54 protein-coding genes and 1 pseudogene (2 of these 55 running past the window's edge) are annotated in these 55,974 nt (G+C 63.8%); 27 read left to right on the forward strand and 28 right to left on the reverse strand.

Going from position 1 to position 55,974, the window contains the following annotated elements:
• A protein-coding gene (locus AB6809_RS23335) for a hypothetical protein (protein ID WP_371027299.1) crosses the window boundary here: on the forward strand, positions 1-221 show its 3' portion. 46 nt of this gene lie to the left of the window's left edge; the window shows 221 of its 267 coding nt (coding positions 47-267); its start codon lies off the left edge, out of view; it ends in the stop codon at positions 219-221.
• A 71-nt stretch (positions 222-292) separates the two neighbouring features.
• Entirely contained in the window at positions 293-2,047 is a 1,755-nt protein-coding gene (locus AB6809_RS23340; RefSeq protein WP_371027301.1) for a ShlB/FhaC/HecB family hemolysin secretion/activation protein, read from the forward strand.
• A gap of 11 nt (positions 2,048-2,058) precedes the next feature.
• Here the strand turns inward: AB6809_RS23340 and AB6809_RS23345 are convergent, their stop codons facing one another.
• The 8 genes from AB6809_RS23345 to AB6809_RS23380 all read right to left on the reverse strand — a co-directional run bounded on the left by AB6809_RS23345 (position 2,059) and on the right by AB6809_RS23380 (position 11,032).
• A complete protein-coding gene (locus AB6809_RS23345) occupies positions 2,059-3,375 on the reverse strand; it encodes a dienelactone hydrolase family protein (protein WP_371027302.1) in 1,317 nt (438 codons plus the stop codon).
• A gap of 633 nt (positions 3,376-4,008) precedes the next feature.
• A complete protein-coding gene (locus AB6809_RS23350; RefSeq protein ID WP_371027303.1) occupies positions 4,009-4,458 on the reverse strand; it encodes a YchJ family protein in 450 nt (149 codons plus the stop codon).
• Between the two features lie 7 nt (positions 4,459-4,465).
• Positions 4,466-5,596, reverse strand: coding sequence for an acyl-CoA dehydrogenase family protein (locus AB6809_RS23355; RefSeq protein WP_371027304.1), 1,131 nt, complete (start codon positions 5,594-5,596; stop codon positions 4,466-4,468).
• Between the two features lie 62 nt (positions 5,597-5,658).
• Positions 5,659-6,336, reverse strand: a complete 678-nt coding sequence (locus AB6809_RS23360; protein WP_371027305.1) for an SDR family oxidoreductase — start codon at positions 6,334-6,336, stop codon at positions 5,659-5,661.
• Positions 6,337-6,382: 46 nt separating this feature from the next.
• Positions 6,383-7,603, reverse strand: coding sequence for an acetyl-CoA C-acetyltransferase (locus tag AB6809_RS23365; protein ID WP_307251260.1), 1,221 nt, complete (start codon positions 7,601-7,603; stop codon positions 6,383-6,385).
• A complete protein-coding gene (can, locus tag AB6809_RS23370; protein ID WP_029969583.1) occupies positions 7,596-8,372 on the reverse strand; it encodes a carbonate dehydratase in 777 nt (258 codons plus the stop codon). The genes AB6809_RS23365 and can overlap by 8 nt, the downstream gene beginning before the upstream one ends.
• Before the next feature lie 106 nt (positions 8,373-8,478).
• Entirely contained in the window at positions 8,479-10,335 is a 1,857-nt protein-coding gene (gene aceK, locus AB6809_RS23375) for a bifunctional isocitrate dehydrogenase kinase/phosphatase (RefSeq protein WP_371027307.1), read from the reverse strand.
• 229 nt (positions 10,336-10,564) lie between these two features.
• On the reverse strand, positions 10,565-11,032 hold the full coding sequence (locus AB6809_RS23380) for a MerR family DNA-binding transcriptional regulator (protein ID WP_053857430.1): 468 nt from the start codon (positions 11,030-11,032) through the stop codon (positions 10,565-10,567).
• Positions 11,033-11,155: 123 nt separating this feature from the next.
• Between AB6809_RS23380 and AB6809_RS23385 the strand changes: the two genes are divergently transcribed.
• Positions 11,156-12,226, forward strand: a complete 1,071-nt coding sequence (locus tag AB6809_RS23385; protein WP_371027308.1) for an MBL fold metallo-hydrolase — start codon at positions 11,156-11,158, stop codon at positions 12,224-12,226.
• Positions 12,227-12,351: 125 nt separating this feature from the next.
• Here AB6809_RS23385 and AB6809_RS23390 read toward each other — a convergent pair whose 3' ends face one another.
• From AB6809_RS23390 to argS, 6 genes are all read right to left on the reverse strand, one after another.
• Complete coding sequence (locus tag AB6809_RS23390) at positions 12,352-13,938, reverse strand: ABC transporter substrate-binding protein (RefSeq protein WP_371027309.1); 1,587 nt, start codon at positions 13,936-13,938, stop codon at positions 12,352-12,354.
• Between the two features lie 259 nt (positions 13,939-14,197).
• Positions 14,198-15,025: a helical backbone metal receptor gene (locus AB6809_RS23395; RefSeq protein WP_371027310.1), complete on the reverse strand. Its 828-nt coding sequence runs from the start codon at positions 15,023-15,025 to the stop codon at positions 14,198-14,200.
• 3 nt (positions 15,026-15,028) lie between these two features.
• Positions 15,029-15,802 carry an SDR family oxidoreductase gene (locus AB6809_RS23400; RefSeq protein ID WP_371027311.1) on the reverse strand — a complete coding sequence of 258 codons (774 nt, stop codon included), beginning with the start codon at positions 15,800-15,802 and terminating at the stop codon, positions 15,029-15,031.
• A gap of 16 nt (positions 15,803-15,818) precedes the next feature.
• On the reverse strand, positions 15,819-16,457 hold the full coding sequence (locus AB6809_RS23405; protein WP_029969595.1) for a thiol:disulfide interchange protein DsbA/DsbL: 639 nt from the start codon (positions 16,455-16,457) through the stop codon (positions 15,819-15,821).
• Between the two features lie 205 nt (positions 16,458-16,662).
• Positions 16,663-17,490 carry an SPOR domain-containing protein gene (locus AB6809_RS23410; protein ID WP_006048144.1) on the reverse strand — a complete coding sequence of 276 codons (828 nt, stop codon included), beginning with the start codon at positions 17,488-17,490 and terminating at the stop codon, positions 16,663-16,665.
• 61 nt (positions 17,491-17,551) lie between these two features.
• Entirely contained in the window at positions 17,552-19,342 is a 1,791-nt protein-coding gene (argS, locus tag AB6809_RS23415; RefSeq protein ID WP_053857434.1) for an arginine--tRNA ligase, read from the reverse strand.
• Between the two features lie 444 nt (positions 19,343-19,786).
• Between argS and AB6809_RS23420 the strand changes: the two genes are divergently transcribed.
• Positions 19,787-20,113, forward strand: coding sequence for a DUF1840 domain-containing protein (locus tag AB6809_RS23420; protein WP_006048142.1), 327 nt, complete (start codon positions 19,787-19,789; stop codon positions 20,111-20,113).
• Positions 20,114-20,299: 186 nt separating this feature from the next.
• On the opposite strand, the gene AB6809_RS23425 is transcribed toward AB6809_RS23420, so the two are convergent.
• From AB6809_RS23425 to AB6809_RS23455, 7 genes and pseudogenes are all read right to left on the reverse strand, one after another.
• A complete protein-coding gene (locus tag AB6809_RS23425) occupies positions 20,300-20,506 on the reverse strand; it encodes a hypothetical protein (protein ID WP_006048141.1) in 207 nt (68 codons plus the stop codon).
• Positions 20,507-20,704: 198 nt separating this feature from the next.
• Positions 20,705-23,431, reverse strand: a pseudogene (gene metH, locus AB6809_RS23430) (methionine synthase); the annotation flags it as partial.
• Between the two features lie 77 nt (positions 23,432-23,508).
• On the reverse strand, positions 23,509-24,579 hold the full coding sequence (locus AB6809_RS23435; protein ID WP_006048138.1) for a homocysteine S-methyltransferase family protein: 1,071 nt from the start codon (positions 24,577-24,579) through the stop codon (positions 23,509-23,511).
• 307 nt (positions 24,580-24,886) lie between these two features.
• Positions 24,887-25,144, reverse strand: coding sequence for a DUF3567 domain-containing protein (locus AB6809_RS23440; protein ID WP_006048137.1), 258 nt, complete (start codon positions 25,142-25,144; stop codon positions 24,887-24,889).
• Positions 25,145-25,255: 111 nt separating this feature from the next.
• Positions 25,256-26,050 (reverse strand): alpha/beta fold hydrolase, encoded by a 795-nt coding sequence (locus AB6809_RS23445; protein WP_053857435.1) that lies wholly within the window; start codon positions 26,048-26,050, stop codon positions 25,256-25,258.
• Between the two features lie 205 nt (positions 26,051-26,255).
• Positions 26,256-27,536 (reverse strand): DUF3108 domain-containing protein, encoded by a 1,281-nt coding sequence (locus AB6809_RS23450; protein WP_371027313.1) that lies wholly within the window; start codon positions 27,534-27,536, stop codon positions 26,256-26,258.
• Positions 27,537-27,577: 41 nt separating this feature from the next.
• Entirely contained in the window at positions 27,578-28,477 is a 900-nt protein-coding gene (locus tag AB6809_RS23455) for an IclR family transcriptional regulator (protein WP_006048134.1), read from the reverse strand.
• 163 nt (positions 28,478-28,640) lie between these two features.
• On the opposite strand from AB6809_RS23455, the gene AB6809_RS23460 reads away from it, so the two are divergent.
• The 6 genes from AB6809_RS23460 (at position 28,641) to rfaE2 (ending at position 35,296) form a co-directional block, all read left to right on the forward strand.
• A complete protein-coding gene (locus tag AB6809_RS23460; protein WP_107709257.1) occupies positions 28,641-29,624 on the forward strand; it encodes a fumarylacetoacetate hydrolase family protein in 984 nt (327 codons plus the stop codon).
• Between the two features lie 132 nt (positions 29,625-29,756).
• On the forward strand, positions 29,757-31,058 hold the full coding sequence (locus tag AB6809_RS23465; protein ID WP_371027314.1) for an ABC transporter substrate-binding protein: 1,302 nt from the start codon (positions 29,757-29,759) through the stop codon (positions 31,056-31,058).
• A gap of 60 nt (positions 31,059-31,118) precedes the next feature.
• Positions 31,119-31,970, forward strand: a complete 852-nt coding sequence (locus tag AB6809_RS23470) for an enoyl-CoA hydratase/isomerase family protein (protein ID WP_006048131.1) — start codon at positions 31,119-31,121, stop codon at positions 31,968-31,970.
• A 282-nt stretch (positions 31,971-32,252) separates the two neighbouring features.
• Positions 32,253-33,137 carry a PhaM family polyhydroxyalkanoate granule multifunctional regulatory protein gene (locus tag AB6809_RS23475; RefSeq protein ID WP_371027315.1) on the forward strand — a complete coding sequence of 295 codons (885 nt, stop codon included), beginning with the start codon at positions 32,253-32,255 and terminating at the stop codon, positions 33,135-33,137.
• A 591-nt stretch (positions 33,138-33,728) separates the two neighbouring features.
• A complete protein-coding gene (locus AB6809_RS23480) occupies positions 33,729-34,601 on the forward strand; it encodes a hypothetical protein (RefSeq protein ID WP_006048129.1) in 873 nt (290 codons plus the stop codon).
• Between the two features lie 212 nt (positions 34,602-34,813).
• Positions 34,814-35,296, forward strand: a complete 483-nt coding sequence (gene rfaE2, locus AB6809_RS23485) for a D-glycero-beta-D-manno-heptose 1-phosphate adenylyltransferase (protein ID WP_029969621.1) — start codon at positions 34,814-34,816, stop codon at positions 35,294-35,296.
• Between the two features lie 25 nt (positions 35,297-35,321).
• On the opposite strand, the gene AB6809_RS23490 is transcribed toward rfaE2, so the two are convergent.
• The 3 genes from AB6809_RS23490 to AB6809_RS23500 all read right to left on the reverse strand — a co-directional run bounded on the left by AB6809_RS23490 (position 35,322) and on the right by AB6809_RS23500 (position 37,393).
• Positions 35,322-35,561: a hypothetical protein gene (locus AB6809_RS23490; RefSeq protein WP_006048127.1), complete on the reverse strand. Its 240-nt coding sequence runs from the start codon at positions 35,559-35,561 to the stop codon at positions 35,322-35,324.
• A 96-nt stretch (positions 35,562-35,657) separates the two neighbouring features.
• A complete protein-coding gene (locus AB6809_RS23495; protein ID WP_371027316.1) occupies positions 35,658-36,479 on the reverse strand; it encodes a type III pantothenate kinase in 822 nt (273 codons plus the stop codon).
• Positions 36,476-37,393: a biotin--[acetyl-CoA-carboxylase] ligase gene (locus AB6809_RS23500; protein ID WP_006048125.1), complete on the reverse strand. Its 918-nt coding sequence runs from the start codon at positions 37,391-37,393 to the stop codon at positions 36,476-36,478. The genes AB6809_RS23495 and AB6809_RS23500 overlap by 4 nt, the downstream gene beginning before the upstream one ends.
• A gap of 106 nt (positions 37,394-37,499) precedes the next feature.
• On the opposite strand from AB6809_RS23500, the gene AB6809_RS23505 reads away from it, so the two are divergent.
• From AB6809_RS23505 to AB6809_RS23550, 10 genes are all read left to right on the forward strand, one after another.
• Entirely contained in the window at positions 37,500-38,633 is a 1,134-nt protein-coding gene (locus AB6809_RS23505) for an ABC transporter permease (RefSeq protein WP_029969629.1), read from the forward strand.
• Entirely contained in the window at positions 38,630-39,508 is an 879-nt protein-coding gene (locus AB6809_RS23510; protein ID WP_006048122.1) for an ABC transporter ATP-binding protein, read from the forward strand. The genes AB6809_RS23505 and AB6809_RS23510 overlap by 4 nt, the downstream gene beginning before the upstream one ends.
• A 30-nt stretch (positions 39,509-39,538) precedes the next feature.
• Complete coding sequence (locus AB6809_RS23515; RefSeq protein ID WP_371027318.1) at positions 39,539-40,501, forward strand: MlaD family protein; 963 nt, start codon at positions 39,539-39,541, stop codon at positions 40,499-40,501.
• A gap of 30 nt (positions 40,502-40,531) precedes the next feature.
• On the forward strand, positions 40,532-41,173 hold the full coding sequence (locus AB6809_RS23520) for an ABC-type transport auxiliary lipoprotein family protein (protein WP_029969633.1): 642 nt from the start codon (positions 40,532-40,534) through the stop codon (positions 41,171-41,173).
• A gap of 31 nt (positions 41,174-41,204) precedes the next feature.
• Entirely contained in the window at positions 41,205-42,362 is a 1,158-nt protein-coding gene (locus AB6809_RS23525; RefSeq protein ID WP_114155741.1) for a VanZ family protein, read from the forward strand.
• Between the two features lie 212 nt (positions 42,363-42,574).
• The gene (locus AB6809_RS23530; protein WP_006048118.1) at positions 42,575-42,898 is read left to right on the forward strand and encodes a ferredoxin; all 324 of its coding nucleotides are present in this window, start codon (positions 42,575-42,577) and stop codon (positions 42,896-42,898) included.
• An 8-nt stretch (positions 42,899-42,906) separates the two neighbouring features.
• The gene (locus tag AB6809_RS23535; RefSeq protein WP_029969635.1) at positions 42,907-43,551 is read left to right on the forward strand and encodes an alpha/beta hydrolase; all 645 of its coding nucleotides are present in this window, start codon (positions 42,907-42,909) and stop codon (positions 43,549-43,551) included.
• A gap of 333 nt (positions 43,552-43,884) precedes the next feature.
• Positions 43,885-45,114 (forward strand): D-alanyl-D-alanine carboxypeptidase family protein, encoded by a 1,230-nt coding sequence (locus AB6809_RS23540; protein ID WP_006048116.1) that lies wholly within the window; start codon positions 43,885-43,887, stop codon positions 45,112-45,114.
• Positions 45,115-45,127: 13 nt separating this feature from the next.
• Positions 45,128-46,033, forward strand: a complete 906-nt coding sequence (locus AB6809_RS23545; protein ID WP_371027320.1) for a D-amino acid aminotransferase — start codon at positions 45,128-45,130, stop codon at positions 46,031-46,033.
• A 17-nt stretch (positions 46,034-46,050) separates the two neighbouring features.
• A complete protein-coding gene (locus AB6809_RS23550; RefSeq protein WP_006048114.1) occupies positions 46,051-46,320 on the forward strand; it encodes a DUF493 family protein in 270 nt (89 codons plus the stop codon).
• 25 nt (positions 46,321-46,345) lie between these two features.
• Here AB6809_RS23550 and AB6809_RS23555 read toward each other — a convergent pair whose 3' ends face one another.
• Positions 46,346-47,362 (reverse strand): transcriptional regulator GcvA, encoded by a 1,017-nt coding sequence (locus AB6809_RS23555; protein ID WP_371027321.1) that lies wholly within the window; start codon positions 47,360-47,362, stop codon positions 46,346-46,348.
• A gap of 98 nt (positions 47,363-47,460) precedes the next feature.
• Here AB6809_RS23555 and AB6809_RS23560 point away from each other — a divergent pair, with 98 nt between their 5' ends.
• The 3 genes from AB6809_RS23560 to lipA all read left to right on the forward strand — a co-directional run bounded on the left by AB6809_RS23560 (position 47,461) and on the right by lipA (position 49,605).
• Entirely contained in the window at positions 47,461-47,787 is a 327-nt protein-coding gene (locus AB6809_RS23560) for a DUF2917 domain-containing protein (RefSeq protein ID WP_371027322.1), read from the forward strand.
• A gap of 71 nt (positions 47,788-47,858) precedes the next feature.
• Positions 47,859-48,584: a lipoyl(octanoyl) transferase LipB gene (gene lipB / locus AB6809_RS23565; protein WP_371027323.1), complete on the forward strand. Its 726-nt coding sequence runs from the start codon at positions 47,859-47,861 to the stop codon at positions 48,582-48,584.
• 13 nt (positions 48,585-48,597) lie between these two features.
• The gene (gene lipA / locus AB6809_RS23570) at positions 48,598-49,605 is read left to right on the forward strand and encodes a lipoyl synthase (RefSeq protein WP_029969641.1); all 1,008 of its coding nucleotides are present in this window, start codon (positions 48,598-48,600) and stop codon (positions 49,603-49,605) included.
• A 122-nt stretch (positions 49,606-49,727) separates the two neighbouring features.
• Here the strand turns inward: lipA and AB6809_RS23575 are convergent, their stop codons facing one another.
• Positions 49,728-49,862 (reverse strand): hypothetical protein, encoded by a 135-nt coding sequence (locus AB6809_RS23575; protein WP_006048109.1) that lies wholly within the window; start codon positions 49,860-49,862, stop codon positions 49,728-49,730.
• Positions 49,863-49,916: 54 nt separating this feature from the next.
• Complete coding sequence (locus AB6809_RS23580) at positions 49,917-50,363, reverse strand: hypothetical protein (protein WP_006048108.1); 447 nt, start codon at positions 50,361-50,363, stop codon at positions 49,917-49,919.
• A gap of 276 nt (positions 50,364-50,639) precedes the next feature.
• On the opposite strand from AB6809_RS23580, the gene tauA reads away from it, so the two are divergent.
• From tauA to AB6809_RS23595, 3 genes are read left to right on the forward strand one after another with little or no spacing between them, the layout of a single operon-like run.
• Entirely contained in the window at positions 50,640-51,662 is a 1,023-nt protein-coding gene (gene tauA, locus AB6809_RS23585) for a taurine ABC transporter substrate-binding protein (RefSeq protein WP_371027324.1), read from the forward strand.
• 41 nt (positions 51,663-51,703) lie between these two features.
• Complete coding sequence (locus tag AB6809_RS23590) at positions 51,704-52,501, forward strand: taurine ABC transporter ATP-binding protein (protein WP_371027326.1); 798 nt, start codon at positions 51,704-51,706, stop codon at positions 52,499-52,501.
• Positions 52,498-53,367 (forward strand): ABC transporter permease subunit, encoded by an 870-nt coding sequence (locus AB6809_RS23595; protein WP_371027327.1) that lies wholly within the window; start codon positions 52,498-52,500, stop codon positions 53,365-53,367. Before AB6809_RS23590 ends, AB6809_RS23595 begins: the two co-directional genes overlap by 4 nt.
• 40 nt (positions 53,368-53,407) lie before the next feature.
• Here AB6809_RS23595 and AB6809_RS23600 read toward each other — a convergent pair whose 3' ends face one another.
• Complete coding sequence (locus AB6809_RS23600) at positions 53,408-54,091, reverse strand: HAD family phosphatase (RefSeq protein ID WP_006048104.1); 684 nt, start codon at positions 54,089-54,091, stop codon at positions 53,408-53,410.
• A 234-nt stretch (positions 54,092-54,325) separates the two neighbouring features.
• Here AB6809_RS23600 and AB6809_RS23605 point away from each other — a divergent pair, with 234 nt between their 5' ends.
• On the forward strand, positions 54,326-55,974 hold the 5' portion of the coding sequence (locus AB6809_RS23605) for a Na/Pi cotransporter family protein (protein WP_006048103.1). Its footprint extends 19 nt past the window's final position; only the first 1,649 of its 1,668 coding nucleotides appear in the window; its start codon is at positions 54,326-54,328; the stop codon falls past the right edge of the window.

Consider the following 55,974-nt stretch of genomic DNA (forward strand, 5'->3'; position numbering starts at 1 on the left):
GCTTGACGCTAATCGTTATTGGAATAGGACTTGCCGCTATCGCACTTGAATGTGAACTCCCAGTCCCTTGGGCGAGAGTTTTCTTGTTAGTCGGCTTTCTTTCAGTGCTTGTCGGCGGAATGACCAGTCGGGCCAAATTGCTAAATATCAAGCCCTTCGATAACAGCTACAAGAAAGCACGCGACAGCTACAAAACGAAGGACGACGAAAACGGGAAATAAACCGTTGATGCAGCAGCGGGCTAACGATGCCCGCCGCTGCATGTCGTATCGAATCACGGAATGAAACACCCATGAAAATTCGAAATAGGCTGGCGGCACTCCCGCTCACAGCCCTGGTATCACTCGCGTCCAACGCGCAGCAGGCACCCACGCCTGCGGACACAGCCGCCGCGGCACGCGCCAACGCAGAACAGAACCAGCAACTCCAGCAGCAACGCGACGCGCAGCAGCGCGACGCAACAGTGCAGGCGCCGGTCGTGCGTTCCGAAGTCCCACGCGTGCAAGGCTGGCCCGAACTGCCGGCAGAGCAACCGTGCTTCCGCATCGACACCCTTTCACTCGACGTGCCGCCCAATCTGCCCGACGCAGTACGCAGTCACGGCGCCTCGCAACTGCCGCTCGACCGCTTCGCGTTCGCACGCGAATGGCTTGCGCACTATCGCGGCCAGTGCATCGGCAAGGCCGGGCTCGATGTCCTCACCAAAGGATTGCAGCAAGCCATTTTGAGCGAAGGCTACATCACGACACGCGTGCTGCTACCCGCGCAAGACCTGTCAACCGGCACCCTGAAATTCGCGCTCGTGCCCGGCGTCATCCGCAAGCTGCGCTATACCGATCCCGACACGCGCGGCACATGGAAAACCGCATTCCCCGCGCGCGACGGCGACCTGCTGAACCTGCGCGATCTTGAGCAGGGTCTGGAGCAGTCGAAGCGCGTCGCGAGCCAGGACGTCGACATGAAGATCGAGCCGACCGACATGCCGGGCGAAAGTGACGTCGTCATATCGATGAAACGCGCAAAGCCGTGGAGCGTCGTCGCGTCCGTGGACAACTCGGGTTCGCGGGCAACGGGCAAGCTACAGGGCAACCTCAGCGTCGGCATCGATAACCCGCTCGGACTGAATGACGTTCTCACGGCCGGCGCCAGCCAGGATCTGCAATTTGGCGACAAGCGCCTAGGCTCGCATGGCTTCAATGGATCGTACTCGCTGCCGTGGGGTTACTGGACGGCCACACTGTCGGGCAGTGCGAATACCTATTACCAGAACATTGCGGGTGTGAATCAGACTTTCGTGTCGAGCGGCAATTCGCAGACCGCCGCGCTGAGACTCGCGCGTGTCCTGAGACGCAGCCAGACCGACGTGTTCGGCGTGGAATTCCAGCTATCGAAGCGCTTCGGCGAGAGCTTCATCGACGGCACCGACATTCCAACGCAGCGCCGCAACAACACGTTCATCGAGGCGGGGCTGACCGACCGGCATTACTTCGGCACATCGCAGTTCGACGGCACGCTTGCGTATCGTCAGGGCATCGGCGGACTGGGTGCGACGCCTGACCCGCATCCGGACGGTCCGACGTACCGTTACCATCTCGCCGTGCTGGACACAAACCTGTCGGTGCCGTTTGCAGTTAGCAAACAGAACTTCCACTACGTGACCACGGTTCACGCACAGTTCACGAACGACACGCTGTTCTATTTAGACGACCTGACCATCGGCAGCCGCTACACGGTACGAGGCTTCGACGGCGAGACGATGTTGGCGGCGGAGAAAGGTTTCTACTGGCGCAATGAACTACAGATGCCCCTAGGGCAAACAGGGCAGACGCTCTACACGGGGATCGACTACGGCCACGTATTCGGACCAAACACGGCGTTCCTGGCGGGCACACAACTGGCCGGCGCGGTAATCGGCCTGCGCGGTAACGTCGGCACGCGGATCGGCGGATTCGCCTATGACGTGTTCGCCGGCACGCCCGTCTACAAACCGGCGGCATTCCCAACCGCGCGTGTCACGGTCGGCTTCCAGGCGACAGCGCAGTTCTAGCGGGAAGGGCCTCACTCCCGACTAGCAATAGCCGGTCGCACGTCACCATCGGAAGACACAGAGGAAGAAGAAACCGAAGAACCTGCCCCACCCGCGCCACTATCAGCCGTCCGCGATCCCTGATCACCCCACACAACGGAGTTATCGACCGCATACAACCGGCAAGGCGCCGAGCTCTGCTTCTGGCAATTCGCAATCGCAACCGACATCGGATCGTCGCCGCCCTCGGCCCACGACCACGCGCCCGTGTCCGACACCGCGAAGGCACGGCTCGGGTACTGGTGCAGGAAGTTGCGATAACCGTTGCGCCCGGCTTCATCGACGTAGGGGACCGCGTCGACGGCATCGACGGAAGCAAAGCCGCTCGCCTTCGGCGCCGAAGGATCGGACACGCGATACTGCACGCCCGTGGGCATGCCCACGCGTGCAAGGAACGACTCCACAGCCGGCCACCAGACATGCACGCCGTCGCGGTCGCCGACGAGCCGGTGCGCGTCGTTCTTATACGTGCCGTAGTCGACCATCTTCGCGCTCGCGCCGTGCGCGACGTACGCCGCGTGCATGCCGGCCACGAGCGGCGCATTCCACACCGAATCGTTGTCGCCGTACATCCACAGCGACGGCACTTTCGTCTTGTCGCCATACGCGCCGAATGCTCGCGTCAGATTGCCCTGCCAGTCGCCGCACGCGTCCTGGCGCAAGCCGCCGGAAAAGTTGATGAGCGCCCGCACGCCCGGCGCTGCTTCGGTGCCGTAGGCCATCGTCGCGAGGCCTCCATGCGACGTGCCCGCCACGACGATATGCGTGGCGTCGACGTAAGGCTGCTTCGACATGTAATCGATCGTCGCCGCGACGTCGCCGGCTTGCGACATGCCGTTGCGTTCGACGTCGCAGCCGTCCTGTTGATAGACGCCGCCCGACTGGCCGAAGCCCTGGCGGTTCGGCGCCACGACCACGTAGCCGCGGCGCACGAATTCACGCGCGAACGGCAGCGGGTCGCTGCGTTCCTGCATACGCGGATCGCCGGGAATCTTGCCGTGATTGAAGACGATCATCGGAAACGGGCCTGGGCCGTCCGGTTTGTAGATCGTCGTTTGAAGGGTGACGTCGCCGTCCGCATCGACGGGTACGCGGATAATCTGTTCGTTCAGCCGCGCGCTCGGCAGATACACGTCGTCCGGCAGTGCGATGCGCGGCACGTGAGCGCGGGCGAGCGGTCCGGGCTGGGCGTCCGCGAGCGGGGTCGCGTGCGCCGCTGCCACAGCGCACGCCGCCGCCGCTGCTGCACACATCGCTGCCCACTTCGCCAGAACCTTGCTCAACGCCATTCACCCACCTGCCTCAAAAAATCTGCCTCGACATCTCGTGTCTGTTCATCGAATCCCGCGGCTGACATTTATCTTTCGCACGCGCGTTTGCGACAAACAAAAACATGCTCACGTACGCATTGCGCGAAGCGCACGCACGCCAATCGAGATCGCACGGGATAAACCCAACGGCCGACGCGACCCCACGCGCCGATGATGAACGCCACCTCCGCTGCCGGACGCCGCTGCCATAACCTCATTAACTGGTTATCGGCAGGCGCCGGCGCAACTTGCGGAACCCTTACCAGCGGGTCCTCGCTTGATGGCGTCACGAAGCAACGGCCTCATCCTGGCACGACAATTTTGTTTTGTGCAATCAAGGAGAACCCCTGACGAAAAAATTGCCGCGTCGCGCGAGAGGCAGAGCGGCAGGCTCGATGAGCAAGACGCGCGGTGAAAACCCGCGCGGGTGTGGGCAATAAAGCCGCGAAAAGGGCCTTAAATCGGCGGATTGGGGCGATGCGTTGGCCGGGCTCGCCTTTGCATCGCGCGATAGCGGGCTGACTGGACTGTCGCGTCGAGCCAACGCCTTAAAGCGGCCCCGCTAAGGGGCCATATGCGATGACGGCGGATTCTCCGTTGACGCTTAAAAAACTATTCGCTTACATCGCCGTCGACGTAGAGCCAGTGGCCGCGATCATCGCGAATAAAACGGCTTAACTCGTGCAGCCGATGCGCGCGCCCGGCCACCTTGTATCGCGCGACGAACTCGACGGTCGCGTGTTGCGCGTCCGTTTCGGCGAATGCCTTGATCTCCAGTCCGAGCCAACGCGGCGCGTCGGGCGCGGAAGGGTCGGCGTCGAGATCGGCGGGGCAGGTGGCGGGCGCCCACGTGACGCGCAAATAATCCGTTGCGCCGACAACATATGCGCTGTAGCGCGAGCGCATCAGTTCGAGCGCGCGCGGCGCCAGTTCGCCGCCGTCGATATAACGGCCGCAGCACGCCGCGAAACGCGGTGCTTTCGCGGCCGCGGACTGGCGAGGCGCAGCGCCGCCGCAAGGACAGTCGGCGGGCCGCTGTGTGGACGACTCGTGCTTGCTCATCGAACTCCTAACCAAGACCGCGTGCGATCAATATCTTCTGGATGTCGCTCGTGCCTTCGTAGATCTGGCACACGCGCACATCGCGATAAATCCGTTCGACCGGAAAGTCGCTCAGATACCCGTAGCCGCCGTGAATTTGCAGCGCCGCCGAACAGATGCGCTCCGCGGCCTCCGACGCAAACAGTTTTGCCATCGCGGCTTCGGTGAGGCAGGGCTGGCCGGCGTCTTTCAACGACGCCGCGTGCCAGATCAACTGACGCGCGGCTTCGAGTTGCGTCGCCATATCGGCGAGACGGAACTGCACGGCCTGGTGCGAGAACAGCGGCTGGCCGAAGCTCTCGCGCTCCTTCGCGTAACTCAACGCTGCTTCGAACGCCGCGCGCGCCATGCCGACGCTTTGCGCGGCGATGCCGATGCGCCCGCCTTCGAGCCCCGACAGCGCAATGCGATAACCCTCGCCTTCTGCGCCGATCAGATTCGCGGCGGGCACGCGGCAATCTTCGAAAATGATTTGCGCGGTATCCGACGAATGCTGGCCGAGCTTCTCTTCGAGCCGCGCGACCACATAACCCTTGCTGTCGGTCGGCACGATAAACGCGCTGATGCCGCGCTTGCCGGCGGCCTTGTCGGTGACGGCCATCACGATGGCGACATTCGCGTTCTTGCCGCTCGTGATGAACTGCTTGACGCCGTTGAGCACGTAGGCGTCGCCATCGCGCGTTGCGGTGGTGCGCAGCGCCGAGGCGTCGGAACCCGCCTGCGGTTCGGTCAGGCAGAACGCGCCGAGCATCTCGCCGCGCGCGAGCGGCGTGAGCCAGTCGCGCTTTTGCGCGTCGTTGCCGTAACTCAGCAGAATGCTGCACACAGGGCAATTGTTCACGGAGATCGCCGTCGATGTACCGCCGTCGCCGGCTGCGATTTCCTCGAGAATCAGCGCGAGCGCGAGCGCGTCCATGCCGGCGCCGCCGTACTCTTCGGGCACGAGCACGCCATACGCGCCGAGTTCCGCAAGTTGCCTATGCACTTCTTTTGGAAAAGTGCGCTCGCGGTCCCACGCCGCCGCGTGCGGTGTGACGGCTTCGCGCACGAAGGTGCGCAGCGCGTCGCGGACCATCAGATGATCCTGATCAAGCACCATGAATCTGCCTCCTCACTCTGGCCTCGTGCATAAGGGCCGACCAGACCACTCACGCGCTCGTGCTACCACTCCAGCTGCGTGCCGTCGTATTGGTAGAAGCGGCCATTGAACGCGTCGCGCGAGGCCGCTGCCTGCGCGAGCACGTCACGCATGCCGGCGACGCTCGTCGTGGGATCGATTGCCGCGTGCGCGCCGCCCATGTCCGTCTGCACCCAGCCCGGATGCAGCGACACGCACGTCGCGCTTTGTGCTTCGAGCGACGCGAGCTTGAGCGCGTCGTTCAACGCCGCCTTGCTCACGCGATACAGCCAGCCGCTCGTGCCGCCCGAATCGGCGATGCTGCCCATCCTGCTCGAGATCACCGCCAGCACGCCGCCCGTTTCCTCGACGATCGGCAGCAGGATCGGCATCAGTTGCATCGGGCCGCGCACGTTGGTGTGCATCACATGATCGAAGTCTTCCGCAGTGATGGTTTCAATGCGGTCGCTGCGCGGACCATACACGCCCGACACGACGATGGCCACATCGACCTGCTCGCCGTCGAGCTTCCAGCCCAATGCGGCGATGTCCGCGGGCTCGGTCACGTCGACGGAATACGTTTGTGCGCCGAGCTGCGTGAGGGCGTCGAGCGCGGCGCCGTCGCGCGCGGTGGCGAGCACACGCCAGCCGCTTTGTTTGTACTGCCGGACAAATTCCTGGCCGATGCCACGCGACGCACCGACAATCAACACTGTCTTCATGAATCACCTCCGACTATGTGACGCGCCTGACCATGCGCACGACGCGTCAAACGAGTTCGATGCCCATTGCCGTCGCTTCGCCGCCGCCGATGCAAAGCGTGGCGACGCCGCGCTTGCCGCCGCGCTTTTTCAGCGCACCGATCAGCGTGACGAGAATGCGCGCACCCGATGCGCCGATCGGATGGCCGAGCGCACACGCGCCGCCGTGCACGTTGACCTTGTCGTGCGGAAGCTTGTGCTCCTTCATCGCGGCCATCGTCACGACGGCGAACGCCTCGTTGACTTCGTACAGATCCACTTCGTCCGCGCGCCAGCCGTTTTTGTCGAACAGCTTGCGGATCGCGCCGACCGGCGCGGTGGTGAACTTCGCCGGCTCCTGCGCGAACGTGGAGTGGCCGACCACGCGCGCAAGCGGCGTGACGCCGAGACGCTTCGCCGTCGATTCGCGCATCATGACGAGCGCCGCGGCGCCGTCCGAAATCGACGACGAGTTCGCGGCCGTCACCGTGCCCGTTTTGCTGAACGCGGGCTTGAGCGTCGGAATCTTTTCGAGGTTCGCCTTGTACGGCTGTTCGTCGTGGTCGATGGTCGCTTCGCCTTTGCGGCTTTGCACTTTCACCGGCGCGATTTCCCACGCGAACGAACCGTCTTCGTTTGCACGCTTCGCGCGGTTCAGCGACTCGACGGCGAACGCGTCTTGCGCTTCGCGCGTGAAGTCGAACGAGGCCGCGCATTCTTCCGCGAACGTGCCCATCAAACGGCCTTTTTCGTAGGCGTCTTCGAGGCCGTCGTAGAACATGTGATCGATGACCTGGCTGTGACCCATGCGCATGCCGCCTCGCGCTTTGGGCAGCAGATACGGCGCGTTCGTCATGCTCTCCATGCCGCCCGCGACGATCACGTCGACGGAACCGGCGGCCAGCATGTCGTGCGCGAACATGGCCGCGCGCATGCCCGAGCCGCACATCTTGTTGACTGTCGTGCTGCCCGTCGAAAGTGGCAAGCCGGCGCCGAGCGCGGCTTGCCGCGCGGGTGCCTGGCCGAGACCCGCGGGCAGCACGCAACCCATCACGACTTCATCGATCTGCTCGGGCTTGAGGCCCGCGCGCTGAACCGCGGCTTCGATCGCGATCGAGCCGAGTTGCGGCGCGGTCAGCGATGCGAAATCGCCCTGAAATGCAGCCATCGGCGTGCGCGCCGCGCTTACGATCACAATCGGATCGGCCGTCATGCCGTTCGTCTCGGTCTTTGTCTTCGTCTCACTCATGTTTTAGCTCCTTGATTACGCCTTGGACTATCGCCGGCACGTCGCCAAGCTGCGCCGCGTCTGACGCGACGACGTCGTTGTCCGCCGTATGCGCGGTGCTCGCCGACACGCCGGCCACGCAACGCCGATAGGTTTCATCGAGCGCGGCCGCGTTGTTGATCGTCATGCCGAGGTCGCGCACCTTGCCGTCGTGCACGCCATACGCCCAGCCGTGCACGGTGAGTTCCTGGCCGCGCGCCCATGCGTCGTTGATGATGGTCGTGCGGCACACGTTCACGACCTGCTCGATGGTGTTCAGTTCGACGAGACGCCGGTGACGTGTCTCGCCAATGGGCCACTCGTCGATCAGTGCGGCATGTTTTGCGCGCACGTCCTGCACGTGATGCAGCCAGTTATCCGCGAGACCCACGCGGCGGCCGTGCAATGCCGCGGCCACGCCCGAGCAGCCGTAGTGGCCGACCACCATGATGTGCTTGACCTTCAGCAGATCGACGGCGAACTGGATCACCGAGAGGCAGTTCAGATCCGTATGCACGACCACGTTCGCGATGTTTCTATGCACGAACACTTCGCCCGGCGGCAGACCGATGATCTGGTTCGCGGGCACGCGCGAATCGGAGCAGCCGATCCACAGATACTCGGGCGTCTGCTGATGCGCGAGGCGCGAGAAGTACTCGGGATCTTCGGACAACTTGCGCGTGACCCACGCGTCGTTGTTGTCGAACAGATGCGCGAGCGGATGAGCGGGGTTGGAAGCGTTCATGTTCATGATGCGTCTTGGCGGTTAATCGACGGTTATTCAGTGGTTATCTGGCGGTTAAGCGACCGCTTTCAGCGGCCGGTTTCGTTACGTTGGATTCGGTGTGATGCATGCGCTAGGCAACTCTCACGCTGCGCTCGTCGGCCTGCGGTTCAGCGGCGCTGATAGCATCTGCTGCGTTCGACTCCGCGGATTCTGCATCGACAAAACGCTCCGGATAGCGAATGCAAAAACGCACGCTGCTGTCATACGGAAAGAAGTCGGGCAGTTCGCCTTTCAGCAGATGATTCTTGTGCTTTTGCCACAGCGCCGGATCGAAGAAGTCCGCGTGATGCTGCATGAACGCGCGGCGCACGCGCGGGTCGCCGAGCAGAAAAGTGCCATACGTCTCCGGGAAAATGTCGTGCGGTCCGACCGAGTACCACGGCTCGCCCGACATCTCGTCTTCTTCGTTGCGCGGCGCGGGCACTGCACGCACGTTGCAGTCGGTCAGATATTCGATCTCGTCGTAATCGTAGAACACCACGCGGCCGTGGCGCGTCACGCCGAAGTTCTTGTACAGCATGTCGCCGGGGAAGATGTTCGCCTGCATCAATTCCTTCACCGCGTTGCCGTATTCCTTGATGCCGTGATCGACGTCGTCGTCGCTGCCGTTTTGCAGGAACAGATTCAGCGGCACCATGCGGCGCTCGATATACATATGGCGGATCACCACGTTGTCGCCGTCGTACTCGAGCAGCGACGGCACTTCTTTCTCCAGTTCACGCATGAGCGCTTCGTCGAGCCGCGAAATGGGCAGCGCGACGCTCGAATATTCGAGCGTGTCAGCCATGCGGCCGAGGCGGTCGTGTCGTTTGACGAGCTGATACTTCTCCTGAATCTTCGCGCGCGTGGTTTCCTTCGGCGGCGGGAAGTTGTCCTTGATGAGCTTGAACACGTACGGAAAAGAGGGCAGCGTGAACACCAGCATCACGAGCCCCTTGATGCCGGGCGCGGTGATGAACTGATCGCTCGAATGCGACAGGTGATGCAGCAGATCGCGATAGAACAGATTCTTGCCCTGCTTCTGCAAGCCGACCGACGTGTAGATTTCCGCCTTCGGCTTGCCCGGCATGATCATGCCGAGGAATTCGACGTAAGCCGACGGTACTTCCATATCCACAAGAAAGTACGAGTGCGAGAAGCTGAAGATAATCAGCAACTGTTCGCGCGTCAGCAGCACCGTGTCGAGCGCGAGCACGCCGGGCTTCACGTGACGCAGCGGCACGGCGAACGGCAGCAGCCTGTCGCCGTTGATGATTCGCCCGACGATATACGCCGACTTGTTGCGAAAGAACAGCGACGAGAGCACATGAATCTGGAAGTTCGGCGCTTCGTCGAAGGTGCCGAACGCGTCGTGAATCGCCTGCATAACGCAGCCGACGTCGCGCGTCAGATCTTCGAACGGCGGCTCGAGTTGAAAATTCGTGACGATGCGCTCGAGCGTCGCGGCGAGGCCGTCCTTGCCGGGATAGTACGCGCGATATGTCGGCTTGGCCGCGGGCTCGTCGTTCTCGATGTATTCGGTCGAGATCGCCGGGCGCACGAAAATGAAGTCGTTGTTGAAATACGAGCGGTGCAAAATCTTGCAGCACACCGAATTGAAAAACGTTTCCGCGCACTCGGGCTGACGGTGCGTGGTGAGAAGGCCAATGTAGTGCAGCTTGATCTGCTGCCACACTTCGCTGTCGATGTTCTCCGCGTCGTACTCGTCTTCGAGCAGTTCGACGCATTCCTGCACGCGGTCGTCGTATGAAGTAATGCGCTCGCGCGCGAGCTTTTGCAGGCCATGCCAGTCGCCGTTCTCGAACAGCGTCTTGGCATGAATCGCCGCGTCGCGAAAGATCCGGTAGTGCCGGTTGAATCCTTCGAGCATGGTTTGCGCGACGTCAAAGCCGATTTGCGACGACAACAGTTTGGGGAAGTGATTCATGTCGACCGTGCATTCGTCTCGTGTCGTGAAGACACCCGTGATTGTATCGTCGGGTGCGCTCGCGACGCATTGCGTCAACCGGCTCGTGCGCCGGCGCCGTGTGAGCGGTGCCGGGCATTTGCGGACTTTTCCGGGCAACTGCGCTCAATGCCCTGGTTCGGCGTTGTTAAACGGCTCAATTTGCAGCAAGAAAAATTTCGTTCACGACTTCACCTGGTCGCATGTCTCGTCATGCGGGCTTGGCTTCGCGCGCTCGTCGCCCTTGTTGCGTTTCTTGCGCTTCCGTCGCTTTGCGTGCCTCGGAAGCCGCATGCTTGCCGCCTTCGAGCAGCGCGCGCGCCTGCGCTTCGTATTGGGCGAGGTCTTCGAGCGTCGCGTTCAGGTCTTCCAGTTGCCGCTCCAGCACCTCGCGATGACGCGCGACCGTGCCGAGAAACGCGTGCAGTTGCGGGACGGTGTCTGTCGGCGATTCGTACACGTCCAGCAGATCGCGAATTTCGGAGAGCGTGAAGCCGAGCCGCTTGCCGCGCAGCGTGAGCTTCAGGCGCGTGCGGTCGCGGCCCGAATAGACGCGCCGCAAGCCGCTCGACCCTTCGCGGCTCGGCGAGAGTAAACCCTGGTCTTCGTAGAAACGTATGGCGCGCGGCGTGACGTCGAATTCCCGCGCGAGTTCGGTGATCGTGTATTGAGTGGTCATCGGGGCATTCACTGGCCGGGCACAAAGTCAGATTGAACGATAGAATCGACGTTTACGTTATCGTCAACTTGGGTTGAATGCAACCTGCGGCAAGTACGCGGAAAGCGTGGAGGAAGACACCGAATGAATGCACTCGAACATCAACTCGACTATCCGTTCAACGACACGCTGCCCGAGCCCGGCCACGCGCAGGAAGTCGCGCCCGGTGTGTTCTGGCTGCGCATGCCGTTGCCGTTCGCGCTCGACCATATCAATCTGTGGCTGCTGCGCGATCAGATCGACGGCGAGGAAGGCTGGACGGTGATCGACTGCGGGATCGCGTCGGACGCGATCCGGGAGAACTGGGAAAAGGTATTTGAGTCGGTGCTCGACGGTTTGCCGGTGCTGCGGGTGATCGTCACGCATTGCCATCCTGACCACGTCGGTCTCGCGGATTGGGTTTGCAGCGGCGGCGACAAGAAGCGCTGGGACGCGCGCCTGTGGATGACGCTCGGCGAATACATGCAGGCTCGCGTGATGGCGGCCGGCGACGGCTCCAACGCGGGCGGCGAAGCGGCGGCGCGGCACTTCGCGCTGCACGGCGTCACCGACGAGGACTCGCTCGAGAAACTGCGCAGCCGGCAGAGTTATTACGCGAATCTGGTGCCGTCGGTGCCCGATCAATACCGGCGTTTGCGTGAAGCGGACCGCGTGCGGATCGGCAGAAAAACGTGGCGCGTGGTGACGGGCTACGGCCATTCACCGGAGCACTGTGCGCTGCATTGCGAAGAGATGGGCGTGCTGATTTCCGGCGACATGGTGCTGCCGCGCATTTCGACGAACGTGTCGGTGTTCGCGATGGAGCCCGAAGGCTCGCCGCTTGCGCTTTATCTCGAGTCGCTCGCGCGCTACGAGGTGATGCCTGAGGACACGCTCGTGTTGCCGTCGCACGGCAAGCCGTTTCGCGGCGTGCGTACGCGCGTGAAGCAGTTGCGCGAGCATCACGACGCGCGTCTCGCCGAAGTGCGAGAGGCGTGCGCGCAAAAGCCGCAAAGCGCGGCGGACATCGTGCCGCTCATGTTCAAGCGCGCGCTGGATATTCACCAGATGACGTTCGCGATGGGCGAGGCGCTCGCGCACTTGCATATGCTGTGGCTGGCGGGCGCGTTAAAGCGCACGCACGATGCGGATGGCGTGATGCGGTTTTCGGCGTGAGCCCTTGCTCGATGTCGGTGGCCTACGCATAAAAAAAAGCCCGGTCGCGCGTTTGCACTGCATTGCACTGCATTGCGCGACCGGGCTTCTGCTGCTTCGGGTTCGTGCGGTATGTTCGTGCGGTATTACTGCACCGACACCGCCCCGAAGTTCTGCCGCCCAAACGGGCTCACGTGATAACCGCTCACGTTCGTCCGCGTGATAGCTGCCGCCGTCGGATAACCGAGCGGAATCCACAGCGCCTGATCGTGAATGATCTGCTGCGCAGCCTGATACGCTTTCGTGCGCTTGGCCTGGTCCGCCGTGGACTTGCCGTCGGCGATCAGCTTGTCGAGATCCTGATCGCAGAAGCGCGCGAAGTTGATGCCCGACTTCACCGCATTGCAGCTAAAGAGCGGCGACAGGTAGTTGTCCGGATCGCCGTTGTCGCCCGCCCAGCCCATGAATAGCGAGTCGTGCTGGCCTTGCTTGGCCTGCTTGATCAGCTCGCCCCATTCGATCACCTTCACGTCAGCCTTCACGCCGATCTTCGCGAAGTCCGCTTGCAACAGCTCGGCGCCCGCTTTCGGATTCGGATTCAGCACGCTGCCGTTCGGACGCACCCAGATGGTCGTTTCAAAGCCGTTCGGGTAGCCCGCATCGGCGAGCAGTTTCTTTGCCTTGGCCGGATCGTACGGCCAGGCCTTCACGGCCTTGTCGTAGCTCCAGGTGTTCGGCGGATACGGATTCACCGCTGCGGTCGCGGTGTTGTCGAAGACGGTCTTCAGATACGTGCCGCGGTCGAACGCCATGTTCAGCGCGGCGCGCACCTTCTGATTGTCGAGCGGCTTCTTCTGCGTGTTCAACGCGACGAACGCCGTCATGAACGCGGGTGTCTGCACGATGGCGAGCGACTTGTCGTTCTTCGCATCCGCGAGATCCTGCGGTTTCGGCGACAGCGCAATCTGGCATTCGCCGGCTTTCACCTTTTGCGCGCGCACGGTGGCGTCGGGCGTGATTGCGTAGATCAGACGGTCGATCTTCGGTTTCGAGCCCCAGTAGGTCGGGTTCACGTCGTAGCGGATCACCGCGTCTTTCGTGTAGCTCTTCAACTCGAACGGGCCGGTGCCGACCGGCTTCGAATTCAGATCGACCTGCTTGCCGGCCTTCAGCAACTGGTCCGCGTATTCAGCCGAGTAGATCGACGCGAAGCCCATCGTCAGGATCGATACGAAGGTTGCGTCCGGCGCGTTCAGTTCGAACTTGACGGTGTTGTCGTCGACCTTGCTGATCGCCTTGATGAGCTTGGGCAAGCCCATCGACTGCGCATGCGGAAAGCCGCTCGCGCCCGTCACCTTGTGCCACGGGTTGCTGTCGTTGAGCATGCGGTCGAACGTGAACACGACGTCGTCGGCATTCAGCGGCCGCGTCGGCTTGAAGTAGTCGGTGGTCTGGAACTGCACGTTCGGGCGCAGATGGAACGTGTACGTGAGGCCGTCCGCGCTCACGTCCCACTTGTCGGCCAGCGACGGCACCACTTTCTTCGCGGCCTCATCGTAGGAGACGAGCGAATTGAAAATCACATCCGCCGATGCATTGGTCGTGACGAGCGAGTTGAACTGCACGACATCGAAGCCGTCGGGGCTCGACTCGGTGCAGACGGTCAGCGGTTTGGCGAGCACGAGCGCGGGCGCCGTGAAGAGTACGGCGGCTGCGAGCAGTTTGAAGCGCATAAGATCTCCGATAACAAGCGCAGTCAGGCAGTGCGTCTGGTTGTGTGGTTATTCCGTTGACGAGCGACAGCGACGTTTATGGCCTCGCCGTCGACTTCATTCTGATACCTTTCCGGGGCTCGCGCATGCTCGCCAAAATGCGGACTCACGTGCGCGCCGGCCTTCGCGAAAGCTTATCGAAGGGCAGTTCGCGCGACAACAACATAATCCGCATATCCATATGGGATCGTATGGAGGCTGTGCCGTGCGCGTGCTGGCTTCACGCGGCGCTCGCACGCTGCATCAGATAAGCGATGCCGTCGATCGCGCGCACGCCGTACCACGAGACCATCTCTCCGTCGATCAACTCGATGCGCTTGCCGGCCATGCGCGGATCGCTTTTCAGCGCATCGCAATGCGCCTGCGTGAAGCGATAAGGTTCGCTCGAAAGCAGAATGCGGTCGACGCTAGCAAGCCACGGCGCGTGCTCCGCGTCGTCGAATTCGAACGATGGATAACGGCCCGCGCCTGTCGCGCCGCCTTGCACCTCCGGCAGCGTCTGCCAGTTCACGACGCGCAGCATCGCGGAGATGTAGGTGTCGCGCGCGACGGTCATCCACGGTTCGCGCCAGATCAGATACAGCACGTTTTGTGCAGCGAATGCATGCGTGGCGGCGTCATGCAGACGCGCCTGCAACGCATCGGCGAGACGCTGCGCTTCGTGGTCGCGATCGAAAATCGCGCCCAGCAGCGCGTACAGCGAGAAATTGTCGTGCGGCGTGAGCGGATGAGTCACGACGACATGCGGCACGAAAGCGCGCAGTTGCTCGACGGTATCGCGCTCGTTCTCATCGATATTGACGATCATGTGAGTAGGCCGCAGCGCGCGAACGGCGTCGACCTTCACGGCTTTCGTGCCGCCGACCTTGGGCACATTGCGCACCTTGTCGCGGGGATGCACGCAAAAACCGGTACGCCCGACGACCTGGCGTTCTAGACCCAGCGCAAACAGCAGTTCGGTGATGCTCGGCACCAGCGAGACGATGCGCGCGCCGGCACCCATTTTTTCGTGCGCGACGCCGGCTGCATCGACCGCACAGGCAGACATGATTTACTCGACGACGGCGCGCGGCTTGCGCGGCGCGCGTTCGAACACGCGGTCGTAGAGCCAGCGCGGCACGACGTGCAGCAGCATCGCCACGACACGCATCTGCCACGGAAACACCGCGAAAGCGGTGCGGCGCTCGATGGCCTGCGCGGCTTTCGCGGCGAAGCGGTCGGCGTCCATCAGAAAGGGCATGGTGTAGGGATTGTGCGCGGTCATCGGCGTGCGGATATAGCCGGGCGCGATCGTGACAACGCCCACGTCGTGCGGGCGCATTTCGACGCGCAACGCTTCGAGATACTTGAGCGCCGCCGACTTCGACGCGCTATACGCGCCCGAGCCCGGCAAGCCGCGCACGCCCGCGACGCTCGCAACGCCGACGAGCGTGCCGCGTCTTGCGGCAACCATCGCGGCCGCGAACGGCTCGAAGGTGGCGACCATGCCAAAGTAGTTGATGTCCATCACTTCGCGGAAGGTGCGCAGGTCGCCTTCGCCGGTGACCGCGCCGCGGCTGACGCCCGCATTGGCGATCACGATGTCCGGCTGGCCATGTTCCGCGATGAACTGCGCGGCCGCTTCGGCGAGCGCCTCGGCGTCGCGCACGTCGACGCTATAGCAGGAGATGGAGTTTTGCGGATGAGACCGCTTGAAGGCGGCGAGGGCTTCGCCGCGGCGGGCAACGAGGCCGAGCGTCGCGCCGCGCCGCGCGTATTCGGCGGCGAGCGCGAGGCCAATTCCACTCGAAGCGCCGGTAATGAAAACTTTCAACGGTGAGCTCATTCCGGCGCCTCGGGCTTTACATCTTCTTCGCGCGAACCTGCTGGACCAGGTAATCGAGCACCTGGACCGTGCCAGGCAGGCTGTTGGTCGCAGCCGGGCCGGTTTCGTACTTGCCTTGCACGGCGATGGTCGGCACACCGTCGATCTTGTAGTCTTCGAGCAGTTTCTTGTCTTTCTGCAACGCGCTTTGCGTCGAGAATGAGTTGTACGCGTCCATGTACTTCTTCGGATCGACGCCGTTCTTCGCGAGGAATTTGGCCTGATCTTCCGGCGTCAGCAGATAGTTCTTGTTGACGTGAATTTCGTTGAAGACCTTCGGCGTGAGCTGGTTGGCGAGACCGAGCGCGTCGAGCGCGTGATACATCTTCGAGTGCGGAATGAAGTCGTCGCGGAAGGCAACCGGCACGCGCTTGAACACGACGTCCGGACCCTGCTTCTTCACCCATGCTTCGAGGTACGGGTCGAATTCGTTGCAGTGCGGGCAGCCGTACCAGAAGAATTCGGTGACTTCGATCTTGCCGGCGGGCACGTCGGTGGATTGCGCGCTCGGCAACACGGTGTAGTCCTTGCCCGAGACCGGCGCGGTCGGCGATGCGTGCGCCGAGGCCGCGACGAGGCCCAACGAGAGGAACAGAATGCTCAGCAGTTTTTTCATGTTGTCTTGACCCAGGTAGGCGTAAAACAGTGGCGCCACGCAAATGCCCGTCACCGTTTTCAAATCGGCGTTGGACGGCTCTATCGGCCGTCGTGCTCAATCATGCTCAATCGTGCTTACTGTGCTTATCTTGCTTGCGGTTCCTGTGACAGGCGCCGCACGCCGATAGTTCGGCGGCGGCGCCTGCCTGCGGGTCCCGCGCTGCTTATTGTTTGGTGAAGCGGATCACGGCGGTGTCCACGCCCGCGTCCGACAGACGCTGACGGCTCGCGTTCATGTCCTCGAACTTCGAGAACGGCCCGATACGCACGCGATAATACGTGACCCCGCCCGCATCGCGCTGCGTGACCTTCGACTCGAAGCCCTGGAACGCGAGACGCGCGCGTTGCTGTTCGGCGTCCGCAGCGGTTTTGTACGCGCCCACTTGCAGGAAGTAGCCCGTGTTCGCGTCGCCCGGCGCGGGCGCTGCGCCCGAACCCGGCTTGACGTTCGCGACCGCCGCCGACGACGTGCTCTTCGGCGCGGAACCCGCTGTGGTCGCAGCCGGCGCGCTCGTGGCTTGCGGCTTTTTCACCGCGGCGGTGGCGCTGCTGCCGTTATCCGGCGCGGGCTTCGGCGCGACTGCCGTGCCATTGGCATTGCCCGCGGCATTATTGTTCCCGCCGAGGGTCGGCGGCACTTCGATGATTTGCGGCTGCTCGAGCATGCCCGACTGCGTCTGCGAGTTGGTCTGGCCAGGCGCGGTGTTCGGCGGCGCGGGTTGCGCGGCCTGCGGCACCGGCTGACCCGGCGTCTTGCCTTGCAGCGGACGGTTCGGATCGTATTGCGCCTGGCTCGCGCTCGACTCGGACGCCGCGGGCGGCGCGACCTTCGACACGAACGGCGTAGGCGCACGGGTGATATACAGCGCCACCACTACCGCGATCGCGAGGCCGACAATCAGGCCCAGCACGATGCCGAGAAAAGTACCCCCGGTTTGTTTCGATTGCTTTGTTGTGCGGCGTGGTTTTGCCATCGTATGAATCACCTGCAAAAAGAATCCTGGAACGGCCGCCGATTATAACGACGGCCGCATGCATGTTGCGCCGGAGGACTTACATCTTGACGGGAGCGGAGACGCCGATGATCGCAAGACCGTTGGCGAGCACCTGACGCGTGGCTGCGAGCAGCGCGACGCGTGCATTGCGTTCGGCCGCATCGTCGACCAGCACGCGTTCGGCTCTGTCATTGTAGAACGAGTGGAATTCCCCGGCGAGGTCGCGCAGATAGAACGCGACCGCGTGCGGCGCGAGTTCGTCGGCGGCGTGTTGCAGCATGTCCGGGAACTCCGCGAGCTTGTTCAGCAAGGCCATTGAGCGCTCGCTCGACAGCGGCGCGAGGTCCACGCTGTCAAGCGTGCTTTCGTCCGCGCCGTAGCGAGTTTTGCATTCGGCGATGACCGAGCAGATCCGCGCATGCGCATATTGCACGTAGTGCACGGGGTTTTCGTCATTTTGTTTCAACGCGAGGTCGATGTCGAAGACGAACTCCGTATCGGCCTTGCGCGAGATCAGGAAGAAACGCACGGCGTCGCGGCCGCGGCGAATCGTCTCTTCGTCGATCTGATCGACGGCTGCCTCGGTGCCGGGCAGCGCGCCGCCCGACCATTCGATCAGATCGCGCACCGTCACGTAGCTGCCCGCGCGCTTGGAGATTTTCACCTCTTCGCCGTTGCGCATGACCGTGACCATCTTGTGCAGCACGTAGTCGGGATAGCCCTTCGGAATGCCGATGCCGAGACCTTGCAGGCCGGCGCGCACGCGCGCGATCGTGCCGTGGTGGTCGGAACCCTGAATGTTGATGACCTTGGTGAAGCCGCGCTCCCACTTTGCGACGTGATACGCGACGTCCGGCACGAAGTACGTGTAGGTGCCGTCGGTCTTGCGCATCACGCGGTCCTTGTCGTCGCCGTCGTCGGTTGTGCGCAGCCACAGCGCGCCTTCCTGCTCGTAGGTCTTGCCCGCGGCGATGAGCGCCTGCACCGTCTTCTCGACGCGGCCTTCGGTGTAAAGCGACGACTCCAGGTAGTACTGGTCGAACTTCACGCCGAACGCCTGCAAGTCCATGTCCTGCTCGCGGCGCAGATACGCAACCGCGAAGCGGCGGATCGCGTCGAGATTCTCGACGTCGCGCGCGCCGGTGACGGGCTCGCCGTCGCTCGCCGATACCGTGACGCCGTTCAGATAGTCTTTCGCGATGTCGGCAATGTACTCGCCGTTGTACGCGGAAGCGGGCCAGCCGGCGTCGCCCGGAGCGAGGCCGCGGGCGCGCGCCTGGGTGGATAGCGCGAGCGTGCCGATCTGCACGCCGGCGTCGTTGTAATAGAACTCGCGATGCACGTCCCAGCCTTGCGACGCGAGCACGTTCGACAGCGCGTCGCCAAGCGCGGCCTGACGGCCGTGGCCGACGTGCAGCGGGCCGGTCGGATTCGCGGAGACGAACTCGATCAACACGTGCTTGCCCGCGTCGCGTTGCGAGCGGCCATACACGTCTTTCTCCGCGAGCACGGCCTTGACCACCGCCTGCTTCGCCGCAGCGGCAAGACGCAGGTTGATGAAGCCGGGGCCCGCGACTTCGGCGGATTCAATCAGGCCTTGTGCCTGCGGCTGCGCGAGCAGCGTGTCGACGATTTGCTGCGCCAACTGGCGCGGATTCGCGCGCAGCGGCTTGGCGAGTTGCATCGCCACATTGCACGCGACGTCGCCGTGCGCGGCGACCTTCGGACGTTCCAGCGCGATGGTGGGCGACACGAAGGCGGCTTCCGTCGCGCCTTGCGTGGCGAGAGCGACCTGCTTCACCGTGTCGGCGAGCAGTGTTTCCAGAGTGTGTTTATGTGCGGGCAGCATGCTTGTTGCGAGTCCAGTGAGGCAATCCGGTGATACGGAGGAAGCGCCGGCCGCCTCGAGCGCGGCCGATTCGGCAGAAGCGTGGAAAGCGGCGGTTGCGCGGCGGCGCGGTCTGTCATGACATAACGGCATGACGAGGCGAGCTGTTGGGCACTTTGCCTGCAATGCAATCAGCGCGCCGTTCGGCCGCGAGGCGAAGGCTTGGCCGCTGCGGCATGCAGGCCGCAACCGGCTGGCCGGCCGCGCCGCTGCGCCTTGCCGCGCGCGGTGCAATGCGGCGCGCTTTTCCGTCCAGACGGATTTTAGCAGGTGCTAATATGTTCAATGAGAAGCCCAGCAAGGGCCGTGGCCGCCGCGTCTGTTCGCGCGGCTAACGGAACATGCGAGAGGCCGCTTTCGGCTCCGCTTGCGCGTGAAGCCAACATAACGAAAAAGGGAATTGTCATGCTGATTACTTTCAAATGCCGAGCTTGTCCAGATGTGATGATGCTCGAGAATCTGGCGCAGTATCTGGTCGGCATTGTCGGCAAGCGCCTCGGTGAGCGCGGTGTGATTACGCACGCCGAAACCGGCGAAGCGATCGCCAAACTCGAAGCGGCTATCAACTTCGACAAGCAGGAACGCGCCGAACACGACGGCCATTTCCACGAAGGCGAAGAAGGCCACGAGCATCACGAGATTCCGCCGGGTCTTGCGCAACGTGCGTATCCGTTCCTCGACATGCTGCGCGCCGCGCAGAAGGAAAACGCGGACATCGTCTGGGGGCTGTAGTCGAGGCAGGTTCGCCGGGACGGCCGCGGCGACTGTCGTGGCCAGGGCGATCAACACGGCCATCGTGGCCGCGGCACTTGCTGTGACTCACGGCCTGTCGCCGTGTCCCATCAATGCATGCCGCCAAAAAATGAGCCCGCTCGAAGCGGGCTCATTTTCTTTGCAAGCCAGAAACGCGAAAGCGGCTTACTGGCTTGCGGCTTCCGGAGCAACCGCGGGAGCTGACGCGCCCTTTTTCATTTTCTGCTTCTTCGGCTTCTTGACGTGTTTCGTCGTGGGCGGCGAATACGAACTGACCGAACTCGATGCGGCCGGAGCGGCGGTTTGTGCGAGCGCCGCCGAAGCGCCCACGGCAAACGAAACAGCGGTCAATAACAGCGCCAGCTTCTTCATATGATTTTCTCTCCGTTGACGGTTGCAATTAGATGAGCCGACGCATTCTGGTTGCGTCTGGCGGGTCAAGCCGCCTCAGTCTACAAAGCCGAAAATTACGTTGCCGCAAATATTCAGTCTTTCTCGCCGGATATAGTGGGTTTCGCGCCACGCCGGCTCGGCTCATCGATGCATTTAACGCTGCCTTGCCGGAACGGCTTATAGCAACGGCGCCAACGCGCGTTCGGCATCCGCCTTCGAGAGCGACATGCGCTGCGCGTAATCTTCCAATTGGTCCTGGCCGATCTTGCCCACCGAGAAATAAGTGCTGTCCGGATGCGCGAGATAGAAACCGGAGACGCTCGCCGCAGGCAGCATCGCCAGCGATTCCGTTACGGTCATGCCGATTTCATTCGCCTGCAGCACGTCGAACATGTCGCGCTTGACCAGATGATCCGGGCACGCCGGATAGCCGGGCGCCGGGCGAATGCCGCGATACTTTTCGGCGATGAGTTCGTCGTTCGCAAGCGTCTCGTTGCTCGCGTAGCCCCACAAGTCGCGTCGCACGCGCGCATGCAGCGCTTCGGCGAAGGCTTCGGCGAAACGGTCGGCCAGCGCCTTCAGCATGATCGCGCTGTAGTCGTCGTGATCCTTCTCGAACTGCTTTTCCTTCACGTCGACGCCCAGACCCGCCGTGACCGCGAACATGCCGATGTAGTCGGCCACGCCCGAATCTTTCGGCGCGATAAAGTCGGCAAGCGAGCGGTTCGGCCGCATCACGCCGTCGACCACCGGCCGCACGCTTTGCTGCCGCAGATTGCGCCATGTCAGCGCGACTTCGCTGCGCGAATCGTCGGTATAGATTTCGATGTCGTCGTCGTTCACGGTGTTGGCCGGCAGCAGCGCGATCACGCCGTTCGCTTGCAGCCAGCGGCCCTGGATCAGGCGCGCGAGCATCGACTTGCCGTCCGAAAACACGCGCCGCGCCGATTCGCCGACGATCTCGTCGTTCAGAATCGCGGGGTAGGGACCGGCCAGATCCCACGTCTGGAAGAACGGACCCCAGTCGATATAGTTCGCGAGTTCGTTCAGATCGAAGTTCTTGAACACGCGGCGGCCGATGAACTTCGGCTTGACCGGCTGATAGCTCTTCCAGTCGATCGGCGTCTTGTTTGCGCGGGCTTCGGCGAGCGTGACCATCGGCAGCGCTTTCTTGTTCGCGTGCTGATTGCGAATGCGATCGTAGTCGGCCTTCAGTTCGTCGAGGTACTTGGCCGCGCCTTCGTCGGACAAGAGGCTCGATGCGACCGACACCGAGCGCGACGCGTCCGGCACATACACGACCGGCCCTTCGTAATGCGGCGCGATCTTCACGGCCGTATGCACGCGCGAGGTGGTTGCGCCGCCGATCAGCAGCGGAATCTTCTTCACGCGGAAGTAGTCGTCGCGCTGCATTTCAGACGCAACGTAGGCCATTTCCTCGAGACTCGGCGTGATCAAGCCCGACAGTCCGATGATGTCCGCGCCTTCCACTTTCGCCCTCGCGAGAATGTCGTTGCACGGGACCATCACGCCCATGTTGACCACTTCGAAGTTATTGCACTGAAGCACCACCGACACAATGTTCTTGCCGATGTCGTGCACGTCGCCCTTCACGGTGGCGATCACGATCTTGCCCTTCGCGCGCACGTCGCCGCCGGCGGCCGCGAGCTGCTTCTTTTCTTCTTCGATGAACGGAATCAGATGCGCGACCGCCTGCTTCATCACGCGCGCCGACTTGACGACTTGCGGCAGGAACATCTTGCCCTGACCGAACAGATCGCCGACGATGTTCATGCCGTCCATCAGCGGGCCTTCGATCACATTGATCGGACGGCCGCCTTGCGCCGCGATCTTCGCGCGCACTTCCTCGGTATCTTCGACGATGAAGTTCGTGATGCCGTGCACGAGCGCATGCGACAGACGCTTCTCGACCGGCTGATTGCGCCACTCCAGGTTTTCTTCTTTCTTCGCCGCGCCGGTTTTGTATTTGTCGGCGACTTCCAGCAGACGATCGGTGCCGTCCGCGCGGCGATTCAGCACGACGTCTTCGACGCGTTCGCGCAGTTCCGCATCCAGATCCGCATACACGCCGAGCTGGCCCGCATTCACGATGCCCATGTCCATGCCGGCCTGAATCGCGTGATACAGGAACACGGTGTGAATCGCTTCGCGCACCGGATCGTTGCCGCGGAACGAGAACGACACGTTCGACACGCCGCCGCTCACCTTCGCGTACGGCAGGTTCTGCTTGATCCAGCGCGTCGCGTTGATGAAGTCGACCGCGTAGTTGTTGTGCTCTTCGATACCCGTGGCAATCGCGAAGATGTTCGGATCGAAGATGATGTCTTCCGGCGGGAAGCCGACTTCGTTCACGAGAAAGTCATACGAGCGTTTGCAGATCTGCGTCTTGCGCTCGAACGTGTCGGCCTGGCCTTGCTCGTCGAAGGCCATCACCACGGCTGCCGCGCCGTAGCGGCGAATCAGTTTCGCGTGATGGCGGAACGCCTCTTCGCCTTCCTTCAGCGAGATCGAGTTGACGATCGCCTTGCCTTGCACGCATTTCAGGCCCGCTTCGATCACTTCCCATTTCGACGAATCGATCATGATCGGCACGCGCGCAATGTCCGGCTCCGACGCGATCAGATTCATGAAGCGCACCATCGCCGCTTTCGAATCGAGCATCGCCTCGTCCATGTTGACGTCGATCACCTGCGCGCCGTTCTCGACCTGTTGACGCGCGACGGCAATCGCCTCGTCGAACTGGTCGTTCAGAATCATTCGCGCGAAGGCTTTCGAGCCCGTCACGTTGGTACGTTCGCCAACGTTGATGAAAAGCGTCCCGGACGTGACGTTGAACGGCTCGAGGCCGGCAAGGCGCATGGTGTGATCGGTCATGGCGTAGGTGCGAGTCGAATGCGTGCGTTAGGTGCGGCCTGGGTGCGTCTGATGCGGCTTGAGCGGCGGCTGTTTTTCGATGCCGCTCAGGCGGCGTCGCGATATTGCGTCGGCCACTTGCGCGGCTTCACTTCGGCAAGCGCGCGGGCGATCGCCGCGATGTGCTCCGGCGTCGTGCCGCAGCAGCCGCCGGCGATATTCACGAGACCGGCTTCGGCAAATTCCTTCAGCAAGCCCGATGTATCAGCCGGCAATTCGTCGAAGCCGGTATCGCTCATCGGATTCGGCAAGCCCGCGTTCGGATAGCACGACACGTAGGTGTCGCACAGCTTCGCCAGTTCGGCGATGTACGGGCGCATCAGCGCCGCGCCCAATGCGCAGTTCAGGCCGAACGTAAGCGGCTTCGCGTGGCGCAGCGAGTTCCAGAACGCCTCGACGGTCTGTCCCGACAGGATGCGCCCCGAGGCGTCCGTGACCGTGCCGGAAATCATGATGGGCAGACGCTCGCCGGTGTCTTCGAACAGTTCGTCGAGCGCGAACAGCGCGGCTTTGGCATTGAGCGTGTCGAAGATCGTTTCGACGAGGAACAGGTCGGCGCCGCCGTCGAGCAACGCTTTCGCCTGCTGGTAATAGGCGGCGTGCAGTTCGTCGAACGTGACATTGCGCGCGCCCGGATCGTTCACGTCAGGCGAAATGCTCGCGGTCTTCGGCGTCGGTCCGATTGCGCCGGCGACAAAGCGCGGTTTGTCGGGCGTCGAATACTTGTCGCACGCGGCGCGCGCGAGTTTCGCCGACTCGAGATTCATCTCGACTGCAAGCGCTTCCATTCCGTAGTCGGCCTGCGCGACGGTGGTCGCGCCGAACGTATTGGTTTCGATGATGTCGGCGCCCGCAGCCAGATACTGCTCGTGAATCTCGCTGATGATCTGCGGCTGCGTAATGGACAGCAGTTCGTTGTTGCCCTTGATGTCGCGTCCGTAGTCCGCAAAGCGCTCGCCGCGATAGCGTGCTTCGTCGAGCTTGTAGCGCTGGATCATCGTGCCCATCGCGCCGTCCAGAATCAGGATGCGCGACTTGAGCAGCGCGGGCAGTGTCGCGCCGCGCGTGTAATCGCGCTCGGGACGGATAGGCTTGACGGTTTGGGCAGGCTGGTTCATGGCTGACGATGGCTTGGGCCGGCTTTTCTGGGACCTGTCATTGTAGCCGCAGCCGGACTATCGCGCCGGGCGCGGCACTGGGCGGCACGCGGCGGCGCGGGGCGATACGGCGCGCCCGGCCGCGCGAAACGCGCTTTGCAAAAGAAAACGGTCCAGCGCGCCTTAAGCCCGCTGAACCGATTCCATTAAAACCGACCGCCTTGTGAAGCGCGCCCGTGAAGCCGGGCGGCGGCGTCGGCAAATGTCGCCAACAACGTCGAGATGCTCGCAACGCCAAAAACCTTGGCGCTTCCTGCACTCCTTGCGGTTAGTGAAGAATGACCGGCTGATGCATCAGGCTGTCGAACTGGCCGAGGAATTCGTCGACCTCATCGAGCGACGGTTCCTCTTCGATCAGCTTTTGCACGCTCTCGCGAAACCGCGCCGCCATTGCACCGTCGATGTAAATCTCGCGCTGCATGTTCTTGTCGACGATCTCATAGCCACCCGATTTCATGGCCAGCGGACCTTCCTGCGGCGGAAATTCGACGACACAATAGTTGGGGCTGTTGTAGATCATTTGCATGGCGACACTCCTTATTTCCGTTGGCTCCTGGCCGTTCCTGCGCCTTACGTGGAGCTTGTGGTCTGGAATTCAAGGGGTGGGTCCGGATTGACGCATGTAAAAGTTCCGAACCTACCGGTTAGACCGGCCTTCAAGAAACGTTTCAAGCAGTGCGGCAAACCGTTGGGACTGCTCGACAGGCGCGAGATGAGCGGCGTCGAGCAATTCGAACTGCGCGCCTTCAATGGCATCTGCTATTGCCTGACTAGCAGCAGGCGCCGTGCCCGTGTCGTGGCGTCCAGCCACCACCAGGGTTGCGCAGCGAATGCTTCCCAGCTTACCCCGTACATCGAAATCGCGCAGCGCTTCGCACGCCAGGGCGTAGCCTTCCGGCAACGTGCGCACGAGCGCCTCGCGGATCGGCTCGACGGCTTCGGGATGCGCGCTGCGAAACTCAGGCGTCAGCCAGCGCTCGAGCGTGGCGGGCGCGAGCGAGGCCATGCCGTCCCGGCGTGCGCTCGCGGCGCGTTGATCCCATAGCGGGCGGGCTTCCGGGAGATTGGCCGCGCTGCTGTCAGCAATGGTGAGCGTGTCCACGCGCGAAGGGTGATCGAGCGCGAACTGCTGGGCGATCATGCCGCCCATCGACATGCCCACGAGGTGCGTGCTCGGTGCACCGAGCGCATCGAGCAGTGTGGCGAGGTCGCCGGCGAGATCGGCAATCGTGAACGGCTCCTTCGATACCGCCGTCTCGCCGTGGCCGCGCACGTCGTAGCGCAGAACCGTGTAGTCGTCGCGGAAATAGCCGGCGAGTTGGTCCCAGACCGACAGATCGCCGCCGAGCTGATGAATGAACGTCAGCCACGGGCCACCACCTTCATTGCTCAACACGTAGCGTGTCTCGATACCGTTGATGTTCACTTGCATGCAAGCTCCTTCGAGGGGAATGCAGTGGGAGAGTCCGTCGGCGCTTGTTGTTGCATGTCGCTGCCTGGCGTTTGTGCGCAGCGGCCCGCCGAACGATTGCATCAGATGATGAAGAGTCGGCGGCCAGGCGGAAGTTTCGCGGAATGTCAGAGGCACCATTCGGGTGCGGCGCTTGCCTTTGCGCGTTTAGCCGAATGGCATGTCGTTATGGCTTGATGTTGCCGGAAGTGTCGTCGGGAGCGGTCGAGTCGACCGGTGAGGGCGGTGCTGGCTCGGGTGCCGCTGCGGGCGCAGCGGAAGGCGAGGTATTGGCGGACCCATCCGGCGAATCGGTGCCCGCGCCGTTCTCCGCGTTCAGCTTGCCGCGCCACACCAGCTCGAACTGCGTGCCGTTCGGCTCCGTCTGCACGATCCGCGCGGGCAGCCAGCCGAGCGAAGGCGCGAGCCATACGTCGATGCGGCGCTGATCGCCCTCGCGACGCGGCAGGCGTTCGAAATGGCGCGTTTCGAGGTAGCCCTGCGCGGTGCGGATGGTTTCATCGCCGATGGTCTCGACCGGCCAGTTCTCGCCGCTGTCGCTGTCCACCACGAAGAACTGCCGCGTGACGCCCGGCTTGTACGCAGTGGGGTCGCCGCGCACGAGACTCGCCAACTGCATCACCATGCTGAAGCGGTCCTGCGCGCCGTCGGGCAGCGGCAAGGTGGCCGGCGTGCGCGTGAAGGCGATTTTCCGGTCGGCGCGGTTGAAGATTGAAATGTCTTCCGCGCGATGGCCGCGTTTTTCCACGTATTGCTCCGGCGCGAGACCGAATGCGTCGATACGGCCGTGACTCGAATAGACGAACGTGCCGACAAAAGGTAAGGGCACCGAAACCACCATTTCGTAGCGCTCGCCGCTGCTCGTCCAATGGATGGTGCCGGGCTGATTGCGCACGCCGTTGTAAAACGTGTCGTATTGAAGATCGCCGGACGGCGGGACAGAGAACTTTGCGCCGGGAGCTGGTTGCGGCGCGGTTGCGTTTGCCGATGCATTTGCCGATGCATTTGCCGACGCGCCGCTCGCGGAACTCGCGGAACTCGCGGGCATCGCGTTTGCGGCGGCCGCGCTCGCCGCGGCGTCCGATGCGGCGCGCGCCGCTTGCATTGCCGCCCGTTCGGCCGATTGCATTGCTGTCAGCACATGTTCTCGCGGCTTGCTCGCGGCGGGCTTGCGCGTCGCCGGCCGCGCGGCCGGCGCGGGCGGCACGGCCGCCGGATTGCGCTCGATACGTTCGGGCTTCAGAAGCGCGACCTGCACGGGCACGTGTTCGTCATCCGAAGGATTCAGCGTTGCGCGATGACGCTCGACCCATTGCGCGGCGATCCAGTGAAGCACGCCCACGACGAGCAGCACGACGATCCATCGCCAGATGCGCCAAGGGGCGCGCGGCTCATTGGGCGGCGTGACAGTAGCTTCAGCGGAACGTGCGGCGGAAGGGAAGGCCATCGGCGGAAAAATGGGCGAGCGGACGGAAAGCGGCGTGCGCTTTAGCGAGGCGTCGGACTATACCCCAGCTCGTACGACAGCTTGCGCGCGCATTCGCGCAGGGCAGTGTCGATCTCGCCGCCCCAGCTAATGTCGAACGCGCCTTCGTGACCGAGCGCGACGAGGCCGAGCGCAAGCTCGCCGGTCGAGTCGAACACCGGCATGCAGAACGCGTGGATGGTCGGCAGCAGCATGCCTTCGACGCGCGCCGCTTCATGCTCGCGCACTTCCGCGAGCGCGCGTTCGACTTCCTCGCGCGTGCGCGGCACGCCGATATGCGACGAGCGGCGCGTGTCGGCCAGCTCACGCTCGAGCATCGCGGCGGTTTTGCCTGTGGGCAGATAGGCCGCGAACAGCAAGCCGGTCGCGGAACTGAGGAGCGGCATCACGTCGCCGAGCTTAAGCGACGCTTTTGCCGGATGACTCGACTCCATCCAGTGAACCATGGTCGGCCCCTGGTTGCCCCACACGGCGATGCCGACCGTCAGGTCCAGGCGGTCGCGCAATTCGGCGAGCGCGATGCGCGCGAGCTTCACGCCGTCGACGCGCGCAAGCCGCGCGAGTCCGAGTTGCAACGCGAAGCCGCCGAGTTCATAGCGCCCCGACAACGGGTCTTGCGCGACGACGCCGAGCCGCAAAAAGCTCACGAGATAGCGGTGCGCTTTCGCCGGACTCATGCCCGCGCGCTGCGCGAGATCGCGCAACATCATCGCGCGCGGCTCGTGAGTGAGCACGTCGAGCAGCCTGAAGCCGACTTCGATCGACTGGATTCCCGAGCGCAGTTTTTCTTCGCCGGCGTCGGCGGTATCGTCGTCGGTGTCGGGCGCTTCCGATGCGTCGAGCGGTTCGGCTGCGGCGTCAGCATCGTGAGCAATGGCGCCGGAGCGGGCAGTGTGCGGCATGAGCAAAAGGCGCTAAGCGCGTTCAAAAGCAATGTAGGAAGAACCGGCTGCGGCGCGCATGCAATGCGCGTCTTGCCGGCCAGGGCGCACCGGACTTGGGCCGCGCCGATTCACCATCGTAGAATAGATTCCCCTTATCGTCACTAACACGGTTCATTCCTCCATGAAACTTGCCACGCTGAAGGACGGCACGCGCGACGGCCAACTGATTGTCGTGTCCCGCGATCTGCATACCGCTGCCGTTGCCGACGCGATCGCGCCCACGTTGCAGCGCGTGCTCGACGACTGGGCCTTCTACGCGCCGCAATTGCTCGACCTGTACGACGCGCTCAATCAGGGCCGCGCGCGCAACACGTTTTCGTTCGACGCGAGCGACTGCATGGCGCCGCTGCCGCGCGCGTTCCAATGGGCCGACGGCTCCGCGTATGTGAATCATGTCGAACTCGTGCGGCGCGCGCGCGGCGCGGAAATGCCGCCGGAATTCTGGACCGATCCGCTGATGTACCAGGGCGGCAGCGACGATTTCATCGGCCCGAAAGACGACGTCGTGTGCGCGTCCGAAGCGTTCGGCATCGACTTCGAGGCGGAAGTTGCCGTCATCACGAGCGACGTGCCGATGGGCGCCACGCCCGACCAGGCGCTCAGAAGCGTGCGCCTCATCACGCTCGTCAACGACGTCTCGCTGCGCAATCTGATTCCCGCCGAACTCGCGAAGGGCTTCGGCTTTTTCCAGAGCAAGCCGGCCACGTCGTTTGCGCCGGTTGCGGTCACGCCCGACGAACTCGGCGAGCATTGGCGCGAAGGCCGCGTGCATCGGCCGATGATCGTCCATTGGAACGGCAAGAAAGTCGGCCAGCCGGATGCCGGCACCGACATGGTGTTTCACTTCGGCCAACTGATCGCACACGCGGCGAAAACGCGCAATTTGCGCGCGGGCGCAATTGTCGGCTCGGGCACGGTGTCGAACAAGGACGCGAAGCGCGGCTATTGTTGTATCGCCGAAAAGCGCTGCCTCGAGACCATCGAGCACGGCGCGCCGCAGACCGAGTTCATGAAGTACGGCGACACGGTGAAAATTGAAATGTTCGACGAAGCGGGTAAGTCGATTTTCGGTTCCATCGAGCAGAGCATCGCACCGCTCGACTGACGCGGCACGCGCGCCGGTCCGAAAGGGTTTCGCCCGATGCCGCTGCCATCGCGCGCCGCTACACTGACTGGCGCGGCGGCATCGGCGGATGATTAGAACGAAGCAGAACAAAAACTCATGTGAGGAGACACCATGCGGCGAGCTGGATCGTTGGAAGCGGGGATGGCGGGCGCTTGCAGGCAGCCTGCGCGCGCGGGCATAGGGCGCGTGTTCGGGGAGCGGTTCGAGCAGCAGGTTGCGCGACGGGAGAAGCGGTTTGCCTGGTTTCTGCGCTTGATGCCTCTTGTGCGTCGCCCGGCGATACTGTTCGCGACGCTTGCCGCACTGTCGCCTGCCGTCGCGCTTGCTCAGGTCAAGATCGGGCTCGTGCTGTCGCTGACAGGACCGGCCGCGTCGCTCGGCATTCCCGCGCGCGACACGGCGAGCTTGCTGCCTAAACAGATCGGCGGGCAGAGCGTCGAATACATCGTGCTCGACGATGCCTCTGACACCACGCAGGCCGTGCAGGACACGAAGAAGCTGATCTCCGAAAATCACGTCGACGCGATTATCGGTTCTTCGATCACGCCGAATTCGCTCGCGATGATCGACGTGGTCGCCGACGGAACGACGCCGATGATCTCGCTGGCGTCGTCGGCGAAAATCATCGAGCCCGTGGATGCGAAACGCCACTGGGTATTCAAGACCCCGCAAACGGACGCGATGATGGCCTCGGCGATTGCCGAGCACGCGAGCACGCGCGGCGTTAAAACGGTCGCGTTCATCGGCCAGGCGGACGCGCTCGGCGAGACTTTTTACAACGAAGTCGCGAAGTTCGCGCAACTGCATCACATGCAGATGGTGGCGAGCGAGCGCTTTAACCGCACCGACCCGAGCGTGACCGGCCAGGTGCTGAAAATCCTCGCGACGCATCCCGATGCCGTCGTGGTCGGCGCGGCCGGCACACCCGCCGCACTGCCGCCGAAGACGCTGCGCGAGCGCGGCTACAAAGGGCTGATCTATCACAATCACGGCGTGGGCAACAACGACTTCCTGCGCGTGTGCGGCGCCGATTGCAACGGCACGTTCCTGCCTGCGAGCCCGGTGCTGGTGGCGGCGCAATTGCCGGCGGATCATCCGGCGAAGCGTCTTGCACTCGATTACATCGCGCGTTTCGAGGCGCTGCGTGGCGCAGGCACGGTGTCGGCGTTCGGCTCCTACACCTGGGACGCGGGCATGCTGCTCAATCATGCCGTGCCGATCGCATTGAAGGCGGCCTCGCCGGGCACGCCGGAATTCCGCCGCGCGTTGCGCGACGCGCTCGAAACCACGCACGGTCTCGCGGACACCAACGGCGTCGTCAACATGAGCCCCACGGACCACCTCGGTCTCGATCAACGCGCACGCGTGATGGTCGAGATCAGAAACGGCAAGTGGGTTTATCAGCCGCGTTAGCGTTAAATCGACTCACGACGCGCGCCACGCGCGCCTTTACCGACACACGGATCGATCGCCATGTCAGAGCAAGCTCACAGCAACGACGCGTTTTACGCACACTACCGGTCGCTTCGACTGCGTCGCCATCAGCACGGCGTACTTGAAGTGGTGATGAGCGGCGAGGGCGCGAACAAAAGCGCGCTGGCCACCGCGGACGCGCGCATGCATTACGAGCTTGCGGAAATCTGGCGCGACATCGACCGCGACCCGGACACGCGCGTTGCGATTATTCGCGGCGAGGGCAAGGGCTTTTCGGCGGGCGGCGATCTGCAACTCGTCGAAGACATGGCGACCGATTTCGATGTGCGCGCACGCGTGTGGCGCGAGGCTCGCGACCTCGTCTATAACGTGATCAACTGCAGCAAACCGATTGTCTCGGCGATGCATGGTCCGGCGGTCGGTGCGGGACTTGTCGCCGGGTTGCTCGCGGATATTTCGATCGCGTCGAAAACGGCGCGCATCATCGACGGGCACACGCGGCTCGGTGTCGCTGCCGGCGATCATGCGGCCATCGTCTGGCCGCTTCTGTGCGGCATGGCGAAGGCCAAGTACTACCTGATGCTGTGCGAGCCGGTGAGCGGCGCGGAGGCGGAGCGTATCGGCCTCGTCTCGCTTGCCGTCGACGAAAACGATCTGCTGCCCAAAGCGTTCGAGGTCGCGCAAAAGCTCGCGCACGGCTCGCAAACGGCGATCCGCTGGACCAAGTATGCGTTGAACAACTGGCTGCGCTCGGCCGGCCCGGCGTTCGATACGTCGCTCGCACTGGAATTCATGGGCTTCGCGGGGCCCGACGTGCGCGAAGGCGTGAACTCGTTGCGCGAGCGGCGCGCGCCGGATTTCGGCGGCGCCGATCCGTGGCGCGAGCGGTGAGGGCGGTGAGGGCGGCGGCTCGTTCTGACGGCTCGGCTCGTGCGCGTGATGCTCACCATGAGAGCCGTGGCGTGATGGGGTAGAGCCTGCGCATGGTGAGTACGCTGTGAGCCGCGGCCCGATCTGGCGGCATCAGCGCGTCGCGAAAACGGCGACAGCCACGGTGCGATCAGGCAACGCCGCGCGCGGTATGATCGGATTCAGATGCGTGTGCGCGGTACTCAGCGCGTTTGTGCGCTCTTTGTTCCGTGCTTTTTCAGTTAATGCACCGAGGCGACAAGCATGACCGACACACCTGGCTCAACGCCGCCGTTTCCTGGCTTCCCTGGTTTTCCGCCCGCCGACATGCTCGAGAGCATGTGGGGCATGATGCGCCTGTCGCCGTTCGGCTCCGCGTTTTCGGGCGCGCAGCCGGGCGCGGGCCTCGGACCATCGCTGTCGATGATGTCCGACATGATGGCGCCGCTCACCAATGTCGAGGAACTCGACAAGCGCATCACCGACATGCGCGCCGTCGAGCAGTGGCTCAAGCTGAACCTGAGCATGCTGCAGTCCGCGATTCAGGCGCTCGAGGTGCAGCGCGCGACGCTTGCGACGCTGCGTGCGTTCGGCGCGTTCGCGCAACAGTCGATGGCGCAGCCTGCGGCGGCGGCCGAGGCGAAGTCGCCGGCGCCCGCGCCGAGCCCGTCGGCGGCGAGCGGCTGGCCGAATTCGCCAGCGTCGGCTTCGGCTTCCAGTTCCGCGGAAAGCGCGAGCGCCGCTGAATCTGCGAGCGATGAGCAAGCCGAGCCCGCCACGCCGAGCTTCGATGCATCGGCATGGTGGAATCTGCTGCAATCGCAATTCAATCAGATCGCCCAGTTCGCGATGACGCAGCCAGCGGTCGGCGCAGCGGGTGCTGCCGGCGGTGCCACGAGCGGCGGCGCGCAGGCGGACTCGACCGAAGACCACCTGGACGAGGCGAGCGAAGCGGTAGGCGGCGCGACGGATGTGCCGCGTCCATCGCCGGCGGACGTTGCAGCGGCAGCCGCGGCGTCCGGTGGATCGAGCGGCAGCGCTGAGTCTGCCGCCAAGCGTCCCGCGGCGAAGCGAGCGCCGACCGCGACGAAGCGCACCGCCGCCGGCACCGGCAGCAACGCGTCGAAAGCGCCGAAAAAGTCACTGTAAGCACGCGCGCCGGACGGCGGCGCGCATCGACTGTCGGCTGCAAACAACAACGGAAATCGCCGACTGTCACGCTTTTGTCCCCGACCGCCCGTCACACTCCGCCGATTGCGCGCCTCATTGAGACACGTCAAGCGGGCACCGGAATTGCGTCTGTCCCCGCGCGGGTTTGGGCAAATCAGCGTGCTATCATTGGAAGGTATTTGTTTGGCTTTTGGGCGTGCGCTGAAAAACAACCAATCCAGCCGCCCTTGCTCCATTCGCCGCCGGCACGACCGGCGCAGGGCTGGACGGTGCGGTTTTCATCGCAGACTGGCTCGACCTCAGGCATAGGGTATCCCTCACCCACGGTTGGCCGCGCAGCGCGTAACGTTGAGCATGCAAATTTTGCGTTAGCCGCTCTTCGCGCAAGCGCCCGGACTTCTTCGCTGCCCGTGCATCCAGGCGGCCGGTTACCGCGTAAAATTGAAGGCTTGGCCGGCGAACGACGCGGCATTCGGGCACAACGCCCGGTGCACCAGGTTCGTCGTCAGCAAGAGTGCTACACGTAGTAGTGACAGACACACACAGTATGTGCAGAACAGGGGTGGGACTATGAACACCATGCTTTATCCGGAACTTTATAAATCGCTCGAATCCGTTCGATGGGACATGGAGAAAGACATTCCCTGGGACAAGTTCGATGCATCGCTATTGACCGACGAGCAGGCCGCGACGATCAAGATGAACGCGATCACCGAATGGTCGGCGCTGCCCGCCACGGAAATGTTCTTGCGTGACAACCATCACGACAGCGATTTTTCCGCGTTCATGAGCGTGTGGTTCTTCGAAGAGCAAAAGCATTCGCTGGTGCTGATGGAATACCTGCGCCGCTTCAAGCCCGAAATGTGCCCCACCGAAGAAGAACTGCACGCCGTGCGCTTCGAATTCGATCCGGCGCCGCCGCTCGAAACGCTGATGCTGCACTTCTGCGGCGAAATCCGCCTGAATCACTGGTATCGCCGTGCGGCCGAATGGCACACCGAGCCGGTCATCAAGCACATCTACGAAACCATTTCGCGCGACGAAGCGCGGCATGGCGGCGCCTACCTGCGCTACATGAAGAAGGCGATGGTGCAAACCGGCGACATCGCGCGCGCTGCGTTTGCGAAGATCGGCGTCCTGATGGCGTCGGCGCGCCGCACCGAAAAGCCGCTGCATCCCACGAATCTGCACGTCAATCAGGCGCTGTTCCCGCGCGACACGATCCAGTCGCGTCTGCCCGACCCCGAATGGCTCGAGCGCTGGCTCGACGAGCAGATCCGTTTCGACGACGGTTGGGAAAAGAAGGTCGTCGAGCGCATTTTGCACAATCTGTCGCTGCTGTTCGAACGCACGTTCAACACCGCGCAGGAACTGAACCGCTATCGCAAGGAAGTGGTGGCGCGCCTGCAGGCCGACCAGAAATCGGCGGAACAGCCGGCTTAATGGCCGAGCGCTCGTAAGTTCCGGTTCGACGCTTCTGATTCGTAAAAAAGACGGCCCGGCAGCTAAAAGCTTGCCGGGCCGTTGCGTTTTATAACCCAATTCGATCGGCTCTATCTGCGCGGCTTCGTCAGGTCCTTTTTGATCGGTTTTGCGTTCTCGATACGGCTCGCGGTGTATCGTGACGGCGCTCCTTCTGTCTCTTCCACATCCTCATGGCTGCCATTTTCGAACGCAAGATTCTCACGCGCGACGCACTCGTCGCATTGCGCCCTTCACTGAAGTCGCCGGTCGTCTTTACGAACGGCGTGTTCGACATCCTGCATCGCGGGCATGTGACCTATCTCGCCGATGCCAAAGCCCAGGGCGCTTGCCTGATTGTCGGCGTGAATAGCGACGCGTCGGTGCGCATGCTCGGCAAGGGCGACGACCGTCCGATCAACAACGAAGCCGACCGCATGGCGTTGCTCGCGGCGCTGGAAAGCGTCGATTACGTCGTTTGCTTCACGGAAAAGACGCCGGTCGATCTGATCTCGGCGGTGCGCCCGGACGTGCTCGTGAAGGGCGGCGATTACGACATGGATGCGTTGCCGGAATCGGCCATCGTGCGCGGCTGGGGCGGTAAGGCGTTGGCGATTCCGTTCGAGCACGATCGCTCGACTACGGCGCTGCTCAACAAGGTTCGCACGCAGGGTTGAATGTGGCGCGCGGTTTCACCGTGCTTTATTGCGGTAACGCTGACGCCGCGATCGGCGCAGCCGGGGCCGGCGCGCCGACTACCGCCTGGTCGCCCGCCTCGGCGGCAGTGATCGGGCGCACCTTCAGCCCATCGGGATGCACTTCCCGGCTCAGATGATTGGGTTCGCGTCCGCTCGCGGTGGGCGTCGGACCGAATACGCCGCGCACCGCGACGAATGCCAGAAGGTTGGCTAGAAACAGAATGGCAATCAGCCAGCGCAGCATCGTTTTATTTTCCCATCTATAAGCTGAGTCAGTTTAGCCGCCGGTATCGCCGCTGGACCACGACGTCGAGCCGTGCCGATGATATTCGACCGTGCTTCAAGCGCCGTGATCCGAAGCGCGCTCCGAAGCGATCAATGCGAGCCCGAACAAGACCAGCGAATCGTGGCGAGTATGCGGCACTTTCAACGCGCTCGCCACTTCGTCCGCCGCGCCGCCGCCGATCACAAGGCGCACCGGCACCTGCCATTCATCCTGCAAGTCGCGCCACATCCGTTCGACGAGACCCGCTTGCGCGAGCGTGCAACCGGCAGAGAGCGAACGCGGCGTGTCTGTCGCAAAGGACGGCCCGCGACGGGCCGCGTCCCGCGTGCCGCGAGCGTCGTCGTCGAGAAGGCCGCGCGCGGCGTCCGCGTCGAGCGTCGGCAATTGCGCCGTGTGCTCGCCGAGCGAGCGCATCATCAAGCTCCAGCCCGGCGCAATCAGTCCGCCGACGAAGCAGCCGTCCGCGCGCAACGCCTCGAGCGTGGTCGCGGTGCCGAACGTCGCGATCAGCAGATGCTCGCCGGGAAACGCCGCATGCGCGCCTATCATGCCGGCCCAGCGGTCGCTGCCGAGCGCATGCGGCGTCGTGTAGCTGTTGGTCACGCCGCATTGGCGTTCGCGTGCGCGGATCGTGGTGAGCGGCAAGCCCGGCCACTGCGTGTGAACGAGTTCGGCGATGCGCGCCGCGACCGCATCGCCGGCGACATTCGATAACCACGCGCCGCCCGGCGCGGGCAGCTTTGACCACTCCGGCGAATCGCCATCCCCATGCGCAAGCGCCCCGGCCGCAATCTGCGCACCGTCCGCCGCCACCAACGCCCATTTGACGCGGCTATTGCCCGCGTCGATCAAAAGATGAGGCGCGCCGCGCGTCATGCGGCACCGTCGGCGAGACGCAGCGACACGTCGCCGGTCGCGATGCTTTGCCGTCCGGCAGCCGTATCGAGCAGCAACTGACCGCGTTCATCGACGCCCGCAGCCACGCCGCGCGTGACTTCCTGGCCTTGCTCGAGTAGCACGACCTCGCGGCCCGCGTACGCGTGCACCGCGTTCCAGCGCGCCTGGAAGGGCGCGAAACCTTCCGCGCCGAAGCGCTGCAACGCGGGCTCGAGCGCATTGAGTTCGGCGGCGAGCGTATCGGTGAGATTGGCGTTCGGCAGCGCGCGCTGCAACGCGGTCGGCGCCGTGCCGCGCGCCTGCGGCGGCGCGTCGGCGTTCAGCGCGCCGATCTTCGCGGCGAGTTCGTCGGCGCCCTTCACGTTCGTGCCGATGCCGATCACGACCGCGCTCGCGTGCTCCGTGCTCCACGCGGTTTCGATCAGAATGCCCGCGAGCTTGTCGCCTTCGAGCAGTACGTCGTTCGGCCACTTCAGTGCGATCTGGCCGGGGCCCGCGACCGGCAACGAACGCAATCCGTCGACGAGCGCAACACCCACCGCGAGGCTCAATCCCGCAAGCCCTTCGAGCGGACGCGGCAGCACACAGGCCACCGAAAACAGCAGCGCATTGCCCGGCTCCGCGTACCACGGACGGCCGCGCCGGCCGCGCCCGGCGGTCTGCAGATAAGCGACCCGCACGATCGGCCGCGGCAGCGCGCCCGCTTTGCGCGGCAGCGCCTTTACGCGCGACATGAGGTCGGCATTGGTCGAGCCGGTTTCCTCGACGATTTCGATTGGCCAGTCATGCGCATGCGCGCCGAAAAGCGCGACGGCGCGTTCACGGTCGATGCGCCAGTCAGCTGCGTTCGCGGCAGCGGCTGGACCTTGGGGCGGAGTGCGGGAAGCGTTCATGTCCCATATTGTAACGACAGCGAACCGCGCGAGGCCGCCCGCACGGTCGTTCCGCTGCGCCTTCGCTACAATGGCCGCTAATCCGATAACCAGATTGCAGCGATCCTTGAACTACGACACTCCGCCCGGCCTCGAAGTCGCGGCCGGCAGCCAAGGCAAGATCGTCCGGCTCTCGGGCCAGTGGACGGCGCTCGCGCTCGCGCGCGATCGCGCAACCGGACACGTGATCCCGCAACTGCGCTCGCTGGAGGGCGCCGAAGGCATCGGCCAGTGGGACCTGTCGCGTATCGACCGGATGGACCATGTGGGCGGCCAGGCGCTGTGGCGCGTGTGGGGCCACAGAATGCCGCCCGACACCGAGCTGACCGACACGCAGCGCGACATCTTCGAGCGCATCGCGTTGCTCGACACGGTTCGCGAGACGGCTGAACCGGTCGTCAGATTCGATCCGTTTACGCGGCTCGGACTCGCGATTTTCTCGTTCTTCGAGCATCTGTACGGCGGCGTCGCGATGCTCGGGCGCGTCGTGCTCGATCTGCTCGCCATCGCTCGCAAGCCGGCCATCACGCCGTGGACGGAAATCTCCGCGAACATCTACAACGCCGGCACGAAGGCGCTGCCGATCACCGCGCTGGTCGCGTTCCTGATCGGCATCGTGTTGAGCTATCTGTCGGCGCAGCAACTGCGGCTCTTCGGCGCGAATCAGTACATCGTCAATATTCTCGGGCTTTCGGTGATTCGCGAACTCGGCCCCGTGCTGTCGGCGATTCTGGTGGCCGGCCGCTCGGGCTCGGCGATCACCGCGCAGATCGGCGTGATGCGCGTGACCGAGGAACTCGACGCGATGCGCGTGATGGGCATTCCACACGGCTTGCGGCTGATTCTGCCGCGCGTGATCGCGCTCGGCGTGGCGATGCCGCTGCTCGTGATGTGGACCGACATCATCGCGCTGACGGGCGGCGCAGTCGCCGCGAAGATCGTGCTCGGCATCGACATGAGCTACTTCGCGCGCGCGTTGCCGGGCGTCGTGCCGGTGGCGAATCTGTGGATCGGGCTCGGCAAGGGCGTCGCGTTCGGCATGCTGATCGCGATTGCCGGCTGTCATTTCGGCTTCCGTATCAAGGCGAATTCGCAGAGCCTCGGCGAAGGCACGACGACATCGGTGGTGACGTCGATCACGATCGTGATTCTCGCGGACGCCGTGTTCGCCATCCTGTTCCAGAACGTGGGGCTCGGATGATCGCGCCGCTCACTCAGGCCGTGCGCGGCCAGCCGATGCCTTCGATCGCCGAGCCGGTGATCGAGGTGATCGACGTCACCAAGCGCTATGGCCGCAACATCGTGCATCAGCATCTGAATCTCGACGTGCGGCGCGGCGAAATCCTGTCGATTGTCGGCGGTTCGGGATCGGGCAAGACCACGCTCGTGCGGCAGATTCTCGGCCTGGAGCGGCCGTCGTCGGGAACCATCAAGCTGTTCGGCGAGGACCTTGCGACGATTTCGCCCGAAACCGCGCTGCTGATGCGCAGCCGCTCCGGCATGCTGTTTCAGCGAGGCGCGCTGTTCTCGTCGCTGTCGGTGTTCGACAACGTCGCGCAGCCGGTGCGCGAACTCGGCAAGGTGCCCGAAGACCTGCTGCGCGACATCGTGATGCTGAAGCTGGAGATGGTCGGCCTGCCGTGCAAGCACGCGTCGAAAATGCCGTCGGCGCTGTCGGGCGGCATGATCAAGCGCGTCGGCATTGCGCGCGCCATCGCGCTCGAACCGGAGCTGCTGTTTCTCGACGAACCGACGGCCGGCCTCGATCCTCAGGCGTCCGAGGAGTTCGTCGAACTGATCTCGGCGCTGCATCGCGCGCTCGGCCTGACGGTCGTGATGGTCACGCACGACCTCGATACGATGGTCGCGCTGTCCACGCGCGTCGCGGTGCTCGCGGACCGCAAGGTGCTGGTCGCCGCGCCCGTTGAAGAAGCGGCGGGCGTCGATCATCCGTTTATCCGCGAATATTTTCTGGGCTTGCGCGGACGCCGCGCGTTGCAGGCGCTGCCGCCCGAGCGCCGCGCGAAGCTGCCGCGCGCGGCGCTCGAGCCGGCGTCGTCGGAATTGCCGCTGTGAAATTGCCGCTGTAAATCAGGGAACCTGGTAATGGAAAACAAATCACATGCGTTCTGGGCTGGGCTCTTCACGATCGTGCTGCTCGGCGCGATTGCGACGGCGACATTTTTGTTCAATGTCGACCGCGCGGTGCGCGTGCCGTACGATCTGATTGCGCGCACCAACGTAACGGGCCTGTTTACCGACGCCGCCGTGCGCTATCGCGGGCTCGACGTCGGCAAGGTGCAGTCCATCAAGTTCGACCGCGCTCATCCTGGGCAGATTGTGATCCGCATTCTCGTCGACACGCATGCGCCGATCACGCATTCCACGTTCGGCAGTCTCGGCTTTCAGGGCGTGACCGGCATTGCGTTCATTCAGCTCGACGATACCGGGCGCGATCCGTCGCCGCTCGCTTCGTCGTCGAAACAGGTTGCGCAGTTGCCGATGCGTCCGGGCTTGCTCGATCAGTTGCAGCAACGCGGCGACGTGCTGCTGAAGAAGCTCGAAAAAGTCACGGACGACGTCGACAATCTGTTGTCGCAGGAAATGGTCGACCAGTTGCACGGCACGGCGGCCAGCATCCAGAAAGCCGCGGACGGCGTCGCCACGCTCACGCAGCAGATGGCGCCGGCGGCCGGCAAGTTGCCCGCGACCATCGACAAGCTGGACAGGACGCTCGTCTCGACCAACCAGTTGATCACGAGCTTGAACCGCCCCGATGGTCCGTTCGAGATGAACCTGAACAAGGTAGGCACCGCCGCACAGCAGGCGGGCGACGCGCTGACGCAGATGAACGGCTCGTTGCAGGAACTGTCGGCGCGAGTCGGTTACGACACGCTGCCGCGCGTCAATTCGCTCGCCGAGGACGTGCGCTCGGCGGCGCGCTCGGTCGACCGGGCCGCCGATACGTTCAGCACCAGTCCGCGCAGCGTGTTCTTCGGCGCACCGACTGCGGCGCCTGGGCCCGGCGAGGCCGGCTTTACGTGGCCCGCCACGAGCGCCGGGAAATGAATCTGAAGGTTTGAAGAAAGGAAGATTGTCATGTCACGCTCCATTCACCGGTTGTTGTCCTCGCGCGTCACGCGTGCGGGTGCGGCGTGCGCGGCGCTCGTCGCCGTCGGTCTGCTGGCCGCGGGCTGCACGAGCACGCCGGCGGCGCTGTCGGACATCCGTTATGACTTCGGTCCGCCGAAGCCGGCATCGTCGGCGGGAACGCAGCCGGCCGTGAAAGTGCTCGACGTGAGCGCGCCCGAAGTGCTGCGCTCCGACAAGCTCGTGTACCGGATCGGCTATGCGGACTCGCAGCAGGTCGCCGCGTACGCGAACAGCCATTGGACGATGCCGCCATCCGAGCTGCTCACGCAGCGTCTGCGCGGCGCGCTCAGCTCGCGCGGCACGGTGCTGACGGGCGCGGACGGTGTCCCCGCGCCGGTGCTGAAAGTCGATCTGAACGAGTTCGAGCAGGTTTTCGACAGCCAGGCGCAAAGCCATGCGGCGGTGACCGCGCGCGCCACGCTGACGCAGAACGGCAAGGTGATCGGCCAGCGCACTTTCATTTCGCGTGCGCCGTCCCGTTCCGCCGACGCCGCCGGCGGCGCGCAGGCGCTCGCCGCCGCCAGCGACGACCTCGTCGCGCAAATCGGCGCGTGGCTCGGCGTCCAGGCGCTGGTCGCCGCCCAATGACGCCCGCGCAGCGCACGCAACGGAGCGCTGCATGAGCGAACGATCCTGGCTGCGCCGCCCGTCGGTGCTTTCGCGGCAAGCGTTGGTGCTGTACACCGCGCTGATCGTCTACGGTTCGTGGTATCCGTTTTCGGGCTGGCGTTCGCTCGGCCTCGGTCCGTTGGCGTACCTGTCGGACCCGATGCCGCAGTACCTCACCGCGTTCGACGTCGTCACGAATGTGCTCGGCTATATGCCGTTCGGCGCGCTGATGGTGCTCGCGCTTTATCCGCGCTGGCGCGGACCGCTCGCGGTTGCGTTGGCATTCGTGCTGGGCGGACTGCTGTCGGGCGTGATGGAAGCCGTGCAAACCTATCTGCCGACGCGCGTCGCTTCCAACCTCGATCTCGCGGCCAACGCGCTCGGCGCGCTGCTCGGCGCGGCGATCATGTCGCCCGCCACCGGCGCGCTGCTCGACCGCGGCTTGCTGCGGCGTTTGCGGCTCATGTGGTTCGAGCGCGACAGCGCGGCGCTCGCGTGTCTCGTAACGGCATGGCCGTTTGCGACGATGTATCCGTCGCCGCGTCTGTTCGGACTCGGCAACTGGCCGCGTGCGTTGTGGACACGGTTCGATTCGACGACGCAGGACGCGCTCTTCGCATGGGCGCCGGCCGGCTGGCACGTCGGCACATGGCCGGCGTGGGTCGCCGCGTGGTTGCCGGACGACGGCTGGGAAGCGCTCATCACGACGCTCAATCTGTTCGCCGCGCTGGCGCTCGCGTCGCTAACGGTGCGCCGGCATGCGCCGCGCGTGCGGCTGCTGCTGCTGTTCATCGTCGTGGCTTTGGGCGTGAAGGCGGGCGCGACGTTTCTGCAATCGCAATCCGGCCTCGCGTTCGATTGGGCGACGCCCGGCGCGCTCGCGGGGCTCGGCTGCGGCGCGCTGCTCGGGCTTGCCGCGCTGCGTCTGACGCGCAGCGCGCGGGCGGGGCTGGCCGCCAGTGCGCTCGTCGTGACGCTGGTGTTCGTCAATCTGCTGCCGGTGAATCCTTATTTCGACGTCGTGCTGGCCGACTGGCGGCAAGGACGGTATCTGCACTTCAACGGCCTTGCGCGCTGGCTCGCGTGGGTCTGGCCGTATGCGGCGCTGGTGTGGCTTGCGTTTGTCGTCGAACGCGTGTGGTTGGGGCGGCGCACGCGGCGCGCTTGAGGGCGGGGGCGGGATGCGTGTGGCGGGGTGGGGCTTGCCCGCTCGCTATAATTGTTTGCTACGGGCGGTCGGCAAGAGGCTCTCGGCTCGGTCGTCCGCACCCCAACAGCAATTGCCCGCCGCTACGATCAGCGAACAAAACCTCGCGCCGCTGCGCCGAACCGCGTTCTGCTGCACTATTGCCCTTCCGACAGTCTCCCTCTGCGTACATCATGGATTCCTTCTACAAGTATCACGTCTTCTTTTGCCTGAATCAGCGCGAGCCGGGCGCGGAGCGGCCGAGTTGCGCGAATTGCAACGCGCAGGCCATGCAGGAGCACGCAAAAAAGCGCGTCAAGAAACTCGGCCTCGCGGGGCCCGGCCAGGTGCGCATCAACAAGGCCGGCTGTCTCGACCGATGCGAGCTGGGTCCGACGCTCGTGGTCTATCCGGAGGGCGTCTGGTACACGTACGTGGATGAAAGCGACATCGACGAAATCGTGGACTCCCATCTCGCGAACGGCAAAATCGTAGAGCGTCTGAAGATCGATCAATAAGCGCCGCCATGAACGTACACACCAAGAAATATCTGATCGACGGCCCGGTCGGCAAGATCGAGGTCGCGCTGGACCTGCCCGACGAAGCGCGCGAAAACGGCGCCGCGCCGCGCGGCATTGCGCTCGTCGCGCATCCGCATCCGCTCTTCGGCGGAACGATGGACAACAAGGTCGCGCAGACGCTCGCGCGCACGCTCGTCCAGTTGAACTACGTGACGTATCGCTCGAATTTTCGCGGCGTCGGGCAAACGCAAGGTGAACACGACGCCGGCATCGGCGAGCGCGACGATCTGCGCGCCGTGCTCGATCACATGCGCGCGCAGCCGGGGCACGAAGAACTGCCGCTCGTGCTGGCGGGTTTCTCGTTCGGCACGTTCGTGCTGTCGCACGTGGCCGCGAAGCTGCGCGACGAAGGCCAGGCCATCGAGCGCATGGTGTTCGTGGGCACCGCGGCGAGCCGCTGGGAAGTCGCGCCGGTGCCGGAAAACACGCTGCTGATTCACGGCGAAACCGACGATACCGTTCCCATTCAATCGGTTTACGACTGGGCGCGGCCGCAGGAATTGCCGGTCGTCGTGATTCCGGGCGCCGAGCATTTCCTGCATCGCAAGCTGCACATTCTGAAGCGGATCATCGTCGACGCATGGCGTTGATGCGGCGGGCGCCGCGCGTTTTCCGGGGTACAGGTACGCGAAAACGCACAATTAATCGCCTGCCACTACGCGAAGTTACCCGAGCAGCGCGCGTATAATGGGCGCTCTTTTTTGGGCGCAGCACGGCTTGTGCGGCAGTTCGCGCGACGCGTAGCTTCTTTTCACGCGCGCAGCGGTGCCGCCTGCAAGTGTGCTGCGCGAACCGATCGCGTGGCCGGAAGTCCAATGGGCGCCCGCGCCGTTACGCTTGATGTTGTTGCGGCCCGACGCTCGCCGACCGGCTCTTCCCACTCTGCGCCCTGCGCGTTGTATTTTTCTGCACGAACCGACCCTATGCGTTTTTCGACCTCCGGCCGCCTGTCTTTCCCCTCTGTTGCATCCTTTGTTCCTTCCACGCCAGCCCGCGCATTCGCGCTCGGCGTCGTGCTGCCCGCAACGCTCGTGGCCAGCACCGCGTTCGCGCAAGTGCCGCCGCCGGCGGTGAACGCGCGCTCGTGGGTGCTCGTCGACGCGACCAGCAATCAGGTGCTCGCGTCGGGCAATCCCGACGAGCGCGTGGAACCCGCTTCGCTCACAAAGCTGATGACCGCGTATCTCGTCTTCGAAGCATTGCAGACGAAAAAGATCACGATGGACCAGACGGTGACGCCGGGCGAAGCGGTGCGCCGCGTGCGCACGGACGAATCGCGCATGTTCATCGAGGCGAACAAGCCCGTCACTGTGCACGATCTGGTGTACGGCATGATCGTGCAGTCGGGCAACGACGCAGCCATCGCGCTGGCCGAACTGGTCGGCGGCAGCGAGTCGCAGTTCGTCAACATGATGAACACCGAGGCGCAGCGCCTCGGCATGAAGCACACGCATTTCGCCGACGTGAACGGCATGCCCGACCCGCAGCACTACACGACCGCGGGCGACCTCGCGGTGCTGTCGGCGCGTCTGATTCGCGACTTCCCTGACTACTACAACATCTTCTCGGTCAAGGATTTCACGTACAACAAGATCAAGCAGCCGAACCGCAATCGTCTCTTGTGGATCGACCCGACGGTGGACGGCCTGAAGACCGGCCACACGCAGGCCGCCGGCTACTGCCTCATCGCAAGCGCGAAGCGTTCGCTGCCGGGCACGCCGGACGCATCGCGCCGGCTCGTCTCCGTGATGATGGGCGAGACCAAGGAACACGACCGCGTGCAGGACAGCCTGAAGATGCTGAACTACGGCTACTCCGCGTACGACACGGCGCGCCTCTACAAGGCGAATCAGGTGGTCGGCACGCCGCGCGTCTACAAGGGCGCGCAGGATACGGTGCAGATCGGCGTGAAGAGCGATCAGTACATCACCGTGCCGAAGGGCATGGCCGACAAGGTCAAGCCGCAGATCGAGCAGATCGATCCGCTGATCGCGCCGATCGCCAACGGTCAGCAGGTCGGCACCGCCAAGCTGGTTGCCGACGGCAAGGTGCTCGCGCAATTCCCGGTGGTCGCATTGCAGGCCGTGCCGCAGGCCGGCGTGGTGGGCCGCGTGTGGGATTCGCTGATGCTCATGTTCAACAAGAAAAAGTAAAGACCTCACTGCGATGACCGCTCTTCCCGATGTTTCGCTCGAACCGATCGTTTATCTGAACGGCGAAGTGGTGCCCTTGTCCGAAGCGCGCGTGCCGGTTCTCGACCGCGGCTTTATTTTCGGCGACGGCATTTACGAAGTCGCGCCGCTGTATGCGCGCGCGGGCGGCCGCTTGGCGTTCCGCTTCGAGCATCACCTGGCGCGCCTTGCGCGTTCGCTCGAGAAGATCGGCATCGCCAATCCGTTGGACAATGCCGGCTGGCGCGCGCTGATCGAGCGCGTGACCGCGGCGAACGAAGCCGAGGCCGGCCTCGCCGCCGACCAGGACGCGATTGCGTACATCCAGATCACGCGCGGCGTCGCGAAGCGCGCTCACGCGTTTCCCGCAGGCATCCAGCCGACGGTGTTCGTGATGGTCACGCCGCTCACTCTGCCGGGCGCCGCACAGCGCGCGGCGGGCGTGCGCTGCGTGAGCGCCGAGGATCGCCGCTGGCTTCATTGCGACATCAAGTCCGTGTCGCTGCTCGGCAACGTGCTGATGGCGCAATACGCGGCCGAAAACGATGCGCTCGAAACCATCCAGTTCCGCGATGGCGTGCTGACCGAAGGGTCGTCGTCGAATGTGTGGGTGGTGAAGAACGGCGTGCTGGCCGCGCCGCCGCGCAGCCACAAGATTCTCGAAGGCATTCGTTATGGGCTGATCGAGGAACTCGCGGCGCAATGCGGCATTCGCTTCGAAGTGCGCGAGATCGCCGAAGCCGAGGTGCGCGCTGCCGACGAAATCCTGATCAGTTCCGCGACCAAGGAAGTGCTGCCCGTCACGCAGCTCGACGGCAAGCCGGTCGGCGACGGCAAGCCGGGCGCGGTGTTTGCGGCGCTGTATGCGGCGTATCAGCGAGCCAAGGCAGAACAGGCGTGAGCGGCAAGGAGCAAGCCATGAATCCGGCGGAAGAATCACTTATTGAGTATCCGTGCGATTTCCCGATCAAGATCATGGGTAAATCGCATCCCGAGTTCGCCGAGACGATTGTCTCGGTGGTCCGGCAGTTCGATAGCGAAGTCGACGCATCGCGCGTCGAAACGCGTCCGTCGAGCGGCGGCAACTACACCGGACTGACGGTGACCGTGCGTGCGATCAGCCGCACGCAGCTTGACGACATTTATCGCGCGCTGACCGGACATCCGATGGTCAAGGTGGTGCTTTAACTTTTACGCGCCGGTTTGTGCCGCGTTAGGGCGCGACGCGCAATGCGTTCGCGTTCGCCGTCCCGCCGGTGCTTGTTGCGTTTGCGGCACCTTCAGCGCTCTTGCTTGCGACATGCGCCGCCGGCCCGGCCTCGCAGGCCTGGTCGAAAAGCAGCTTGAACCGCCCCACCTCCCCGAACACCCAGTCCCGGAACGCCTTCACCCTCGCTGTTTCCAGCATCTGCGGCGTGCAGATGAAGTAGTACTGCCACGGGCTCGGCCCATCCACGTCGAAAAGCCGTACGAGGCGGCCCGCGGCGATCTCGTGCATCGCCAGCGAGCGGCGTGTGAGCGCGATGCCCTGACCGTCGATAGCCGCCTGCAACAGATTCGACGAATCCTGATACAGCACGCCGCGTTTCGGCTCCGGCCAGTCGGTGAGTCCGGCGGCGTCGAACCACGGACGCCACAGTTCGTCGTCGGAACGCAGTAGCGGCAGATTGGCCAGATCGGCCGGCGTTTTGGGCAGCTTGCCGCCGTTGAAATTCGGCGCGCAAGCCGGGAAGAAGATTTCCTCGAGCAGCAGCTCGGAATACAGGCCCGCATATTTGCCGTAGCCGAAACGGATTGCCACGTCGACGTCGTCGCGCGCGAAGTCCGTCAACGCGTTGGTGGACAGCAGTTCCAGGTCCCACTGCGGATGCGCCTCGATAAAGCTGCCGATGCGCGGCGTCACCCAGCGCGCGGCAAACGACGACAGCATCGACACCACCAGCCGCCGTTCGCGGTCGCCCGCGCGAATTTCGCGCGTGGCGTCGGACAGCGCGGTGAGCGCCGTGCGCACGTGGCTGGCGTAGCGCCGGCCGGTTTCGGTGAGCCGCACGCGCTTGCCGTCGCGCGCAAAGAGCGACACGCCAAGCTCGGCCTCGAGCGCCCGGATCTGATGGCTGACCGCGCCGTGGGTGACGAAAAGCTCGTCCGCGGCGCGCGAAAAGCTTTCGTGGCGGGCGGCCGCCTCAAAGGCCTTGATCGCATTCAGTGGTGGAAGATGGCGCAGTTCCATCGCAATTTTTCTCACATAGAGGTGAAAATTGATCGTTTTGCGTAAGCCCTTGCTACGCCTACGATTGTAGCCATGAAACGACTTTTGGCGAGGGCATCATGCGAGAAATATCCTCTAGCATCGCGTATGAAATTCATAGCGGCGAAACGCTGCCCCTGAAGGTGGCGCGCAGCACCAAGCTGGTCGTGCGTGGCGGCGCGGTGTGGGTGACGCGCAGCGACGATACCGAAGACTACTGGCTGCAACCCGGCCACACGCTCAGGTTGCGGCGCGGCGAACGGCTGTGGCTGAGCGCCGAGGGCACGCCCCGCGCGACGGTCGCGTTTTCGGTGCCGACGCGTTGCGACGAGCGCGCGCTGAACTGGTTTGCGCGCGTCGGCGAGCGCCTCGCGGCGCGGATGCGTGGAGGCTGGCGCACCGTTTGACGGCGGACGCCGCGGCGTGTCCGCGGCGACGTCGGGCGGGCATTGCCGTATTTCGGTAAACTGCCGGGATCATGTCCGCCTCTCCGGTTTCTTCATCTCTATTGCCCGCCGCGGCGCCGCTCACGCTGCGCTGGCGCGGCAACGAACCCTACGAAGCCAGTTTCGAAGCGATGCGCGCGTTCACCGACGCGCGCACCGCCGATACATCCGACGAAATCTGGCTGGTCGAACATCCGCCCGTCTTCACGCTTGGCCAGGCCGGCGATCCCGCGCACCTGCTGGCTGCCGACAGCGGCATTCCGCTCGTGAAAGTCGATCGCGGCGGCCAGATCACGTACCACGGCCCCGGCCAGGTGGTGGCCTATCTGCTGCTCGATCTGCGGCGCCGCAAACTGATGGTCCGCGAGATGGTCACGCGGATCGAGCAGGCCGTGATCGACACCCTTGCGGCGTATAATCTCGCCGGAGAACGCAAGGCGGGCGCGCCCGGCATTTATGTCGCGCCCGGGCCGCAGGCCGGCTTGCATGCCGGCGCGAAGATGGCCGCGCTGGGCCTCAAAATCCGCAACGGCTGCAGCTATCACGGCGTCAGCCTGAACGTGAAAATGGATTTACGGCCGTTTCTGGCCATCAACCCTTGCGGCTACGCGGGGCTCGAAACAGTCGACATGGCAACGCTCGGCGTTGCGGCCGGCTGGGACGACGTGGCCCGCACCCTTGCAGCACGCCTCACCGCAAACCTCGACGGCAGTCCCGCGGCCGTCGACCAACCGCAGGCCGGTGCGCTCACCGCCTGACTGGATCGAACGAATGACTGACGTTACCGCGAACCTCGCAGCTTCTCCCGCGCCCGAAGGCGTGCCGGCATCCGCTGCTGCCTACGACGCCACGGCGAAGCAGAAGGCTCAAGCCAAAACCGCCCGTATTCCCATCAAGATTGTTCCGATTGAAAAGCTGAAGAAACCGGACTGGATTCGCGTCAAAGCGGCAACCGGCAACTCGCGCTTCTACGAAATCAAGCAGATCTTGCGCGAGCACAATTTGCATACGGTGTGCGAGGAAGCGAGCTGCCCGAATATCGGCGAATGCTTCGGCAAGGGCACTGCGACCTTCATGATCATGGGCGACAAGTGCACGCGGCGCTGCCCGTTCTGCGACGTCGGACACGGCCGTCCCGATCCGCTCGATGCGGACGAGCCCGCGAACCTCGCGCGCACCATCGCCGCGTTGAAGCTCAAGTACGTCGTGATCACCAGCGTGGATCGCGACGATCTGCGCGACGGCGGCGCGGCGCACTTCGTGGAATGTATCCGTCAGACGCGCGAACTGTCGCCTGACACGCGCATCGAAATTCTGACGCCGGATTTCCGTGGACGTCTGGACCGCGCGCTCGGCATTCTGAACGCCGCTCCGCCCGACGTGATGAATCACAACCTCGAGACCGTGCCGCGTCTGTATAAGGAAGCGCGGCCGGGTTCGGACTACGCGCATTCGCTGAAGCTGCTCAAGGACTTCAAGGCACTGCATCCGGACGTCGCAACCAAGTCAGGTCTGATGGTGGGCCTCGGCGAAACCGAAGAAGAGATCTTGCAGGTCATGCGCGATCTGCGTGAGCACGACGTGGATATGCTCACCATCGGTCAGTATTTGCAGCCTTCCGAACACCATCTGCCGGTGCGTTCTTATGTGCACCCGGACACCTTTAAGATGTACGAGGAAGAAGCGTACAAGATGGGCTTCACGCACGCAGCAGTGGGCGCGATGGTGCGCTCCAGCTACCACGCCGATTTGCAGGCGCATGGAGCCGGCGTGGTGTAAGCGCCTCGCGCTTTGCTCCGCCGGTTTGAAGAATGCCCGCACATGCTGCGGGCATTTTTATTCGCGGTAGGCAAAACGCAAAACGCGAAACGCCGGCCCGCGAGCGCGGCGACTGCGGCGCGCTACCGGTAGTACCGCGCGAGCAACATGCAAACGGATGCGAGCGTGCCGCCGACGATCGAAAACGGAATCGTGAATGCGATAAAGCGGTCGCGCACAGCCGGATTTTCGATGACGTAGTCGATGAGATTGGGCATGTGAGTTCTCCGGTAAGCGTGAGCAAAAAGTATATCTGATCACGTTAAATTTAGTTAGGTTAACGAATAATGAGATGCGGCGAACGACGCGGCGACCACAGCGGTCATGACGAGTGACGGCCACATCAGCGTTCCTTCCTGCTTGCCGTCACGGCGCCGATAGCCAGGGCGGCGTGTGGAATCCGCCGCGCCGAACGAAACCAGAATCGACGCGACGACGATAAAGCCGACGTACCACAACAAGCCCGCCAGCATCAGCGCAAGTGTGCCGCGCGTCGGTGCATCGCCCAGTGCGCATCCAATCTCGTAGCAGGCGCTCGCGCACATCGAAATGACGACCCATAAAAGTTGTCCGTCGCGTATCGATCGGACAGCAATTCCCTTCGACGTCTGTCGATACGAACGCGAGAAACTGAGAAGCGGCAGCAGCGCAATCGGACCCAGCGCGGGCACGCCGATATTGAAAAAAAGCCAGCTCGAGCGGCTAAGAAATTCGATCATGAAAGAGGTCAGGCGATGGAGATGCACGCATCATCCCGAACGCATCCTACAAGCGTCAATCAGCCGAATGGCCAGCTTGTTTTAAGGCATCGCAATCGCGCATCATGTGCGGAAGCCGGCGCACTGAGCGTTCGAGCAGCGGCTCGCAACCAACGTAACGTGAAAAGCAATGCTCGAACAGCTTGATTTGCAATCGCGGATTTATTAGAACCGCATAAGGGCAAACTCCCTATAGTCGAAAGCCTCCCAGACAACATCCGCTACAAGGGGCTTTTGATGAACCGTCTCCACCGTCCGCTCGCCGCGTTTACGACGCTGCTTGCCCTGTCCGCGCTGTTCGCATCCACCGCGCGCGCCGACGCGAAAGAAGTCGTGATTGCGTATCAGGACATGGTGGTGCCGTGGCGCTATGCGCAGGCAACGGGTGAAGTCGAAAAGGCGACGGGCTACAAGGTCACGTATCGCAAACTCGGCAGCGGCGCCGACGTGATTCGCGCGCTCGCCTCAGGCTCGGTGCAACTGGGCGAGGCCGGATCGAGCCCGATCGCGGCGGGCTTGTCGCAAGGTGTCGACATTTCGTTGTTCTGGATTCTGGACAACATCAACGACGCCGAAGCGCTCGTCGCGCGCGACGGCTCGAACGTCGCGAGCATCGCTGCCCTGAAGGGCAAGAAAATCGGCGTGCCGTTCGTGTCGACGTCGCATTTTCATACGCTCGTGGCGCTGCAAAGCGCGGGCGTGAATCCGTCGGATGTGAAGATCCTCAATCTCCGTCCGCCTGAAGTCGCGGCCGCGTGGGAGCGTGGCGACATCGACGCAACGTATATCTGGGACCCGGTGCTCGCGAAGGTCAAGAAGAACGGCAAGGTGCTCATTACTTCGGGCCAGATCGCGCAGCAAACCGGCAAGGCGACGTTCGACGGATTCGTCGTCGATCGCAAGTTCGCGAAGGACAACGCGGAGTTCGTGGCGCGCTTCGTGAAGGTGCTGGCCGCCAACGACGCGAGTTATCGCGATCACACATCGGCGTGGACCGCGGCCTCGCCGCAAGTCCAGGCCGTCGCCAAAGAGTCCGGCGCGAACGCGCAGGAAGTGCCGGCGAGCCTCGCGCTCTATGCGTTTCCGACGCCGGCGCAGCAGGCGTCGAATGCGTGGCTTGGCGGCGGCGCGCAATCGGGCGCGGCGAAGTCGCTTGCGGCAACGGCTGCGTTCCTGAAAACGCAGGGCACGATTCAGAACGTGCTGGCCGATTATTCGGCTGGCGTCGATCCGCGGTTCGTGCAGCGCGCGGCGCAATGACCGCCGCATGAGGCTTCACGTGAGCATGACGAGGTCCGCCCATGAGCGCTCTTGAAATCCGCCGATTGCGCGTCGCCTACGAAGGCGCGCGCGGCGCGGCGCCGCAACTCGCGCTCGACGACGTCGATCTGCATATCGAAAGCGGCGAGTTCGTCGTTGCATTGGGCGCGTCCGGTTGCGGCAAGACGACCTTGCTCAACTGCATCGCCGGCTTCGTTTCGCCGACGCAAGGCGAGGTGCGGTTAAACGGCGAGCGCGTCGTCGGACCCGGCGTGGATCGAGGCGTGGTCTTTCAGAAGTACGCGCTGATGCCGTGGCTTGACGTGCTCGACAACGTCGCGCTCGGTCTGCGTTTTCAGCGCGTGCCGAAGGCGGAGCGCGAGCGCGTCGCGCGTGACATGCTTGCGTTGGTCGGGCTCGAGAAGCACGCGCATTCGCGCGTTCATGCGCTCTCCGGCGGCATGCAGCAGCGCGTGGGCATTGCTCGCGCGCTGGCGAGCGATCCGCAAGTGCTGCTGATGGACGAACCGATGGGCGCGCTCGACGCCATGACGCGCGAGTCGATGCAGGAACTCGCGCTGGACGTGTGGGGGCGCACGCACAAGACGGTGTTCTTCATCACGCACAGCGTGGAGGAAGCGCTTTTTCTCGCGACGCGTCTTGTCGTGATGACGCCGGGTCCCGGCCGCATCGCCGAGAGCTACGAGTTGCCGTTCGCGCGGCGCTTTCTGAAGACGCGCGATGCGCGCGCGGTCAAGTCGTCGGCGGAATTCATCGAATGGCGCGAGCGGCTGGTGCGGCACCTGCATCGGCGCAACGAGGAAGAGGTGAGTCCATGACGGCTTCGCGCGACTCATTGGCCGATGTGCGGCTGGCCGACGCCGCGCAAGGCGAGCGGCGTCGAACGCGGCCGCCGAAAGCCTGGCGTCTGCCGGGCGAAGGGCCGACTGCCGCGCTTAGCGCGGCGTCGGTGGCGGGGCTCGCGGCGCTCTGGTGGGTGGCCACGCATCTGCACTGGCTGCCTCCGCTCTTTCTGCCGAAACCGGAAGCCGTGTGGGCGGCTTTCGTCGATGCGTCTCGCGGACACATTCAGGGCGGCTTGCCGCTCGCGCAGCATCTCGCGTGGAGCGCGCTGCGCGTGTTCGGCGCGTTCGCACTGGCTGCGCTTACGGCAGTGCCGGTTGGCATTTTGATGGGCGTGAGCCGCGTCGCGCGCGGTCTGCTCGATCCGCCTCTCGAGTTTTATCGACCGCTTCCTCCACTCGCTTATTTGCCGCTGGTCGTGATCTGGTTTGGTATAGACGAAACGGCGAAGATCGTCGTCATCTATCTTGCCTGCTTCGCACCGATCGCGATGGCGGCGCGCGCCGGCGTGCGCAGTGCGACGACCGAGCAGATTCATGCGGCGTATTCGCTCGGCGGCAGCTTCGGTCAGGTCGTGCGTCACGTCGTATTGCCGGCTGCGCTGCCGGAGATTCTGACCGGTCTGCGGATTGCAATCGGCTTCGGCTGGACGACGCTGGTTGCCGCCGAAATGGTCGCGGCCACGGCCGGCCTCGGTCAGATGGTGCTCAACGCGTCGAGCTTTCTGCGCACCGATGTCGTGGTGATGGGCATCGTGCTGATCGGCTTGATCGCATGGGTGTTCGATCTGGGTATGCGCGCGCTTGAGCGGTGGCTCGTGCCGTGGAAGGGCCGGGCTTAACAACCCCGCATATGCGTTGAATGGCGCGCTACCGCGTGCGCTATGCAAAAAGCTCAATCACCGGCCAACCCCGCTCATTCGCGATCGCGCGCAAGCGCGCATCGGGATTCGTCGCGACAGGATGCGTCACGCGTTCGAGCAAGGGGACGTCGTTGATCGAATCGCTATAAAACCAGCTTTGCGGAAAGTCCTGCAAACAGTGACCGAGCGACGCCAGCCAGTTCTCGGTGCGCGTGATTTTGCCTTCGCGGAAAGTCGGAATGCCGACCGACGCGCCCGTGAAGCGCGCGAGCGGATCGCCGCCCTCCGTGCCAAGCTCGATGCCAAGCAGATGCTCGAAGCCGAGCGCCTTGCCGATCGGCGCGGTCACGAACACATTCGTCGCCGTGACGATGCAGCACAGGTCGCCCGCGTCCCTGTGACGTTGCACGAGCTCGCGCGCGGCCGGCAGGATGGCGGGCGCGATCACCTCCTGCATGAAGCGCGCGTGCCAGAGGTCGAGTTGCTCGCGCGAATGGCGAGCGAGCGGCGCCAGGGTGCGCTCCAGATAGGCCGCCATGTCGAGCGTGCCGGCCACGTATTGCCGGTAATACTCGTCGATGTCCTGCGCATGCCGCGCCGCGCCTTCTATTCCGAGTCCGGCGACGAAGTGCGCCCATGCCTGATCGCTGTCGAGCGGCAGCAGCGTATGGTCCAGGTCGAACAGCGCGAGATTGCGGCTCATCCGGTTGTCCTCGTCATCAGGTGACCAAAGCGTTAGCGGCGGAGGGTTGATATGAGCACGACGTGCGCAGCAAAAAGCCGCCACGCCGCGCTCGACATCGTTGCGCGAGCGTATATTTAAAAGCACAAAATTACAATAAGGCAAAAATGTGCAACACTACTGTCATACGCCCCGGATGCCGTGCGCGGCATGCGGTTCCGGTTACGGCAGCAGAGAACGAGTGCGCAGTGCCTTATGTTGATTCTCCTTAACCTTCTCGCAGGCGTGGCACTGCTCGTGTGGGGCTCGCATATCGTGCGCACGGGCATCCTTCGCGTGCTGGGCGCCGATCTGCGCGGCGTGCTCGGGCGCAGCACGCGCAACCGCTGGCGCGCGTTTCTGTCCGGCGTCGGCGTGACGAGTCTCGTACAGAGCAGCAACGCGACCGCAGTCATCCTCATGTCGTTCGCGGCCCAAGGGCTGTTGCCGCTCACCAGCGGGCTCGCCATCATGCTCGGCGCCGACGTCGGCACGGCGCTAATGGCGCGGGTTCTCACACTCGATCTCTCGTGGTTGTCGCCCATCCTTATCCTGTTCGGCGTGCCGCTCTTTCTGTCGCGCAAGCAAACACGCGCCGGCCAGGTCGGCCGTACGCTGATCGGTCTCGGGTTGATCCTGCTCGCGCTGCATCTGATCGTCGAGGCCGCGCAGCCGATGATGCAAGGCGCCGGCGTGCGCGTGATGTTCGGCGCATTGACGGGCGACACGATGCTCGACGCGCTGGTGGGCGCCGCGTTCGCCGTCCTGTCGTACTCGAGCCTGGCAGCGGTGCTGCTCACGGCGACGCTCGCATCGTCCGGCGTGATTTCGTTGAAGGTGGCGCTGTGCCTCGTGATCGGCGCGAATCTCGGCAGCGGCCTCGTCGCCTTGCTCGGCGCGGCCGCGCAGAATTCGGCGGCGCGGCGTCTTGCGCTCGGCAGCTTCACGTTCAAGCTCGCGGGCGCGTTGCTGATCCTGCCGTTCGCGTCCTTGCTCGCGCGCTGGCTGCCGATGCTGATCGCCAATCCTCGCGAAGCCACGGTCGGCTTTCACCTGATCTACAACGCGCTGCGCTGCGGCGTATGCCTGTCGCTGATCGATCCGGTCGCGCGTATCTGCGAGCGGGTGCTGCCCGACCGGCCGATGCCGAATGGCGAACTGCGGCCACTGCATCTCGATGCAGCCGCGCTGTCCACGCCGACGCTCGCGCTTGCGAATGCGGCGCGCGAAGTGCTGCGTATCGGCGACATCGTGCGGACCATGCTCGACAATGTGGCCGAGCTGATTCATCACAACCGTCTCGACAAGGCGCGCGAAACGGTTCGCATGGACGACGACGTCGACGAACTGTACGCCGCGGTCAAGAACTACCTCACGCTGATTTCACGCGAGCAGCTTGACGAAGCCGATAGCCGCCGTTGGACCGACATCATTTCGCTGACCATCAACCTCGAGCACGCGGGCGACATCATCGAGCGGATCGTGGGCGACATCGAAGAGAAAAAGATCGCGCACCGGCTGTCGTTTTCCGAAGAAGGACTCGGCGAACTGGACGATTTGCAGACGCGGCTCGTCAGCAATCTGCAGCTTGGCCTGTCAGTGTTCCTCAATAACGATCTGCGTTGCGCCGAGCGGCTTCTCGCCGAGAAAGAGCGCTTTCGCGATCTGGAGCGCGCGTATTCGTACCGGCATCTGGACCGGCTCGCCGGGCAGACGCTGCGCAGCATCGAAACCAGCGCGCTGCATCTCGACCTGATCAGCGATATGAAGCGGCTCAATTCGCTGTTTTGCTCGACGGCTTATCCGGTTCTGGATGCCGCGGGCGCGCTGCACGACACGCGCTTGCGCAAGCGTGTGCTCGATAC

This window comes from Paraburkholderia sp. RCC_158 (assembly GCF_041355255.1).
Lineage (GTDB): Bacteria > Pseudomonadota > Gammaproteobacteria > Burkholderiales > Burkholderiaceae > Paraburkholderia > Paraburkholderia graminis.

Bases quoted from the DNA above. Each gene is read 5' to 3' on its own strand.
- AB6809_RS23450 (WP_371027313.1), bottom strand. From the start codon at position 27,536: ATGGCCTTCCCTTCCGCCGCACGTTCCGCTGAAGCTACTGTCACGCCG.
- AB6809_RS23440 (WP_006048137.1), bottom strand. From the start codon at position 25,144: ATGCAAATGATCTACAACAGCCCCAACTATTGTGTCGTCGAATTTCCG.
- AB6809_RS23465 (WP_371027314.1), top strand. From the start codon at position 29,757: ATGCGGCGAGCTGGATCGTTGGAAGCGGGGATGGCGGGCGCTTGCAGG.
- AB6809_RS23500 (WP_006048125.1), bottom strand. From the start codon at position 37,393: ATGAACGCTTCCCGCACTCCGCCCCAAGGTCCAGCCGCTGCCGCGAAC.
- AB6809_RS23470 (WP_006048131.1), top strand. From the start codon at position 31,119: ATGTCAGAGCAAGCTCACAGCAACGACGCGTTTTACGCACACTACCGG.
- AB6809_RS23515 (WP_371027318.1), top strand. From the start codon at position 39,539: ATGGAAAACAAATCACATGCGTTCTGGGCTGGGCTCTTCACGATCGTG.
- AB6809_RS23490 (WP_006048127.1), bottom strand. From the start codon at position 35,561: ATGCTGCGCTGGCTGATTGCCATTCTGTTTCTAGCCAACCTTCTGGCA.
- AB6809_RS23385 (WP_371027308.1), top strand. From the start codon at position 11,156: ATGAATGCACTCGAACATCAACTCGACTATCCGTTCAACGACACGCTG.
- AB6809_RS23355 (WP_371027304.1), bottom strand. From the start codon at position 5,596: ATGGTGCTTGATCAGGATCATCTGATGGTCCGCGACGCGCTGCGCACC.
- AB6809_RS23345 (WP_371027302.1), bottom strand. From the start codon at position 3,375: ATGGCGTTGAGCAAGGTTCTGGCGAAGTGGGCAGCGATGTGTGCAGCA.
- aceK (WP_371027307.1), bottom strand. From the start codon at position 10,335: ATGAATCACTTCCCCAAACTGTTGTCGTCGCAAATCGGCTTTGACGTC.
- AB6809_RS23495 (WP_371027316.1), bottom strand. From the start codon at position 36,479: ATGACGCGCGGCGCGCCTCATCTTTTGATCGACGCGGGCAATAGCCGC.
- AB6809_RS23475 (WP_371027315.1), top strand. From the start codon at position 32,253: ATGACCGACACACCTGGCTCAACGCCGCCGTTTCCTGGCTTCCCTGGT.
- AB6809_RS23550 (WP_006048114.1), top strand. From the start codon at position 46,051: ATGAATCCGGCGGAAGAATCACTTATTGAGTATCCGTGCGATTTCCCG.
- lipB (WP_371027323.1), top strand. From the start codon at position 47,859: ATGTCCGCCTCTCCGGTTTCTTCATCTCTATTGCCCGCCGCGGCGCCG.
- tauA (WP_371027324.1), top strand. From the start codon at position 50,640: ATGAACCGTCTCCACCGTCCGCTCGCCGCGTTTACGACGCTGCTTGCC.
- lipA (WP_029969641.1), top strand. From the start codon at position 48,598: ATGACTGACGTTACCGCGAACCTCGCAGCTTCTCCCGCGCCCGAAGGC.
- AB6809_RS23460 (WP_107709257.1), top strand. From the start codon at position 28,641: ATGAAACTTGCCACGCTGAAGGACGGCACGCGCGACGGCCAACTGATT.
- AB6809_RS23365 (WP_307251260.1), bottom strand. From the start codon at position 7,603: ATGAGTGAGACGAAGACAAAGACCGAGACGAACGGCATGACGGCCGAT.
- AB6809_RS23530 (WP_006048118.1), top strand. From the start codon at position 42,575: ATGGATTCCTTCTACAAGTATCACGTCTTCTTTTGCCTGAATCAGCGC.
- AB6809_RS23575 (WP_006048109.1), bottom strand. From the start codon at position 49,862: ATGCCCAATCTCATCGACTACGTCATCGAAAATCCGGCTGTGCGCGAC.
- argS (WP_053857434.1), bottom strand. From the start codon at position 19,342: ATGCTGCCCGCACATAAACACACTCTGGAAACACTGCTCGCCGACACG.
- AB6809_RS23445 (WP_053857435.1), bottom strand. From the start codon at position 26,050: ATGCAAGTGAACATCAACGGTATCGAGACACGCTACGTGTTGAGCAAT.
- AB6809_RS23595 (WP_371027327.1), top strand. From the start codon at position 52,498: ATGACGGCTTCGCGCGACTCATTGGCCGATGTGCGGCTGGCCGACGCC.
- rfaE2 (WP_029969621.1), top strand. From the start codon at position 34,814: ATGGCTGCCATTTTCGAACGCAAGATTCTCACGCGCGACGCACTCGTC.
- AB6809_RS23405 (WP_029969595.1), bottom strand. From the start codon at position 16,457: ATGAAAAAACTGCTGAGCATTCTGTTCCTCTCGTTGGGCCTCGTCGCG.
- AB6809_RS23350 (WP_371027303.1), bottom strand. From the start codon at position 4,458: ATGAGCAAGCACGAGTCGTCCACACAGCGGCCCGCCGACTGTCCTTGC.
- AB6809_RS23390 (WP_371027309.1), bottom strand. From the start codon at position 13,938: ATGCGCTTCAAACTGCTCGCAGCCGCCGTACTCTTCACGGCGCCCGCG.
- AB6809_RS23480 (WP_006048129.1), top strand. From the start codon at position 33,729: ATGAACACCATGCTTTATCCGGAACTTTATAAATCGCTCGAATCCGTT.
- AB6809_RS23520 (WP_029969633.1), top strand. From the start codon at position 40,532: ATGTCACGCTCCATTCACCGGTTGTTGTCCTCGCGCGTCACGCGTGCG.
- AB6809_RS23540 (WP_006048116.1), top strand. From the start codon at position 43,885: ATGCGTTTTTCGACCTCCGGCCGCCTGTCTTTCCCCTCTGTTGCATCC.
- can (WP_029969583.1), bottom strand. From the start codon at position 8,372: ATGAACATGAACGCTTCCAACCCCGCTCATCCGCTCGCGCATCTGTTC.
- AB6809_RS23545 (WP_371027320.1), top strand. From the start codon at position 45,128: ATGACCGCTCTTCCCGATGTTTCGCTCGAACCGATCGTTTATCTGAAC.
- AB6809_RS23555 (WP_371027321.1), bottom strand. From the start codon at position 47,362: ATGGAACTGCGCCATCTTCCACCACTGAATGCGATCAAGGCCTTTGAG.
- AB6809_RS23535 (WP_029969635.1), top strand. From the start codon at position 42,907: ATGAACGTACACACCAAGAAATATCTGATCGACGGCCCGGTCGGCAAG.
- AB6809_RS23380 (WP_053857430.1), bottom strand. From the start codon at position 11,032: ATGACCACTCAATACACGATCACCGAACTCGCGCGGGAATTCGACGTC.
- AB6809_RS23395 (WP_371027310.1), bottom strand. From the start codon at position 15,025: ATGTCTGCCTGTGCGGTCGATGCAGCCGGCGTCGCGCACGAAAAAATG.
- AB6809_RS23525 (WP_114155741.1), top strand. From the start codon at position 41,205: ATGAGCGAACGATCCTGGCTGCGCCGCCCGTCGGTGCTTTCGCGGCAA.
- AB6809_RS23600 (WP_006048104.1), bottom strand. From the start codon at position 54,091: ATGAGCCGCAATCTCGCGCTGTTCGACCTGGACCATACGCTGCTGCCG.
- AB6809_RS23420 (WP_006048142.1), top strand. From the start codon at position 19,787: ATGCTGATTACTTTCAAATGCCGAGCTTGTCCAGATGTGATGATGCTC.
- AB6809_RS23360 (WP_371027305.1), bottom strand. From the start codon at position 6,336: ATGAAGACAGTGTTGATTGTCGGTGCGTCGCGTGGCATCGGCCAGGAA.
- AB6809_RS23455 (WP_006048134.1), bottom strand. From the start codon at position 28,477: ATGCCGCACACTGCCCGCTCCGGCGCCATTGCTCACGATGCTGACGCC.
- AB6809_RS23340 (WP_371027301.1), top strand. From the start codon at position 293: ATGAAAATTCGAAATAGGCTGGCGGCACTCCCGCTCACAGCCCTGGTA.
- AB6809_RS23580 (WP_006048108.1), bottom strand. From the start codon at position 50,363: ATGATCGAATTTCTTAGCCGCTCGAGCTGGCTTTTTTTCAATATCGGC.
- AB6809_RS23510 (WP_006048122.1), top strand. From the start codon at position 38,630: ATGATCGCGCCGCTCACTCAGGCCGTGCGCGGCCAGCCGATGCCTTCG.
- AB6809_RS23560 (WP_371027322.1), top strand. From the start codon at position 47,461: ATGCGAGAAATATCCTCTAGCATCGCGTATGAAATTCATAGCGGCGAA.
- AB6809_RS23425 (WP_006048141.1), bottom strand. From the start codon at position 20,506: ATGAAGAAGCTGGCGCTGTTATTGACCGCTGTTTCGTTTGCCGTGGGC.
- AB6809_RS23435 (WP_006048138.1), bottom strand. From the start codon at position 24,579: ATGAACCAGCCTGCCCAAACCGTCAAGCCTATCCGTCCCGAGCGCGAT.
- AB6809_RS23590 (WP_371027326.1), top strand. From the start codon at position 51,704: ATGAGCGCTCTTGAAATCCGCCGATTGCGCGTCGCCTACGAAGGCGCG.
- AB6809_RS23400 (WP_371027311.1), bottom strand. From the start codon at position 15,802: ATGAGCTCACCGTTGAAAGTTTTCATTACCGGCGCTTCGAGTGGAATT.